The organism is Amycolatopsis sp. NPDC004378 (assembly GCF_053602455.1).
Genome location: NZ_JBSGDR010000001.1, coordinates 839,394 through 894,184 on the forward strand (window position 1 = coordinate 839,394; position 54,791 = coordinate 894,184).

Here is a 54,791-nt window from a genome sequence, read left to right on the forward strand (position 1 = left end):
GAGAAGATCTGGCAGCGGACGAAGCGTTACCGCGCGGACGGCACGGTGGCGAGCGGCCCCGGCGGCGTCGCGTACATCATCACCCCGGCCTGAGTGTCTTGCCGTCCGCTCCCGGATCGTGCGAGCCGGGAGCGGGCGGGAAGGTCCCGGAGGCCCGTGCCAGACTGCCGTCACCATGCGCCCCCTGCTGTTCCTCGACATCGACGGCCCCCTGATCCCGTTCGGCCGCGTTCCGGCGAGTACGCGCAGTTCACGGACGCCGACCTGGGCAATCCCCTGCTGTCCCGGGTCGACCCGGGGCCGCACTGGAAGACCCGGCCGATCGTCGAGCACGCGGCGGGCCGCCCGTTCGCCTGGGTCGACGACGAAACCACCGACGCCGACCGGAGCTGGGTCGCCGAAGTTGCGTAACACGCAACTCGTTGCGCATGAGTCACCGACTCTCACTCATGCGGATGTCGCCATCCCACCGTGATCCGTGGCAAGCTGCGGGCGAACCTGCAGTGCAGCCGGAAGGTGGATTCGCATGCCGTACGAGGTCCAGGGGGTCGTTTCGCGGGCGAAGGGTGAGCCGGTCTCGCTGGAGACCGTGGTCGTCCCGGATCCCGGGCCGGGCGAGGCCGTCGTGAACGTGCAGGCCTGCGGGGTCTGCCACACCGATCTGCACTACCGCGAGGGCGGGATCAACGACGACTTCCCGTTCCTGCTCGGCCACGAGGCCGCCGGCGTCGTCGAGGCGGTCGGCGACGGCGTCACCGATCTCGAGCCCGGCGACTACGTCATCCTCAACTGGCGCGCCGTCTGCGGCACCTGCCGGGCCTGCAAGCGCGGCAAGCCCTGGTACTGCTTCTCCACCTTCAACGCCGCCCAGCCGATGACCCTCACCGACGGCACCAAGCTGTCGCCCGCCCTGGGCATCGGCGCGTTCCTCGAGAAGACACTCGTCCACAGCGGACAGTGCACGAAGGTGAACCGCGAGGCCGAACCCGCGGTCGCGGGGCTGCTCGGCTGCGGGGTGATGGCCGGGCTCGGCGCGGCGATCAACACCGGGGCCGTCACGCGCGGCGACTCGGTCGCGGTCATCGGCTGCGGCGGGGTCGGCGACGCCGCCATCGCGGGCGCGAAGCTGGCCGGCGCCACCACGATCATCGCGATCGACACGGACGACCGGAAGCTCGAGTGGGCGAAGGACTTCGGCGCCACGCACACGGTGAACAGCAGGAACCTGTCCGAGGAGCAGGTCGTCGAGGCCATGCAGGACGCCACGCACTCCTTCGGCCCGGACGTCGTGGTCGACGCCGTCGGCCGCCCGGAGACCTGGCGGCAGGCCTTCTACGGCCGCGACCTGGCCGGCACGGTCGTCCTCGTCGGCGTCCCGACGCCGGACATGCGGCTGAACGACCTTCCCCTGATCGACTTCTTCTCGCGCGGCGGTTCGCTCAAGTCGTCCTGGTACGGCGACTGCCTGCCGAGCCGGGACTTCCCGATGCTCGTCGACCTCTACCTGCAGGGCCGGTTGCCGCTCGACAAGTTCGTCACCGAGCGCATCGGCGTCGACGGCGTGGAGCAGGCCTTCGAGCGCATGCACCGCGGTGACGTCCTCCGCAGCGTGGTGACGTTCTGAACCTCTTCGCCGACGCGGACTACCCGGCCGACCCCTATCCGGGGACCCGGCCGGGCTACTCCTTCGTGCACGAAAACGGCGTCGGCCGGCCGCTGGACACCGCGCCGGACGGCTGGCGCGACAGGCAGGCCGTGCTCGCCTACGGCTCCAACGCGAACCCGTCGAAGATCAGCTGGATGCGTGCCGAACTGGGCCTCGAAGGCCCGGTCGTGGTGGCGCACGCCCGCTGCGACGGCCTCGCCGCGGTGTGGGCGGCCGGCCTGCGCTACCGCGACGGCCAGCGCCCGGCGACGCTCACCGCGCTGCCGGGCGTCGAGGAGCACGCCGTCTGGTTCGTGACGCCGGACCAGCTCGCCGTGCTGGACGTCTGCGAAGGCCGCGGCAACCGCTACCACCTGGTCCGGCTCACCGAGCCGCGCATCACGCTCGAAGACGGCAGCCCGGTGACGGACGTGCTGGCCTACATCGGCGCGGTGCCGATCCGCTACCCGCTGCTGGTCGACGGCAAGCCGGTCCGCACGGCCGACGTCCCGCAGGCGCAGGCCGTCGAGCTCCGGGGCGAGCCCGCCGACGGCCCCGGCGTGGCGTGCGAGGTCGTCGAGCCGCCGGACGGGCGCACCTTTCCCTAGATCAGCTTGCCGGGGTTGAGGATCCCGGTCGGGTCGACCGCGTTCTTCGCCGCGCGCAGCACGTCGACGCCCAGCGCGCCGATCTCCGCCTTCAGGTAGGGCGCGTGGTCGACGCCGACGGCGTGGTGGTGCGAAATCGTGCCCAGGCCGGCGATCGCCTCGCACGCCGCCGCCTTCGCGCGCTGCCACTGGCCGACCGGGTCGGCCTCGTCGCGGGCCGTCAGCACCGTGAAGTACAGCGACGCGCCCGTCTCGTACGCGTGCGAAATGTGGCACATGACGATCGCGCGCCCCAAGGACGCCGTGAGCGCCGCGCGGACGTCGTCCCGCAGCTCGTCCACATTGGACCAATAGGCGGCGGTCTCCAGGGTTTCGACGCAGACCCCGTGGTCCATCAGGGCATCCCGCTGCCGGGGCCCGGCGAACCGCCCGTGCCGCCACGACTCACCGAGCGCCTTGCCGACGCGCACCGCGCCCAGCGCCTTGAGCCGCCGGGCCGTCCGGCTGCGCCGGATCGCGACGTCGTCGGCGGTGCCCTCCCAGCCGACGATCAGGAAGCACGGGTGCGGCACCCCGCGCGCGGCCAGGTACCTGCGCAGCACCGTCGTCTTCAGGCCGGCGTTCAGCGCCAGCGAAACCTCGGTTTCGTCCACATCGGACAGCCGGGTCACGTCGGCGAGCGCGTGGTGCTGCGCGAGGTCGCGGACGGCTTCGCGGCCCGCTTCCCACCCCGGCAGCGCGTAGCCCTCGTACCGCTTGACCGGCGGCGCCGGCCGCACCCGCAGCGACACCTCGGTGATGACGCCGAGGGTCCCTTCGCTGCCGACCGCGAGCTGCCGCAGGTCCGGCCCGGCGGCGGACGCCGGCGCGATCCCGAGCTTCCACTCGCCGCGCGGGGTGGCCAGCCGCACACCCTTGACCATGTCCTCGAAGCGGCCGTAGCCCGACGACGCCTGCCCGGCCGAGCGCGTCGCCGCGAAGCCGCCGATCGTGGCGCGCTCGAACGACTGCGGGATGTGCCCGAGGGTCAGGCCGTGCTCGCCGAGGAGGCGCTCGGCCTCGGGACCGCGGACACCCGCCTGCAGGACGGCGATGCGCGACTCCGCGTCGACCGACACCAGGGCGTCGAGCCGGGCGAGGTCGAGGGCGATGACCGCTGTCTTCTCCCCGCTGAGCGCGGCGACGCCGCCGACCACCGACGTGCCGCCGCCGAAGGGCACGACACCGACGTCGTGCCGGACGCAGACGTCGAGCACGGCCTGGACCTCGTCCGGGTCGGCCGGCAGCACCACCGCGTCGGGCACCGGGAAGCCCACCTCGGGCGACCGGCGGCGCAGCAGGTCGAGGTAGGACAGCCCGGTCGCGCGCGCGAGCCGCTCGGCGTTCTCCACCAGCACGTTCTCCGCGCCGACGACCTCCGACAGCGCCGTGACAGCAGATCCGGCCAGTTTCGGTGACGGTATTTCCACCGGCATTTCGCCCGCGGGGGCAGCACCGGGGGCGATCGGACCGATACGCTGGTCGAGCCACTTCGCGGCCCGGGCGGGCAGCCGGGCGGCGTCGGCGGCTTCCGGGGTCCAGGACCCTCGAAGGCGGTGGTCAATGAGCGCGTTCACCGATACAGTGTGACACATGGACGTGAAACGTCACACCACCCAGACCGCGGGTTCCTCCGCGCTCGCGGACACCCGCAACCGCCAGACGGCGACGCGCGTGGCCGATGACGTGCTGCTCGACGCCGCGCGCTCGTGCGTGCTGGCCGTCGGTGTGCGCCGCACCACACTCGCCGAGATCGCCCGCACCGCCCGGGTCAGCCGGATGACGGTCTACCGCCGCTTCCCGGACGTCCGCAGCGTGCTCGCCGCCCTGATGACCCGCGAGTTCAGCGGGCTCCTGCGCACGGCGAGCGAGCGCGGCGCCGACGCCGCGAACAGCCGCGAGCGGCTTGTGCTCATCGCGTCGGCCGGCGTCCGCGCGCTGGCGGCCGACCCGCTGTTCCGCACGCTGCTCGACGTCGACCCCGAGCTCGTCCTCCCGTACATCGTGGAGCGGCTCGGCGCGACCCAGAAGTTCGCCGAACAGGCCCTCCACCAGCTGCTGGAAGCCGGTCACCGCGACGGTTCGATCCGGCGCGCGCCCGTCGCGGCGCAGTCCCGGTCGGTGCTGCTGGTGGTCCAGTCGTTCGCGTTCTCACTGCGGCCGGCCACGGTGGACGTCGGCGAGGCGGCACTGCTGGCGGAGTTCACGCACGTGCTCGACGCGGCGCTGAAGCCATGACGTCCGGCTCGCTCAACGCGCGGCGACGCGAACGCGAGCTCGCGGAGCTGGCGTCGGGCGAGCGCGTCGACGTCGCGGTGGTCGGCGGCGGTGTGACCGGCACGGGCATCGCCCTGGACGCGGCTTCGCGCGGGCTGTCGGTGGCGCTCGTCGAGGCGCACGACCTCGCGTTCGGGACATCACGCTGGTCGTCGAAGCTCGTGCACGGCGGCCTGCGGTACCTGGCGCACGGCGAGCTCGGCCTGGCCCATGAAAGCGCTGTCGAACGCGGCATCCTGATGACGCGCACGGCACCGCACCTGACCCGCGCGATGCCGCAGCTGTTCCCGTTGTACCCCAGCACTTCCCGGGCCCAGCAGGCGCTCGTGGCGGCCGGCCTCCGCGCGGGCGACGGCCTCCGCCGGGCGGCGCGCACGCCGTCGTCGGTGCTGCCGCGGCCGCGTTCGGTCCCGGCCGCGGAAGCGCTTGCCCTGGCTCCCGGGCTCGCCGTGCCCGGTCTGCGCGGCGCGTTGCTGGCCTACGACGGCGCGTTGGTCGACGACGCCCGGCTGGTGGTTTCCCTGGCGCGCACGGCGGCGTCGTTCGGCGCCCGGATCCTGACCCGCCTGTCCGCGTCGTCCCTTTCGGCGGACCGGGTCCGGGTCCGCGACGGACTTTCGGGCGATTCGTTCGACATCCACGCCCGCCAGGTGATCAACGCGGCGGGCGTCTGGGCGGGCACCCTCACGGGGTCGGTCCGGCTGCGGCCGTCGCTGGGGTCGCACCTGGTGCTGGCGCCGGGGACGGTCCCGATGGGCACGACGTCGGTGAACATCCCCGTGCCGGGCGAGACCAACCGGTTCGTCTTCCTGCTCCCCCAGCCGGACGGCCGCGTCTACCTGGGACTCACCGACGAGCCGGTGCCGGGCTCGATCCCCGACGTGCCTTCGGTGCCCGAGTCCGATGTGGACTTCCTGCTGTCGCTGGCCTCTTCGGTTCTTTCGCGGCCCTTGACGCGAGACGACGTCGCCGGCTCGTACGCGGGCCTGCGGCCGTTGGTCGAGGGCGGCGGCCGGTCGGCGGACCTGTCGCGCAAGCACGCGGTCCTGGCCGGATCGGACGGGCTCCTGACCGTGGTCGGCGGGAAGCTCACGACGTACCGGCGGATGGCGGAGGACGCGGTCGACGCCGCCGTCCGGCTGGCCGGGCTTTCGGCTTCGCCGTGCCGGACGTCCCGGTTGCCCCTGCTGGGCGCGGCTCCCCGGCCGAGTCTGTCCCTTGTGGACGCCGCACCGCGGCTGGTCGCGCGCTACGGAACGGAAGCGCCGCGCGTGGCGGCGTTGGGCGAGCTGGACGAGGAGTTCGCCGCGCCGGTCTTCCCCGGGACGGAGATCACCGCGGCCGAGGTCGTGTGGGCGGTCCGGAACGAGGGCGCCCTGGACGTCGCGGACGTGCTGGAGCGCCGGACCCGGCTGGCGTTGGTCCCGGCCGACGCCGAGGCCGCGAGGCCACGCGTCGCGGAGCTTGTCGACAAGTCGCTCGCCGGGCTCGCCTGAACCGGACCTTGACGTTCTCTTGAGTTGACGTCCCATTGGGTTTTTGCAACAGTACGTTTCATGAGTCCGGTCAGACGCGGCAAAGAGCTGCCGATCTACAACCGGCTGGCCGTGCTTCGCGCCGAGCGCGGGTTGAGCAGGGCCGCGCTCGCGAGCGCCGTCGAGGTCAACCCGCAGACCATCGGCGCGCTCGAGCGGGGGGACCACTATCCGAGCCTGGACCTGGCGTTCCGGATCTGCGCGGTGTTCGACCTGCCGGTCGAAGCGGTGTTCAGCCGCGAGCCGTTCACACCGCTGTCCACCCAGGTCTACCGCGAGGGGGGAGCATGACCGGGCACGAGGAGGGGATGGGGAATGCCTGAGGGGACCCTGGAGATCGACGCGATCTCCAAGCGCTACGGCACGAAGGTCGCGCTGGACGGCGTCTCGTTCGACGTCCGCGCCGGGGAGCTGTTCGGGTTCGTCGGCAGCAACGGCGCCGGCAAGACGACCACGATGCGGATCGCGCTGGGGGTGCTCGCCGCCGACGGCGGGGAAGTCCGCTTCGACGGCCGCCCGGTCACCCACGAGACCCGGACGCACATCGGCTACATGCCGGAGGAGCGCGGGCTCTACCCGAAGATGAAGGTGCTCGACCAGCTCGTCTACCTGGCGGAGCTGCACGGCCTGAGCACGAACGAAGCCCACCGCAACGCCGAGCTCTGGATCGCCCGGCTCGGGCTGGCCGAGCGCCGCAAGGACGAGGTCCAGAAGCTCAGCCTCGGCAACCAGCAACGCGTCCAGCTGGCCGCCGCGCTGGTGCACGACCCGGCCGTGCTGGTGCTCGACGAGCCGTTCTCCGGCCTGGACCCGCTCGCCGTCGACGTCATGAGCGCGGTGCTGCGTGAGAAGGCGGCGGCCGGGGTGCCGGTCGTGTTCTCCAGCCACCAGCTCGACCTCGTCGAGCGGCTGTGCGACCGCGTCGGGATCATCCGCGCCGGCCGGATGGTCGCCGTCGGCACGGTCGCCGAGCTGACCGCGGGGGCGAGCAGCAAGCTCGTCGTGACCGCGCCGGCCGCGCCCGAAGGCTGGGCCGCCGGGCTGCCCGGCGTGCGCGTCGTCGAAAACCACGGTCCCACCACCGTGCTCGACCTCGAACCCAGCGCCGACGACCAGGCCGTGCTCGCCGCGGCCCTGGCGACCGGACCGGTCACCGAGTTCAGCCGCCGTCGCCGGTCGCTGACCGAGCTGTTCCGCGACGCGGTGTCCGACAAGGGGAAACGATGAAGAAGCTGAGTGGCCGCCGGGCCGTCTGGCTCGTGCTGAAGCGCGAGCTCAACACCCGGCTGCGGACGCGTTCGTTCGTGATCGGCACCGCGGTGCTGCTCGTGCTGCTGCTGGGGTACGTCGGCTTCCAGACGGCGCTGGCCGGGTCGGCGGAGAAGAACACCGTCGGCCTGACCGGGCAGGCGACCGGCATCGCGCGGCAGTTGCAGGTCGCGGCGGCCCAGTCCGGGCGGCAGGTCGAGACGGTCACCGTCACCGACCCGGCCGAGGGTCGCCGGCAGGTCGAGAACGGCGACCTCGACGCGCTCGTCTCGGGCAGCGCGGCGAAGCTGACCGCCACCTACAAGTCCTCTTTGGACGACCAGCTGCGCCGGGTGCTCGACCAGGTCGCGCAGCAGCAGGTGCTCGACGGCGTGCTGTCGTCCGCGCAGCTCGAGCCGGCCGACGTGATGGCGCAGGTCGACGGCACGCACGTGCAGGACGACCCGATCTCGCCGGAACCCGCCGACCACACGCAACGGCTGGTCGTCGGGCTGATCGTGGCGTTCCTGCTCTACCTCAGCATCATCACCTACGGGATGATGGTCGCCCAGGGCGTCGTCGAGGAGAAGTCGAGCCGGGTCGTGGAGATCCTGCTCGCCAGCGTGCGGCCGTGGCAGCTGTTGCTGGGCAAGGTGATCGGGCTCGGCCTGGTCGGCCTGACGCAGCTGGTGATCCTCGGCGCGGCCGGGCTGGTCGCGGCCTCGGTCACCGGCGTGTTCACCCTGTCCGGCTTCGCCACCGGGACGCTGCTGTGGGGCCTGCTCTGGTACCTGCTCGGTTTCCTGTTGTACGCCACGATCTACGGCGCGCTCGGCTCGCTGGTCTCGCGGCAGGAGGACACGCAGTCGGTGGTCTCGCCGCTCAACATCATCCTCGTCGTCGGGTTCATCGCCGGGATCAACCTGCTGCTGCAGGACCCGTCGGGCACCGGGACCAAGGTGCTCTCGCTGATCCCGCTGCTGTCGCCGATCCTGATGCCGGCCCGGATCTCGACCGGCGCGGCGGCCGGCTGGGAGATCGGGTTGTCGCTCGGCCTGACCGTCGCGCTGGTCGCGGCCCTGACCTGGCTGGGCGGCAGGATCTACGGCAACAGCGTGCTGCGCATCGGCAGCCGCATCAAGCTGTCGGAGGCCCTGCGCGGCTGACCACTCACGACGTGATCGCGCCGTACCGCTCCAGGGACACCTGGCGCTCGTGGGCGTGGTCGACCATGGGCTCCGGGTAGCCCTCGGGGCGGTCCTTCAGCTTGTGGACCGCCTTGCCCTGGACCGGCCGCAGCTCCGGCACGTACTTGCGGACGTAGTCGCCGTTCGGGTCGAACTTCTCCCCCTGCGTCGTGGGGTTGAAGATCCGGAAGTACGGCGCGGCGTCGGTGCCGCAGCCCGCGACCCACTGCCAGTTCAGCTGGTTGGACGCCAGGTCGCCGTCCACCAGGTGCTTCATGAAGTGCCGCGCGCCCCACCACCACGGCAGGTGCAGGTCCTTCACCAGGAAGCTCGCGACGACCATCCGCACCCGGTTGTGCATCCAGCCCTCGGCGAGCAGCTGCCGCATCCCGGCATCGACGACCGGGTAGCCGGTCCTGCCCGCGCACCACCGCTCGAAGGCGTCGTGGTCGTTGTCGTGCTTCATCTTGTCGAAGCGCGAGTCGTAGTTCTCGCGTGCGGTTTCCGGGCGGTTGAACAGGACGTCGGCGTGGAATTCGCGCCAGCAGATCTCGCTGCGCAGGGATTTCGCGCCGGCGCGGTCGTCGCCTTCCAGGTCGGCCAGGAGCGTCCGCGGGTGGACGCAGCCCCAGCGCAGGTACGGCGAAAGCCGGGTCGTGCCTTCGCGGTCCGGCCGGTCGCGATCCTCGTCGTAGGTTTCGATGCCGTTGTCGAGGAAGGCGTGCCAGACGTCCAGCGCGGCCTGTTCGCCCGGCTCGGGCAGCGTCGCCGGAACCTTGGGCGGCTTGGGGATCTTGAGCGACCGCGGTGGTTCCACCCAGTCCACAAGGGACGGTCCGGTGTCGGCGGGCCCGCGCCAGCCGTGCGCGGTCCAAGCGCGGTGGAACGGCGTGAAGACGCGGTACGGGTCGCCGTCCGGCTTGGTGACGCGGCCGGGCGTGATCGCGTACGGCGAGCCGGTCTCGACCCAGTCGATGTTGTGCTCCGCCAGCGCCTTCGCCACGGAAGCGTCCCGTCGACGGCCATACGGCCCGGTGTCCGCGCTGACGTGCACCGCCGCGGCACCGATCTTCTTCGCCGCCTTCACGACCTCGGCCGCCGGTTCGCCGCGCACGAGCATCAGCCGGCCGCCGAGCTGCTCGTCGAGCTTCTCCAGGCACCCGTAGAGGAACGCCTCCCGCGGCGCGCCACCCGGCTTCAGCAGCGCCTCGTCGAGGACGTACAGCGCGAGGACGTGCTTGCTGTGCTTCGACGCTTCGAGCAGCGCGGCGTGGTCACCCAGCCGCAGGTCGCGGCGGAACCACAGGACGACGGGTGCTTCTTTGGTCACGCGGCCCAACGATAAGCGCCCCGCCGTGCGGGTGCACGGCGGGGCGACTACCAGGGTGAAAACTCAGCGGTCCGGCTCAGCGGTCGGACATGGGGATGTAGTCCCGCGAGTCGTAGCCGGTGTAGATCTGCCGCGGGCGGCCGATCTTGGTGGCCGGGTCCTGGATCATCTCGCGCCAGTGCGCGATCCAGCCCGGGAGCCGGCCGAGCGCGAACAGCACCGTGAAGAACTTCGTCGGGAAGCCCAGCGCCCGGTAGATCAGGCCGGTGTAGAAGTCCACGTTCGGGTACAGCTTGCGCTCGACGAAGTAGTCGTCGGAAAGGGCCGTCTCTTCGAGCTTCTTGGCGATGTCGAGCAGCTGGTCGCCGCCCTTCAGCTTGCCGAGGATCTCGTCGGCGGTGTTCTTGATGATCTTCGCGCGCGGGTCGTAGTTCTTGTAGACCCGGTGCCCGAAGCCCATCAGCTTCACGCCCTTTTCCTTGTTCTTCACGCGCTCGACGAACTTGGCGACGTCGCCGCCGTCCGCCTGGATGCCCTCGAGCATGTCGAGGACCGCCGCGTTCGCGCCGCCGTGCAGCGGGCCGAACAGCGCGTTGATGCCGGCGGAAATCGAGGCGAACAGGTTCGCCTCGGACGAGCCCACCAGGCGCACCGTCGACGTCGAGCAGTTCTGCTCGTGGTCGGCGTGCAGGATGAACAGCAGGTCGAGCGCCTTCGCGATGTCCGGGTCGACCTCGTACGGCTCGGCCGGGAAGCCGAACGTCATCCGCAGGAAGTTCTCGACCAGGCCGAGCGAGTTGTCCGGGTACAGCAGCGGCTGGCCGACGGACTTCTTGTAGGCGTAGGCGGCCAGGGTCGGGACCTTGGCGAGCAGCCGGATGGTGGACAGCTCCACGTTCGGCTCGTCGAACGGGTCGAGCGAGTCCTGGTAGAAGGTCGACAGCGCCGACACCGCGCTGGACAGGACCGGCATCGGGTGCGCGTCACGCGGGAAGCCGCTGAAGAACGCCTTCAGGTCCTCGTGCAGCAGCGTGTGGCGCTGGATCTTCTCGGTGAAGTCGGCCAGCTGGGCCTCGGTGGGCAGCTCGCCGTAGATCAGGAGGTAGGACACCTCGACGAAGGTCGACTTCTCGGCCAGCTGCTCGATCGGGTAACCGCGGTACCGGAGGATCCCGGCGTCACCGTCGATGTAGGCGATGGCGGACGACGCGGCGCCGGTGTTGACGAACCCGGGGTCGTAGGTGATGTACCCCGTCTGCGCCAGCAGCTTCCCCAGTTCGATCCCGGGCGCGCCCTCGACCGGGTGGACGATCTTGAACTCGTGCTCGCCACTCGGCAGGGTCAGCTTCGCGGTTTCGCCGCCGGACTGCCCCGCAGTCGTCGCGTCGGACATGCAAGTCCCTCTCACGTTTCGGCACGGGCCGGCGGCGCCTGCGGGTTCCACAGGTAGCCAAGTGTTCACGCGAGGAAACACTGGCGCCTCGCTGCACACCGCCCCGCTGGGGTATGAAGAATGCCCCTCAACGTTAGTCGAGAAACGTGTGTTCGCGCAGCGGTGGCGTTGCTCCTGGGGGCCCCTTTGGGACCAGGTTCACACGGTGGACGCCATGTCGGCCGACGTGGGCGGCTCGGCCCCGCTGCGCGACACGGTGATCGACGCCGCTTTCGCCGCGTACTCCAGCGCCTCGCGCCACGCGCCGGCGTCGAGGGACGCCAGGTCGGCGGCCTCGTGCGTGTGCAGCCAGGCCAGCAGCGCGCCCTGGACGGTGTCGCCCGCGCCGATCGTGTCGACCACCGTCACCTTCCGCGACGGCACGTGGGCCAGCTCACCCGCGGCGGTGATCACGGCGATCCCGTCGGCGCCCCGGGTGAGCACCACGGCGTCCACACCGGACTCGACCCACGTCTTCGCGGCGGCGACCGGGTCGGCGCCGCCGGTGAGCCAGGCGGCGTCGTCGTCGGAGATCTTGAGCAGCCGGACGTCCGGCAGCCAGGAGGCGAACCGGGCGCGGTAGGCGGCCGGGTCGGTGATGAGCGCCTCGCGGATGTTGGGGTCGAGGACGGTCAGCACGCCGCGGGCGGCCTCGCGCCGCAGCATCGCCTCGTACGCCGACGCGCCGGGCTCGAGGACCATGCCGAGGGTGCCGAGTGAGAGCGCGGTCACGTTCTCCGGCAGCGGTCCCGGGTCCGCGACCAGCCGGTCGGCCGTGCCCTCGACGTAGAACGTGTAGTGCGCGGCGCCCTTCGCGTCGAGGGCGACGACGGCGAGCGTCGTCGGCTCGCCCCCGCGCTGCAGCAGCGCCGTGCCGACGGCCGAGGCGTGCAGGCGCTCGACCATCGCTTCGCCGAAGCGGTCGGTGGAGACGCGGGAAAGGAAGGCCGTCGGCACGCCGAGCCGCCCGGCCGCCAGGGCGACGTTGTACGGCCCGCCGCCCAGGCGCGGCAGCAGCGCGCGCAGCCCACCGTCCACAGTGGAATCCAGGGGGTCGCCGGGAACCAGGTCGACCAGTGCTTCTCCGCCTACGACGATCACGCGGGGAGTTTAGTGGAGTTCAGGCTGACAATTCCTGTCCGCTATTTGTCGAGCCCGCCGAGCAGCAGTTCACCCAGTGCGGTGAACGCTTCGGCGTCGGACACCTCGGCCCGCTGCCCGAGCACCCCGGTCTGGATGCCTTCGATGATCAACCCGGTCATCTCGGCGACGAGCCGGGCGTGGACGTCGCGGAAGACGCCCTCGGCCACGCCCCGGTCGATGAACTGCCGGAGCCGGTTCGCGGCGAACCGGCTGTTGACCTGGTACGCCTCGCGGGCCGGGCCGAACTCGGCGAGGTCGCGCATGAACGACGGGGAAGCCCGGTTCAGGTGTTCGGCGACGCCGGCCAGGTACTCGCCGATGAGCTTGCGGGCGTCGTCGATCCCGGCGATCCGCTCTTCGATCCGCTCCGCGGCCCCGCGGAAGAACCGGGTGACGACCTTGACGGCGAGTTGCTCCTTGCTCGGCGCGAGCGCGTAGAGCGTCGACTTCGAGCAGCGCAGGCGGGCGGCGAGGTCGTCCAGGGTGAACTCGGCGAAGCCCTCGGCGAGGAAGAGCTCTTCGAGCTCGGAGAGCAGCGCGCGCTGGCGAGCGGTCAGCCGGCGGCTGCTTCCGAGGGCGAGGGCCTCGCGGGGGGACATCGGCTCACTATCTCCTACGCAGTCGGTCCGCCCCAGTCCGCTCTATAGTACTCTAGTTGAGCCTAGAGTACTGTTTTCAGTACCGTCATGGAGGACGACGATGCCCGCGGAACGCCTGCTGCCGGATTCGGCCGCCGAGGACCTGATCGCGCTGACCAGGGAGATCGCCCGCGACGAGCTCGCGCCCCGCGCGGCGGCGGCCGAAGAGGCCGAGCAGTTCCCGCGCGAGCAGTTCCGCCTGCTCGGGAAGTCCGGCCTGCTGGGGCTGCCGTACGCGGAGCGCTGGGGCGGCGGCGAGGTGCCGTACGAGGTCTACCTGCAGGTCCTGGAGGAGATCGCGACGGCGTGGATGACGGTCGGCGTCGGCCTGTCGGTGCACACGATGTCCTGCTACGGCCTGGCCGAATGGGGCACGGACGCCCAGCGCGACGAGTGGCTCCCGGACATGCTCGAAGGCTCGCTCCTGGGCGCGTACGCCCTGTCGGAGACGAACGCGGGTTCGGACGCGGCCGCGTTGTCGACCCGCGCGCGGCTCGACGGCACCGACTACGTCGTCAACGGCACGAAGGCGTGGATCACGCACGCGGGCGTGGCGGACTTCTACACGACGATGGTGCGCACCGGCCCGGACGAGATTTCGTGCCTGCTGATCGACTCGTCGACACCCGGCCTCTCGGCGGCGCCGCGCGAGCGCAAGATGGGCCTGACGGGCTCGCCGACGGCCCAGATGATCTTCGACGGCGCCCGCGTCCCGGCATCGCGGCTGCTGGGTTCCGCCGGTGACGGCCTGCGTATCGCCCTGTCGTCACTGAGCTCGGGCCGCCTCGGCATCGCGGCGTGCGCGGTGGGCCTGGCGCAGGCGGCACTGGACGAAGCCGTGACGTACGCGAAGGGCCGCTCGCAGTTCGGCCGTCCGATCATCGACTTCCAGGGGGTGGAATTCCTCCTGGCCGACATGGCGGCGGTGGTGGAGTCGTCCCGGGCCTGCTACCTGGAGGCGGCGCGCCGCCGCGACCGCGGGCTGCCGTTCCAGCGCCAGGCCTCGATCGCCAAGCTGGTGGCCACGGACGGCGCGATGAAGGTGACGACGGACGCGGTCCAGGTCCTCGGCGGCGCCGGGTACACGCGGGACTTCCCGGTGGAGCGGTACATGCGCGAGGCGAAGGTGCCGCAGATCTTCGAAGGCACGAACCAGATCCAGCGGCTGGTCATCGCGCGGGAGCTGAAGAAGGCCTGACCGAGCGGCTCCTGTCACACGTACGGTACAGCTATGGTTACTCCTGGTTACACCAGATGCCGTGAGACAAATCCCGGCAACGTGAGGAGAACCTGTGGCCGCACTTCCCCAGCCGGGCTCCGCTCCCCGATGGGAGATCCCCGATCACCTGCTGACCGTCGAGGAGTACGCGGCGCTCGGTGAAACCGACACAGGTTTCACCGAACTCGTGGAGGGGCGCGTCTTGATGTCCCCCAGTCCCCAGCCCGGACACAACCTCGTGCTGCTCGAGCTGGCTCAGCGACTCGGTCGACAGGTGCCGGGCCACCTCAAGGTTCTTCCTGGTACAGATGTGGATCTCGGCCTGGCCCTGTCCGCCGAACCCGGCTTCTCGCGGCGGCCCGACCTGATGATCGTCGACGAGGCCGGACTTGCTCGTGTTCGTGAGGACAAAGACATGGTCCGGGCGGCAGAGGTGGCCGTTGTCATCGAAGTCGTATCACCGGGCTCGAAGCGCACCGACTACCACGTGAAGCACGACGAGTACGCCGACGCGGGAATCCCGCACTACTGGATCGTCGACATCACCGAACCGATCTCGCTCGTCGCCTGCCACCAAGCCGGTGAGTTCGGGTACCTGGACGCCTCGGCGGTCACCGGCACCTTCACCACCGACGTCCCGTTCCCGGTCAAGATCGGCCTGGACGCCCTGCTCGACTGAGCCGACCTGGTCGAGCGAACGCTGTCCCACCCGCGGGACGGATAGCGTTCTGCGCATGCCCGACCAGCTGTTGTCCCTCGAGGAGTACCGAGCGCTCGGGGAAACCGACCGCGGCTTCACCGAACTGGTCGAAGGCCGCGTGGTGCCCTCGCCCGGCGGCGGGCGGGCGCACAACCTGGCCGCGTGCCGGCTGGCCGGGCAGCTGGAACGGCAGCTGCCGCGCGGGCTCGCGTTCGTCCTCGGCAGCGACCTGGACCTCGGCTTGGCGCCGCCCGGTGAGCCCGGCTTCTCCCGCCGCCCGGACCTGCTGGTCTTCGACCGGGCCGCGCGGGCCGACCCGATCCGCGCCGAGGAGGTGGCGGTGGTCGTCGAGATCGCGACCTCGGGCTCCCGGCGCACCGACTACCGCGTGAAGCACGACGAGTACGCCGACGCCGGGATCCCCCACTACTGGATCGTCGACCTCCGTGAGCCGGTCGCGCTGGTCGCCTGCCGGGGCTACCGGGATGCCCCGGCCGTCACCGGCACCTTCGCGACCCGTGAACCGTTCCCCGTCGAGCTCGACCTGGACGCGCTGCTCTCGTGAAAACGGACGGCACGCCGGAACCGCCCGGTAACCGGCGTGCCGCCCGAAACTCAGCGGGCTTCGCGGTAGCGGCGGTCCTTGGACACGCCCTCGCCCAGGGACTCGTCGAAGTGGTACACCTCGTCGCCGCGGACGAAGACGCGCAGCGCGCGGTTCATCACGTCGAGGGGGTCGCCGGACCACAGCACGACGTCCGCGTCCAAGCCCGGCTTCAGCGAGCCGATCTGCTCGTCCAGACCCAGCATCGACGCCGGGTTGATCGTCAGCGACCGCAGCGCCGTCACCGGGTCGAGGCCGTCCTTCACCGCCAGGGCCGCCTGGTACACCAGGAAGTTGATCGGGATCACCGGGTGGTCCGTCGTGATCGCGATCCGGACGCCGGCGCGGGCCAGGATGCCCGCCGAGCGCAGCGTGCGGTTGCGCAGCTCCACCTTGGACTTCGTGGTGAACAGCGGGCCCAGGATCACCGGGACGTCCCGTTCGGCCAGCAGGTCCGCGATCAGGTGGCCCTCGGTGCCGTGGTTGATCACGAGCTTGTAGCCGAACTCGTCGGCCAGCCGCAGCGCCGTGACGATGTCGTCGGCGCGGTGGACGTGCTGGTCCCAGTACAGCTCGCCGTCGAGGACCTTCGAGAGCGTCTCGAGCGTCAGGTCGACCTCGTGCGGCTTGCCTTCGGACTCCGCGTGCGCGCGCTTCGCCTGGTAGTTGCGGGCCTTGGTGAAGGCCTCGCGCAGGATCGCGGCGACGCCCAGCCGCGTCGAAGGCGTCTGCTTCTTGTCGCCGTACACGCGCTTCGGGTTCTCGCCGAGCGCGCTCTTCACGCTGACCTGCTCCGCGAAGACCATGTCGAGGATGCTGCGGCCCCAGGTCTTGACGCCGATCGTCTGGCCGCCGATCGGGTTGCCCGACCCCGGCTTGATGACGACGCTGGTGACGCCGCCGGCCAGCGCGTCGTCGAAGCCCGGCTCGTAGGGGTCGATGCCGTCGATCGCGCGGAAGCGGGCGCCGTTCGGGTCGGTCATCTCGTTGGTGTCGTTGCCGGCCCACCCCTCGCCGTCCTCGTGCACGCCGAGGTGCGCGTGGGCGTCGATGAAGCCGGGCAGCACCCAGGTGCCGGCCGCGTCGACCAGTTCGGCATCCTCCGGGATGTCGACGTCGGCCTCGGTACCGACCGCGACGATCTTCCCGTCGTCGATCAGCACCGTGCCGCCTTCGATGGGGTCACCGTCGATGGGGAGGACATAGCCCCCGACAATTGCCTTCGCCATAGTTCGCCACGCTAACGAACTGGCGCCGGGCCCTCCACACGGGCCTTCTCCAAGTGCACCAGTTCGTGGTTGTTCTCGGGCGTCCGGTGCGTCTCGCGGTAGCCGTGCTTGGCGTACAGGCGCAGCGGCCCCACGCTCTTCGCGCCCGTGAACAGCCGGAACACCGTCACGGACGGCGGGGCCGACGACTCCGCGAACCGCAGCAGCCCGCCGCCCAGTCCGAAACCCTGGCGGTCCGGCGCCACCACCAGCCGGCCGATCGTGCCGACCGGGCCCGTCACCGTCAGCCGCACCGAGGCGACCAGGCGGCCCGACTCCCGGATGCCCCAAGACAGGCACGACGACAGCGCCGCCTGGGTCTCCTCGAGGGTTTCCAGCAGCGGGGGCAGGTCCCAGTCGTCGTGCGCGCGGGCCTCCGTGACGTACGCGGCGCGTTGCAGCGTCAGCACTTCGCCCGCGTCGGCGACGTCCAGGCGGTTCACCGGACGCGGATGCCCCAGCTGCCCGACCACGACGCCGCCGGCTCCAGGTCGATCAGGTCCGTGCCCGTGTTGAGCGCGTCGGCCGGGCAGGTCATCGGCTCGATCGCCACCGCGCGACCGCGGCCGACCAGGTCGTCCGGCGTGAACACCTGGGCCCAGCGGAAGTCCGGGCCGGTCCACACGACGAGCTGCTTCTCGCCGTGGGCCAGGACGAAGTGGTGCGTGCCGTCGTCGGCCGTCGACAACGCGCCGAACGCCGTGTCCAGGTCGACGCCCGCCAGCACCCGGCCGCCGCGGAAGTCGTACTCCGTGCCCTCGACGTCCTGCTCCTCCGCGTACGGCATCTGCTGGTCGCCGACGTACGGCCGGACGCGGCTCGCGGGCAGCGTCAGGGTCAGCTCGTCGGTCGGGACGTCGCCGACGCGGAAGTACGGGTGCGTGCCGACGCCGACGCCGATCGGCTGCTCGCCCTCGTTGCGGATCTCGTGGGTGATGGTCAGCTCGCGCGGCGCGACCTCGTAGGTCACCGTCGCCCGCAGCGGCACCGGCCAGCCCGGCTGCACCTCGACGTCGACGGCCAGGGTGATCGACGACTCGGCGTGCTCCAGCAGCTCCCATTCGAGGTGGCGGGTCAGGCCGTGGATGGCGTTGCCGCGCGCCTCCTCGGTGATCTCGAGTTGTTGCTCCTCGCCCTGGAACGTCCACTTGCCGGCCTTGGTCCGGTTCGGCCAGGGCAGCAGCACCTGCCCGGCGCCCTTCGGCGGCTTCGCGTCTTCGGGGAACTCCTCGACGTACGGCACTCCGCCGACTTCGAACGCGCGCAGCCCGGCACCGATTTCGGTGACGACGGCGCGTGCGTTGCCGCGGGTGATCTCGAACTGCTGACCGGTCGGGTTGCCCATGCGGACGACCTTACCGAGCATCGAACTCACTAGACCGGTCGTCATAGTTTGGGCTACAGTCGGCGCCATGGTCCGTCGCACCGACACGCGGCAGCGGATGCTCGACACCGCCGCCGACCTGTTCCAGACCCAGGGCTACCACGCCACCGGCCTCACCCAGCTGACGACGGCCGGGGGTGCGCCGAAGGGTTCGCTCTACTTCCACTTCCCCGGCGGCAAGGAACAGCTCGCCGCCGAAGCCGTCCGGCTTTCCGGCGAACGCACCGGAGCCGTGCTCGAAGCCGTCCTGCGCGACGCGCCCGATGCCGCGACGGCCGTCGACCGCGCGGTCGACGCACTGGCGGGTTTCCTGACCGGGTCGGACTTCCAGCGCGGCTGTCCACTCGCGACGGTCGCGCTCGACGCCGCCGCGGAGAGCGTGCCGATCCGGGAAGCCTGCGCCGACGGCTATTCGTCGTGGCACGGGATCCTGCGGGACTACCTTGCCGGGCAGGGTCTTTCCGCCGGACGCGCCGACGAGCTGGCGACCGTCGTGCTCGCCGCGATCGAAGGCGGGCTGCTGCTGGCCCGCACCCGCCGGGACGTCGCGCCGCTGCGCGCCGTCGCCGCCCACCTGCACGCCACCCTCGACCGGGAGCTGTCCTGATGCGCGTCCACCACCTGAACTGCGGCACCATGCGCCCGCTCGGCGGCAAGCTGGTCGACGGCCGGCCGGGCCTGCTCCGGCGCGCCACCATGGTGTGCCACTGCCTGCTGCTCGAGACGGACACCGGGCTCGTGCTCGTCGAGACGGGCATGGGCACGCCCGCCGCCGTCGACCGGAACGCCTGGCTGGGCGCGGGTTTCGTCCGCCAGTCGAACCCGGTCGAAGATCCCGCGGAGACCGCGATCGCGCAGATCCGTGCGCTCGGCTTCGACCCGGCCGACGTCCGCGACATCGTGCTGACCCACCTCGACCTCGACCACGCGGGCGGGCTCATCGACTTCCCGTGGGCGCGCGTGCACGTCTACGCCGAAGAGCTGCGGGCGTTCACCGAGCCGCGCGACGCGGCGGAACGCGGGCGCTACCGCCGGATCCAGTTCGCCCATGGTCCACAGTGGACGTCCTATGCGGACACCGGCGAGCCGTGGTTCGGGTTCGGCGCCGTCCGGCAGCTCGACGGGCTGCCCCCGGAGATCCTGCTGGTCCCGCTCTCCGGGCACACGCGCGGGCACGCGGGCGTCGCCGTCGACACCGGGAGCGGCTGGCTGCTCAACGCCGGCGACTCGTACTTCTTCCACGGGCAGGTCGACGCCGAGCCGCACTGCCCGCCGGGCCTGAAGTGGTTCGAGGGCCGGATGGAGACGGTGAAGGGCGCGCGACTGGACAATCACCGCCGCCTGCGCCAGCTTGTTCAGGAGCACGGCGACGAGGTCACCGTGTTCGCCGCGCACGACGAGACCGACTTCCTCCGGCTGAGCACAAGTGACAACCGGGGGCTTCGCCACCCGGACCCCGGAAAAACGAGCAGGAGCAGGGTATGAAGGTGCACCACCTGAACTGCGGATCGATGCGGCCGGCGGGCGGCAAGCTGCTCGACGGCGAGCCCGGCCTGCTGCGCCGCGCCGAACTGGTCGCGCACTGCCTGCTGGTCGAGACGGGCGACAGCCTCGTGCTGGTCGACACCGGGTTCGGCACCCAGGCCGTGGCGCGCCCCGGCGAGTGGCTGGGCCGCCCGTTCATGGCGATGGTCGGCGCGCGGCTCGCGCAGGCCGAGACGGCCGTCGCGCAGATCCGCGCGCTCGGCCTCGACCCGGCCGACGTCCGGCACATCGTGATGACCCACCTCGACGTCGACCACGCGGGCGGGCTGGCCGACTTCCCGAACGCCGTCGTGCACGTCCGGTCGGAAGAACACCGCGCGGCGACGTCGCCGGCGAACGCGGCCGAGAAGAACCGCTACCGCGCGGCCCAGTTCGCGCACCAGCCGTTGTGGAGCGCGTACGACGAGCTGGGCGAGCCCTGGTTCGGCTTCGAGGCGGTCCGCTCGCTCAAGGGCCTGCCGCCGGAGATCCTGCTGGTCCCGCTCACGGGCCACACGCGCGGGCACACCGGCGTCGCGGTCGACACCGGCGACGGCTGGCTCCTGCACGCGGGCGACGCGTACTTCTTCCACGGCCAGCTCGACCCGGTGAGCCCGCACTGCCCGCCGGGCATGACCGTGTTCCAGAACCTCGTCCAGACGGACCGCAAGGCCCGGCTGGCGAACCTCGAGCGGCTCCACGAACTGGCCCGGGAGCACCAGAACGAAGTCAGGGTGTTCTCGGCGCACAGCCCGGTCGAGCTGGCCGCCCTGCGGCGGTGAGCGTCAGCTCGCTTCGAGGGCCTTCTTGAGCAGCGGCGCCATCTGGTCGGCGGTCATCTTCGCCGGGCCGGTGTAGTTGACCAGCACCGGCGTCCCGGACACCAGCTCCGCGGAAGCGAGCGTCGCCGTCTTCTGCTCCTCGGTGTAGAAGACGGCGCCGTTCGGGAAGCCCTGGATGTCCTGCGCGCCCGGCTTGCCCTTCTTGATCGAGGCCACCATCTCCTGCGGCTTGCCCTGGCGGCCCTCGTAGCGGGTCACGGCCAGCGCGCCGGCCGCCTTGCCGTCGAGCTGGTACTCGCAGCTGCGGGACTTGCCGCCGTTGGCCGAGGTGTCGCGGGACGGGCCCGGGACCGCCTTGAGGTTGTCGAGGAACAGGGCCTTCGAGACGGCATCCGCGGGCAGCAGCACACACGGGTCGAGGTCGGCGGCCGCCGCGGGCTTCGCGCTCGTGCTCGGCTTGGGCGCGGACGACGACGGCGGCGTCTTCGCCGGTTCGGCACCCGAAGAGCAAGCGGTCAAAGCGGCGGAAGCGACCAAAACGACGGCGAGGGTACGCATGCCCGGCACCGTACTCCGAACGGCCTAAGCGGTCGGCGCCCGGTACCGCCAGAACGCCGGGAGCAGGAACATCGACGCGCACACCGAGACGATCACGAGCAGCCCGCCGACGGTCGCGGCGGCCTCGGTGCCGAACGCGGCGGCGCCCCAGCCGTGGACGAGGTCGGCGATCCGCGGGCCGCCGGCGACCACGACGGTGAAGACGCCCTGGAGCCGTCCGCGCATCTCGTCGGTGGTCGCGACCTGCAGGATCGCCATCCGGTAGACCGCGCTGACCATGTCCGCCGCGCCGGCCGCGGCCATGAAGAGGACGGCGAGCCACAGCGAGTGCGCGAGCCCGAACGCCGCCACGGCCGCGCCCCACGCGCAGATCGAGACGACGACCGCGACGCCCTGGCGGTGGATGCGCGTCAGCCAGCCGGAGAAGAGCCCGATCAGCATCGCGCCCGCGGGCAGCGCGGCGTAGAGCCAGCCGAGCGCGGGGCCGCCGCCGGGCGGGTCGCCGAACGTGCGCTCGGCCATCTCCGGGATCAGCGCCCGCGGCATGCCGAAGACCATCGCGATGATGTCGGCGACGAACGACGCGAGCAGCACCTTCTTCGTCGCGAGGTACTTGAAGCCGTCGATGACGTCGCTGAGGCCGGCGCGCCGCGACGGGCCGTTGAGCGGCGGGATCGCCGGCAGCCGCCAGACCGCGATCAGCGTGATCGTGAGGGCGACGACGTCGATCAGGTAGAGCGTCGAGAGGCCGAGGACCGGGATGAGCGCGCCGGCGAGCAGCGGCCCGAAGACCGCGCCGAACGTCGACATCGTCGAGCTCAGGGCATTGGCCGAAGGCAGCAGCTCGGGCGGCACGAGCCGGGCGACGACGGCGCCGCGCGTCGGCATGTTGATCGCGAAGAGCGCCTGGTTGACGGCCAGCAGGCCGAGGACGAGCCACACCGAGCCGAAGTTCAGGAACGCCTGCAGCCACAGCAGCGCGGAGGTGATCGCGACGAGCACGTTGGTGACGACGAGCAGCTTGCGCCGGTCGACGGCGTCGGCGACGGCCCCGCCCCAGAGCCCGAAGATCAGCAGCGGCACGAGCGCGACGAGCCCGGTGAGGCCGACGTAGGCGGAGGACCCGGTGAGGTCGAAGACCTGCTTCGGCACGGCGACCGCGGTCAGCTGGGTCCCGACCGCGGTGACCACAGTGGACAGCCAGAGCCGCCGGAACGCGGGGATCTTCAACGGCCGGGTGTCGACGATGATGCGGCCGAGGAGCTTGCGAACGCCCGAGCGGGGCGGCAAGGTCTCCGGTTCGGAAGTCACAACCGCCGAGCTTAGCCCGGCTAACTATCGCCGGTCGCGTGATTTTCGTCGCCTGCGAACGTGGCCCCCGCCGAAGCGGAGGCCACGTTCGAGAAAGCGGTTACGGCGCGACGCGCTCGATGCTCCAGCCGTCGTCGTTGCGGACGAAGCGGAGCCGGTCGTGCATGCGGTCCTCGCGGCCCTGCCAGAACTCGACCAGGTCCGGGCGGATCCGCCAGCCACCCCAGTGCGGCGGCGCCGGGATCTGCTCGACGTCGGCGAACCGCCGCTCGATCCCGCTCAGCGCGTTGTCCAGCGCCCGGCGGCCGTCGACGACCCGGGACTGCGGCGACGCCCACGCCCCGAGCTGCGAACCCCGCGGCCGCTGGGCCCAGTACTCCGCGGTCTCCTTGACGCCGACCTTCTCGACCTCGCCGCGGACGTGGACCTGGCGGTGCAGCGCGTACCAGGGGAACGTCACCGACGCGTAGCGCGTCGCGGTGAGGTCGTGGCTCTTCGAGGACGTGTAGTTCGTGTAGAACACGACGCCGCGCTCGTCGAGGCCCTTGCACAGGACCGTGCGCGAGGACGGCCGGCCTTCGGCGTCCGCCGTCGCCAGCACCATCGCGTTCGGTTCGGCGATCCCGGCGGCCACCGCCTGGTTCAGCCAGCCCTGCAGCTGGTCGGTCCAGGTGGCCGCCAGCGCGGACTCGTCGAACGCCGCTCCGTCGTACGCGACCCGCATTCCGGGCAGGCGAACTACGGCGTCTTCCACCTGGTCCTCGATCCTCGGCGTCATCGCCAAACCTCCACGCCCGGTCGGGGCATCAGTCGACTTCGGCTCTAGGCACGTTAGGGCCTTCCGAGCTGCGGCGGAACCCACTGAACGGTGACACCCGACACCACCGCCGTGTAACCGCAGTACAACAAGCCGTAACCCGGGCGTTACCCACCGGACCAGGATCGATACAGGACCCGCCTACCTTTCGGCCCGTTCCCCACCACCCCGGAGGCAGGCATGACCGAGACCCTGTCGGACGCGGAAGAAAGCGCTCCGCCGAAACGCCGGTACGCCCCGCTCGCGGCGAACGAGAACCGCGAGGACTACTCACTGCGCTTCGCCGCTCATTCGTTCCGGAAATGGTCACCGTTCGTGGTCGCGACGACGGCGCTGGGCGGCATCGCCTACCTCGCCGACTTCGCCATCGGGGCCAGCATCGTCCTCTCCTACGGCTTCACCTCCGGCGTCCTGGCGATCCTCGCCGCGGCCGTCGTCATCTTCGTGACCGGCGTGCCCATCGCGGCCGCCTGCGCGAAGTCCGGAGTGGACATGGACCTGCTGACCCGCGGAGCCGGCTTCGGCTACTTCGGGTCGACGCTGACGTCGCTCGTCTACGCGAGCTTCACCGTCATCTTCTTCTCGCTCGAAGGCTCGATCATGGGCCAGGCCTTCGAGCTGGCCCTCGGCATCCCGCTGCCCATCGGCTACCTGCTGGCGACGCTGATCGTGCTGCCGTTCGCGCTCTACGGCATGGGCGCGGTCGCGAAGATGCAGACCTGGACGCAGCCGCTGTGGATCGCCGGCCTGGTGCTGCCGTTCGTCGTCGTGCTGGTCCGCGAGCCGGGCAAGTTCGCCGAGTTCGCGCACTTCGGCGGCACCGAAGGCGCGGGGTCCGGGTTCTCCGCGATCGGGTTCGGCCTCGGCATGGGCGTCGCGCTGTCACTGATCGGGCAGATCGGCGAGCAGGCCGACTACCTGCGGTTCATGCCCGAGAAGACAGCGGAGAACAAGCGGTCGTGGTGGGCCGCGGTGCTCGCCGCCGGACCCGGCTGGGTGATCCTCGGCGCCGCGAAGCAGATCGGAGGCGCGCTGCTGGCGTTCCTCGCGCTCGGCGTCGTCGGGAAGACGCACGCGCTCGAGCCGATCGCGCCGTACCTCGAAGCGGTGAAGCCGGCTTTGGGCCCGGTGGCGCTGACGTTCGCCGCGCTGTTCGTCGTCGTCTCGCAGATCAAGATCAACACGACGAACGCGTACTCGGGGTCGCTGTCGTTCGCGAACTTCTTCTCCCGCGTGCTGCACAAGCACCCGGGCCGCGTCTGGTACGTGCTGGTGAACTGCGGGATCGCGCTCGCGCTGATGGAGTTCGGCGCGTTCGCCTTCCTGAACAAGATCCTCGGCTTCTACTCGAACGTCGCGATCGCGTGGATCGGCGCGGTGTGCGCCGACCTGGTGATCGCGAAGCCGCTCGGGCTCTCGCCGCGCTACATCGAGTTCAAGCGGGCCTACCTGCCCAAGATCAACCCCGTCGGGTTCGGCTCGATGGTCGTGGCGTCGGTGGTGTCGATCGTGGCGTACTTCGGCGCGTTCGGGCCGTTCCTCGCCGCGTTCAGCCCGCTGCTGGCGCTGGTGATCGCGATCGTGCTGGTGCCGGCGCTCGCCGCCGTCACCCGCGGCCGGACGTACCTGACCCGACCGAACACGGTCATCGGCCCCGACGCCGACCTGCGCGCGACGCACACCTGCTCGGTCTGCGGCGATCCGTACGAGCTGCCGGACGTCGCGGACTGCGCGAAGCAGGACGGCCCGATCTGCTCGCTGTGCTGCACGCTCGACAACAGCTGTCACGACGTCTGCCAGACGAAGGGTCCGGTCGCGCTCGGCCTCCCGGCGGTTCGCACGCCGTAGTGTCCGTGAAGGCCCTTTGCCGTGGGCAAAGGGCCTTCACGCGAGCCGGCCTCCCCCCGGATCCCCCTCCCGGCTCGACTCCTTCACGTCCGGGAGCGCGCCGGGGTTGCCCGGGATGTCCATGATCTTTTCCGGCCGCATGATGGCGGCCAGCATCAGCGCGCGCAGCTCCGCGCCGACGTCTTCCACCGGCAGCGGCGGCTCGTGCGCCTGCCACTCGCGCAGGAGCCCGGTCCCCGCGCCGACCAGCGCGATCGCGGTGAGCCGGTAGTCGCGCGCCGGCGCGACGCCGTGCTCCGCGGCGCGGGTCGCCTCCGCGGCGATGAAGTTCGCCCAGCGGTCGACCCACACCTGGTGCTGCGCCTCCAGCTCGGTGCTGACGCCGACCGCTTCGACGTAGGTGAGGCGCGGCATCCGCGGGTCCGCGGTGACGGTCGCGATGAAGACGTCCAGCAACGTCGAGATGCGGGTGAGCGCGTCGGCGTCGGCGACCTTGTCGAGCTCGGCGGTGACGTGCTCGAGCGCGAGGCTGTTGATCCGGTCGTGGAGGGTGCGCAGGACGTCCTCCTTGCCGGAGAACTCCTCGTAGAAGTTCCGGGTCGACACCCCGGCGCGGGCGCACACCTCGGTGATCTTCGTGTGCCGGAAGCCGGTGGAGGTGAACAGCTCGAGGCCGGCCGTGAGCAGCCGCTCCCGGCGATCGGCGCGGCGTTGCTCGGGCGCGACGCCGCCGTACGTGCGAGCCACCGGTTGTCTCCTCCTTCTGAGGGATTGCCAGATACTACCGGGCTGGCTATTTTGTGAAAATCTTGATTACCAAAGGGCCGGAGGCAATGGTGCTTCGTCGGTTGCTGGTCGCGGTCACCGTTCTTTTCGCGGTGACGACTCCCGTCGCGCAGGCGGATCCCGGTGTGCTGCTGTCCGCTCAGCCGACGACAGTGTTCCTCGGCCCGTTTCCCGCCCCGGTCAAGGCATGGCACCTCCTGTACCGCTCGACGTCGGCCACCGGCGAGCCGAACGCGGTCTCGGGCACGCTACTGGTCCCGCCGGCGCCGTGGGCGGGTGGTGGCCCCCGGCCACTGATCACGTACGCGGTGGGCACGCACGGGCTCGGCGACCAGTGCGCGCCTTCCCACCTGCTGGCGCAGGGCACCGAGAACGAAAGTGCCTTGCTGGCACAGGCTTTGTCGCGGGGCTGGGCGGTCGTCGTCACGGACTACGAAGGGCTCGGCACGCCGGGCACGCACACGTACGCGGTCGGGCAGTCCGAAGGCCGGGCGGTGCTCGACGCGGCGCGTGCCGCCTCGCGGGTACCCGGCGCCGGGCTGTCGCCGTCGGGCCCGGTCGGCGTTTTCGGTTACTCACAAGGCGGCCAGGCTGCGGCTTTCGCAGCGGAACTGCAAAGTTCCTACGCACCTTCGCTGCACGTCGTCGGTGTCGCGGCGGGCGGGGTGCCGGCGGACCTGAACGCGGTGTTCCGCGCGAACGACGGCGGCGCGGCGTTCGGCCTGGTCCTGGGCGCGGCAACGGGTTTCGCGGCGGCGTACCCCGACGTGCCGTTCGCGTCGATCCTCAACGACCGCGGCCGCGAGGCGGTGGCCCGGGTGTCCCGGGCGTGCACGATCGAACTGGGCGCGGCGGCACCGTTCGCGCACCTGCAGGACTTCGTGACGGTCCCGGACCCGATCCACGAGCCGCACTGGCAAGCGCGGCTCGCCGCGAACCACCTCGGAACGGTGGCGCCGAAAGCCCCGGTGTTCCTCTACCACGGGACGCTGGACGAGCTGACTCCGTTTTCCGTGGGCGAAGGGCTGCGCGACCGCTGGAAGTCGTTGGGCGCGTCGGTGACCTGGCAGGAATTCCCCCTGCTGGAGCACATCGGCGGTGTGTCGGTGGGTGGCCCGATCGCGATGACCTGGCTGGGCACGAAGTTCTGATGCCTCCGCTCGCCGGAGAAGGCGCAGGGGGCCTTCTCCGGCGAGCGGTCAGAACACCTTCAGCGCGGTGACGGCGTCGGGCGCCAGCGAAGTCGTGAGGGTGCCCCCGGCGGCGAGCGGCGTCCGGGACCACCAGTCACCCGAGGCCGGTGGGAGATCGGGGCCGCCGACCACCAGGTCCGTCGCCAGCACCCGGCGGCCCGCCAGCACCGCCAAGCTCCCGTCCAGGTCCGAGCCGATCGACAACGTCTGCCGCAGCACCGGCACCGAACCCCGCGTGACGTGCTGGGACGTCGTCAACGACCCGGGACGCTCGCCCGCGCGGCCCAGCACGAGCACTTCCCGTGTGTGCAGGTGGGCGTCCGACGCCACCTGCGCGCGGAACTCCGCCGTGTGCCGGGCGCGCGACGTGATCACCGTCGGCTCCGGCAGGAACTCCAGCGACCCGCCCGCCTCGACCACGACGTCCACTGTGGACACCGATGGCTCGCCGTGCAGGCCGGGCAGCGCCAAGGTCGCCGCCACGCCGGAGAGCCGCAGCGAAGCGCCCGGGCCGACGTGCACCGTGAGCAGCAGTTCGTCGCCGCCCAGCGGCGAAGTCGCCGAGTTGACGAGGTGCACCACCGCCGTCGAGCCGGACCGGCGGCGCGGGAACAGCGTCAACGGCGCCATCGAACGGAGTTCGCGCAGCACCGTGCGCGTGCCGTCGAAGCACGCCGTCAACCGGGCGTGGGCCTTCACAGCAGGGAACGGACCCAGGCGGCCACGTCCGGCGCGTCCGGGGTGTCCACCAGGGACTGCGTGACGACCGGCAGGTCGCCGCGCATCCGGTGCGCGTCCGACGTCATCACGTCCATGTCCGCGTTCACCAGGTGCGCGATGTCGATCTTGTTGATCACCAGCAGGTCCGCGGTCGTGACGCCGGGGCCGCCCTTGCGCGGCACCTTGTCGCCGCCGGCGACGTCCACCACGAAGATCTGGCTGTCGGCCAGCCCGCGGCTGAACACCGCCGTCAGGTTGTCGCCGCCGCTCTCGATGATCACCAGGTCCAGGCCCGGGAACTTCTCCTCCAGGCGCTCGACCGCGTCCAGGTTCGCGGTGATGTCGTCGCGGATCGCCGTGTGCGGGCACGCTCCCGTTTGGACGGCCTCGATCCGCGCCGGGTCGAGCACCCCCGCGCGGCGCAGGAAGTCCGCGTCCTCGGTCGTGTAGATGTCGTTCGTGACGACCGCGAGGTTCACCTCGTCGCCCAGCGCTCGGCACAGCGCCGCGGTCAGCGCCGTCTTGCCGGAGCCGACCGGGCCGCCGATGCCGATCCGGTACGCGCGGCCCGTCGTGGGCGCCGCGTCGTAGTGGTCGGGTTCGGCGGCCGTCGGGTCGAAGTTGACCTCGTGGAAGTGACCGTGGCCATGGCCTTCAGCTGGCAAAGAGACGCACCTCTTCCTGGTGGTGCCGGGCGTGCGCCTCGGCGAACAGATCCAACGCGGGCGACCCCGGCGACGGCAGCGAGACCGGGTCGTCCCCGGCCACGGCCGCCGCTTCCGCCGCCACCGACCGCAGGTCGAGCCGGGCCACGACCGCGTTGACGGCGAAGGGATCCAGCCCCAGCAACCGCACGGCCGCGCTCGCCGGGCCACTCACCCCGAGGTAGGCGGCGGCCATCGCGGCGTCGTACGGCGACCCGCCCGCGACGCCGACGAGCGCGCCCAGCACGATCGGGTGGTGCGGACGCGGGGTTTCGGCCAGCAACGCGTCCAGTACCGGAGACGGCCAAGCGATCCGGCCCGCCCGCGCGGTCCCCCGGCCCTGCGCCCGCGAAGCTTCGCGCTGCGCGAGCGATGGAGTGCGCGCCTCCAGCTCACTGTCCAAAAGCGACCAGTTCCCGCGGGTGACGGCCGCGTGGGCCGAGGCGGCGGCGAACACCGCCGCCAGGGCACCCGCCGTGCGCAACCGGCCGGACAGGAACCCGGGCAGGTCGCGCACGGACGTCACGAGCCGCCGGGCGACGACTTCCTCCATCCCGCCACTGTGGACGTGCCCGCCGCCGGGGAAGCGGGAGTCCGCGAGGATCAGCGCCGAGAGGTCCATCAGAACAGGAAGTACCGTTGGGCCATCGGCAGTTCCGTCACCGGCTGCGGCTCGACGAGCTCGCCGTCGACGTGCACCGCGAAGCTGTCCGGCTCGACGCGGACGTCCGGCGTGGCGTCGTTGAGGACCATGTCGGCCTTGGTGCGTGCCCGCGTGTTCGCCACGGCGACCAGCGGTCGCGTGATGCCGAACGTCTCGCGCAGGCCGCTGTCCAAAGCGGACGGTGCGACGAAGTGCAGGCTCAGGGCCGCCCCGATGTTCGCGCCGAACATCGGCCGCGCCAGCACCGGCTGCGGTGTCGGGATGGACGCGTTCGCGTCGCCCATCGCCGCCCACGCCGGGAAGCCGCCCTTCAGCACCACGTGCGGGCGGACGCCGAAGAACTTCGGCTCCCACAGGACGAGGTCGGCGAGTTTGCCGACCTCGACCGAGCCGATCTCGGTCTCCATGCCGTGCGCGATGGCCGGGTTGATCGTGTACTTGGCGACGTACCGCCGGGCGCGGAGGTTGTCGGCCGCGCCGTCGCCCGGGAGTGCGCCGCGACGGCGTTTCATCACGTGCGCCGTCTGCCAGGTCCGGATGATCACCTCGCCGATCCGGCCCATCGCCTGCGAGTCCGAGCTCATCATCGAAATGGCGCCCAGGTCGTGCAGGACGTCTTCGGCGGCGATCGTCGACGGCCGGATCCGGCTCTCGGCGAACGCGAGGTCCTCCGGCACCGACGGGTTGAGGTGGTGGCAGACCACCAGCATGTCGAGGTGCTCGTCGAGGGTGTTGGCGGTGTGCGGCCGGGTCGGGTTGGTCGAGGACGGCAGGATGTTCGGCAGCGAGACGACCTCGATGATGTCCGGCGCGTGCCCGCCGCCGGCCCCTTCGGTGTGGTAGGCGTTGATCGAGCGGCCGCCAATGGCGTCCACAGTGGACTCCAGGAACCCGGCTTCGTTCAGGGTGTCGGTGTGGATCGCCACCTGGACGCCCGATTCGTCGGCCACCGTGAGACACGCGTCGATGGCCGCCGGTGTCGTGCCCCAGTCCTCGTGCAGCTTGAAGCCGCCCGCACCGGCGGCGAGCTGCTCGCGCAGCGCCTCCTGCCGGACGGTGTTGCCCTTGCCCAGCAACAGGACGTTGACCGGGTAACCGTCCATGGCGGACAGCATCCGGCCGAGGTTCCACGCGCCGGGCGTCACCGTCGTCGCCTTCGTGCCCTCGTTGGGGCCGGTACCGCCACCGACCAAAGTGGTCAGTCCCGCGGCCAGCGCCGTGTCGACGAGCTGCGGGCAGATGAAGTGGACGTGGCAGTCGATGCCGCCGGCGGTGAGGATCTTGCCGTTACCCGCCAGCACCTCGGTCGACGGCCCGATGACCAGGGCCGGGTCGACACCGTCCATCGTGTCCGGGTTGCCCGCCTTGCCGATGCCGACGATCCGGCCGTCGCGCACGCCGACGTCGGCCTTGACGACACCCCAGTGGTCGAGGATCACCGCGCCCGTGATGATCAGGTCGGGCGCGCCCTCGGCCCGGGTCGCCATGCCCTGGCCCATGGATTCGCGGATGACCTTGCCGCCGCCGAAGAGCACCTCGTCACCGGAGCCGCCGGCACCCATCGAGCGGTCCTCGGTGACCTCGATCAGCAGGTCGGTGTCGGCGAGCCGGATCCGGTCGCCGGTGGTCGGGCCGAACAGCTCGGCGTAGCGCTCGCGGTCGATCTGCGGCATTTCAGAACTCCCCGGAGAATTCGGACCGCAGGCCCGGAACGCGGCGCGCGCCGGCGAGCGGCACGAGATCGACTTCCCGTTCGACACCCGGCTCGAACCGCACCGACGTCCCCGCCGGGACGTCCAGCCGGCGGCCGCGGGCGGCGTCGCGGTCGAACTCGAGGCCGGGGTTGACCGCGGCGAAGTGGTAGTGCGAGCCGACCTGGACCGGCCGGTCGCCGAGGTTGCGCACGAGCAGCGTGACGCGCTCGCGGCCGGGGTTCAGCTCCACCGGCTCGGCACCGGGGATGATTTCGCCAGGATGCATTCGGCTGTCCCTCACACGATCGGGTCATGCACGGTGACGAGCTTGGTGCCGTCCGGGAACGTGGCCTCGACCTGCACGGAGTCGACCATCTCGGGCACGCCGTCGAGGACCTGCGCCCGCGAGAGAACGGTCCGGCCGCTCGCGACCAGCTCGCTGACCGTGCGCCCGTCGCGGGCCCCTTCGAGGACGTGGTCGGTGATCAGCGCCACCGCCTCCGGGTAGTTCAGCTTGACGCCGCGGTCCAGCCGCTTCCGCGCGACGTCGGCCGCCACGTGGATGAGCAGCTTGTCGCGCTCCTGCGGGCTGAGGTGCATGCGCTAGGTCTATCACCCGGACCACGCGGCCGCCCGGTTCGGAAACACAGGTTTTACCTGGGCTTCGTCACACTGAGTGGCGAAAATTCTCCTGTGCGACGGCTCCGGTGACTGAATCGTTCTCGTAATCGTGACCGAAACCACCGCATCTTTCGATTGCCCCCCGGCGATCGAGGGAGCAAGGTCTATCCATCCGTGCGATGGTGCGCGCTTTCCGTGCGCTATTCCGTCCGCGCGACACCACCACCAAGACGGGGAAAAAGCGCACCGAAAGGTTCCGCGAAACAGTGACTACCTCCACGATCAGCAAGCCACAGCCGTCCGGCCAACCCGACGACGGCTTCCGACCGGGTCTGGAGGGCGTCGTCGCCTTCCACACCGAGATCGCCGAACCCGACCGGGACGGCGGTGCGCTGCGCTACCGCGGCGTCGACATCGAAGACCTCGCCGGCAAGGTGACCTTCGGCGACGTATGGGGACTTCTCGTGGACGGCCGGTTCGGCCACGGCCTCCCGCCCGCCGAGCCGTTCCCGCTGCCGGTGCACACCGGCGACGTCCGGGTGGACGTCCAGGCCGCGCTGGCCATGCTCGCGCCGATCTGGGGCTACCGCCCGCTGCTCGACATCACCGACGAAGAGGCCCGTGAGCAGCTGGCCCGCGCCTCGGTTATGGCCCTCTCCTACGTCGCGCAGTCGGCGCGCGGCATCGGCCAGCCCGCCGTGCCGCAGACCCGCGTCGACGAGGCCCACTCGATCACCGAGCGGTTCCTCATCCGCTGGCGCGGCGAGCCGGACCCGGCGCACGTCAAGGCGCTGGACGCCTACTGGGTGTCGGCCGCCGAGCACGGCCTCAACGCCTCGACCTTCACCGCCCGCGTCATCGCCTCGACCGGCGCGGACGTCGCGGCGGCCATGTCGGGTGCCATCGGCGCGATGTCGGGCCCGCTGCACGGCGGCGCCCCGGCGCGCGTGCTGCCGATGATCGAAGAGGTCGAGCGCACCGGTGACCCGGCCGGCCTGGTCAAGGGCATCCTCGACCGCAAGGAACGCCTGATGGGCTTCGGCCACCGCGTCTACCGCGCCGAGGACCCGCGGGCGCGCGTGCTGCGCCGCACCTGCCAGGAGCTCGGCGCCGCCCGCTTCGAGGCGGCCGCCGCGCTGGAGCAGGCCGCGCTGAAGGAGCTGCGCGAGCGGCGCCCGGATCACCCGATCGAGACGAACGTCGAGTTCTGGGCCGCGGTCATCCTGGACTTCGCCCAGGTCCCGCCGCACATGATGCCCGCGATGTTCAGCTCGGCCCGCACCGCCGGCTGGGCCGCGCACATCCTGGAGCAGAAGCGCACCGGACGCCTGGTGCGGCCGTCGGCCAAGTACGTCGGCCCGGAGCCGCGCAGCCCCGAGGACGTCGAGGGCTGGGAACTGGTCACCAAGCACTGACCCCCTCGGAGAGGCCGTCACTTTCCCGGGAAAGTGACGGCCTCTTCGTGTGCGGTGGTCGCGCCGAGCATGGCCGTGAGCTGGTCGACGAGCCAGGTGTCCAGGGTTTCGCGTGGGACGCCGCCCTCCTGCAGCCAGCTCAGCAGCGCGCCCTCGACGACCGCCGTCCAGCAGCGCAGGGTCAGCGACAGCAGCGGTGACGGGTCCTCGACGCCGAGGGCGTCCAGGATCAGGGCCACCGCGCGGTTGCGGACCTCGTCGATCGCCGCGTCCGTCTCCGACGTCGCGATCACGGAACCAGTGCGCAGCAGGGCGATGTACCCCGCGCGGTAGTGGTCGGCGACGTCGATCAGGCCGCGGACGGCCCCCTTCAGGCGCGTTTCCGGCGGGCCTTCCTCGAGCCCGGCCAGGCCGTCGGTGAGCCCGTCGGTGACCGTGCGCAGGGCCTGCACCTGCAGTTCGCGCAGGCTGGAGAAGTACCGGTAGAACAGCGGCCGCGACACCTCGGCGCGCGCGACGATGTCGTCGACGGTGACCAGCTCCGGCGCCCGCGAGCCGAACAGGTCGAGCGCGGCCCGGATGAGGTCGTCGCGGCGGGCCTGCGGCGACATCCGCCGCGGCCGGCTCACGGCGTCAGGTCCAGCTTCGCGGCCTGGCGGAGGAGACCGGGCGTCAGTCGCGAAAGGACCAGCGCGACCTTGGCCTCCGGTGTGGACGGTGCGATCGCGGTGTCCTTGTCCACGGCCCGCAGGATGTCCCTGGCGACGCCTTCCGGACCGAAACCCCGCCGGGCGTACAGCTTCGAGCTTTCCTTCTGCCGGCGCCGTTGCTCCTCTTCGGACACTCCGACGAACCGCGTCGTGTTCGTGATGTTCGTCTTGACGATGCCCGGGCACACCGCGGTGACGCCGATGTGGTGCGCGGCCAGCTCGGCCCGCAGGCAGACGCTCAACGTCAGCACGGCGGACTTCGTCGTCGCATAAGCTGTGAGGATCTTCGACGGCAGATAGGCGGCCGCGGAAGCCAAGTTGACGATCTGGCCGCCTTCGCCGCGCTCGGCCAGCATCGGCGCGAACGCGCGGCAGCCGTGGATCACGCCCCAGAGGTTGACGTCGATGACGCGTTCCCAGTCCTCGACGGACGTGTCGAGGAACGGGCCGGACATGCCGATGCCGGCGTTGTTGACCACGATGTCCGGGACGCCGTGCTCCTTGCGGACCTGCTCGGCGAAGCGGTGCACGGCGTCGCCGTCACTGGAGTCCACTGTGTACTCGCCGAGGCCGTGACTTCCCAGCAGCTTCAGGGTTTCGGCGGCGCTCGCGGGGTCGATGTCGGTGACGATCACGTCGGCGCCCTCGGCCGCGAAGGCGAGCGCGGTGGCGCGGCCGATCCCGCTGCCGGCGCCGGTGACGACGACGAGCTTGTGCTCGAACTTCGTCGCTTTCGCCTGCTTGAGCGCGCGGCTTTCGACGCCGGTTTCGGCGTACTCGATCAGCTCGGCCGCGGCTCCCGCGACCACCGCGGGCTTGGCGCGGGTGACCCAGTGCGTCCCGACGATCCGGCGGATCCGCAGGTCCGGCACCCAGCGCACGACTTCGGTCTGCAGCGGCGTGGTGACGTAGGCGTCGCCGGTCGGGGCCAGGACCTGCACCGGGACGTCGGCGGGGCGCGGCGCCGGGCGGGAGAGGCGGGTGAACATGTTGGCGCGGTAGAGCTCGAGGCCGTGGATGCCGTCTTCTTTGTCCGGCTTCGCGGCGTCGGGTTCCATGCGCTGGATCTGCTTGCCCAGCAGGCCGGTGCGCCAGAGCAGCTGCGGGATGAGCGGGATCTGGAACGCGAGGATGTACCAGGAGTGGAGGAACTGGCTCAAGGCGTTCTTGAGGCGTTTCGGCGTCGGACGGGTGAGTTGCGCGCGGAACCAGGCGCCGGCGTGGTCGAGGCTCGGACCGGAGATGGACGTGTAGGACGCGACCCGCCCGCGCAGCCCGTCCCCGGTGACGGCGTGCCAGGTCTGGATGGACCCCCAGTCGTGCGCGACGAGGTGGACCTTCCCTTCGGGCTGGACGGCGTCGACGACCGCTTTGAGGTCGTCGGCCAGCTGGTCCAGCCGGTAGGACGAGCGTCCCGACGGCTTGTCCGACTGTCCGGCCCCTCGGACGTCGTAGGTGACGACCCGGTGGTCGTCCCGCAACTCGGCGACCACGCCGGCCCACATGGAGCTGTTGTCGGGGTAGCCGTGCACGAGCACGACGGTGGGCCGGTCGTCCCGCCCCTCGACGTGAACGGAGAGGCGGACACCGTCACTGGCGGTCACCCACTTGTGAGACATTCTGTCATGTTAGACAAGTTGTCAATAGCATGGTTCACTCGCGCGGCGGCTGGCGGCCGTCCGGGGTTCATGCATTCGGCGTGTTTTTGCTTGTATGACGGCGTTTTCGTGGTTCCACGGGAAACCACGGCCGGTCTGGGCATGGGTGGCCGTGTCCACCGATCGATGGACACCGGGATTCAGCTGAGCGTTGCTCCCGATCAAGCCGCCGCCGGACCAGGCTGTAACCCATGACCACAGCAGTGAGCGTGCGCGGCTTGCGCAAGCAGTACCCCGGTCACCTCGCGGTGGCCGGCCTCGATCTGGACATCGCCCAGGGTGAGGTCTTCTCCCTGCTCGGCCCGAACGGGGCCGGCAAGACCACGACCGTCGAGATCCTCGAAGGGCACCGGCAGCGCACCGCCGGCGAGGTCAGCGTGCTCGGTGAGGACCCGGGCAGGGCGGGCCGTGCCTGGCGGTCGAAGATCGGGATCGTCCTGCAGACCGCCAACGACGCCGCCGAGCTGAGCGTCGCCGAAACCGTGCGGCACTTCGCGAAGTACTACCCGGACCCGCGGGATCCCGACGAGGTCATCGAGAAGGTCGGGCTCACCGAGAAGGCCAGGGCGCGGGTCAAGTCGCTCTCGGGCGGGCAGCGGCGCCGGGTCGACGTCGCGCTCGGGATCGTCGGGCGGCCCGAACTGCTCTTCCTCGACGAGCCCACCACCGGCTTCGACCCCGAGGCGCGCCGGCAGTTCTGGACGCTGATCAGCGACCTCGCCGCCGAGGGCACCACGATCCTGCTGACGACCCACTACCTCGACGAGGCCGAGGCGCTCGCCGACCGCGTCGCGGTGATCGCGCGCGGGGCGATCGTCGCGCAGGACACGCCGCGGAACCTCGGGGGCCGTGCCGCCGCCGAGGCCACCGTGCGGTGGTCCGACGAACGCGGTGAGCACGCCGAGCGCACCGCGTACCCGACCAAGCTCGTGAACGAGCTCTCTGCTGGGGGTAGGGAGCTCGCCGGGCTGACCGTGACCAGGCCGAGCCTGGAGGACGTCTACCTGGACCTGATCGGAGACAAGGCATGACCACCCTCGCGCTACCCGGCCCGTTGACGTTGGGCCTCGCCCGCGGCGGCACCGAGCTGCGGCAGTTCTTCCGGCACAAGGAACAGGTGGTCTTCACCTTCTCCCTGCCCGCGGTCCTGATGATCCTGCTGGGGTCCATCCTGGACGGTCCGACCGCGCTCGAAGGCGTCACGTCCGGGCAGCTGCTGGCCGCCGGGATGATCGGCTCCGGCATCGTCTCGACGTCGTTCAACAGCATCGCGACCGGCGTCGCCGGCGACCGGGAAACCGGGGCGCTCAAACGGCTTCGCGGCACGCCCATGCCGCCCGCGTCCTACTTCGTCGGCAAGATGGTGCTGGTCGCGGTGTCCAGCCTGGCGCAGACCGTGCTGATGGTCGCCGTCGCCATGCTGCTGTTCGGGCTCCGGCTGCCGACCGCGCCGGACAAGTGGCTGACGCTGGTGTGGGTGTTCGCGCTCGGCATCGTCTCGTGCACGCTGCTCGGCATCGCGATCAGCTCGCTCGCGAAGTCGACGAACGGCGCCGTCGCCATCGTCCAGATGCTGTACCTGGTGCTGCAGTTCATCTCCGGCGTGTTCGTCTCGCCGATCACGAACCTGCCGAAAGTTATGGTGGAGATCGCGTCGTTCTTCCCGTTGAAGTGGATCTGCCAGGGTTTCCGGTCGGTGTTCCTGCCGGACGCCGCGGTGAGGATGGAGATGGCTGGGTCATGGGAGCTCCCGCGGGTGGCGCTGGTGCTGGGGATCTGGTGCGTGGTGGGCGCGGTGCTCGCGCGGCTGAGCTTCAGGTGGACCGACGCGAGGTGAAGGACGCCTGGGACCGGTTCAACTGGCTCTGGGAGATCCTCTTCGCGGTCGCGTACGCGGCCACGACGACGCTGGTGCTGCTGGACGAAGCCGATCCGGTGCGCACCGTCGTCGCGGTCGGGGCGCTCACCGCGCTCGCGCTGACCTACCTGCTGTGGGGGCGGCGGGTGGTGCGCGACGACGGCCACCTCAAGCAGCGGTGGCTGCTGGCGGTGGTCGTCGTCGCGCTGGTCGCGGCCGCGATGTTCGCCGACACGACGTCCAGCTTCATCCTGTTCATGGTGTGCCCGCTGCTGTTCTCGACGCTCGGGTTCCGCCCGGCCGCGGTGCTCACCACGCTGGTGATCCTGCTGAGCCCGCTCTCGGCGATCGCCGCGGACGGGCTGAGGGGGCCGGCGCTGCACATCCTGCTGCCGATGACCGCGATCCTCGTCGTGTTCGGGATCCTGTCCGGCAAGTTCATCCTGCACGTCATCGAAGAAAGCCGGGCTCGGGCCGATCTGATCGACCGGCTCGAGGAAAGCCAGGCCGAGGTCGCCCGGCTTTCCCGCGAGGCGGGCACCGCGGCCGAACGCGAGCGGCTCGCGCGTGAAATCCACGACACGCTCGCCCAGGGCTTCACCAGCATCGTCACCCTCGCCGAAGCCATCGAGTCCGAACTGGACAGCGACCCGGCGGCGGCGCGGCGGCACGTCGAACTCGCGGCCCGGACCGCGCGTGAGAACCTCGCCGAGGCCCGTACGATGGTCGCCGCGCTGGCGCCGGCGGACCTCGCGTCCGGGTCCCTTGTGGACGCCGTCCGCCGCCAGGCCGACCGGCTCGCCGACGAGGCGGGCGTCGCCGTCCGGTACGAAGTGGACGACGCGCTCCCGGCGATCGGCATGGCCGGCGAAGTGGTCCTGCTGCGGGGCGCGCAGGAGGCGCTGAACAACGTCCGGCGGCACGCGGCCGCCTCGTCCGTCTCGGTGCGGCTGTCCGTTGTGGACGACGCCGTGCGGCTGTTCGTGCGCGACGACGGCGTCGGCTTCGACCCCGACGGCGTCAGCGGCTTCGGGCTGCGCGGCATGCGGTCCCGGGCCGAGCAGGTGGGTGGCACACTGAGCGTCCGGAGCGGCCCGAGCGGCACCGAACTCACCCTGGAGGTGCCGGCTTGATCCGCATCATGCTCGTCGACGACCACCCGGTCGTCCGCGAAGGCCTGCGCGGCATGCTCGAAGCCGAACCGGACCTCACGGTCGTCGGCGAGGCGGGTTCGGGCGACGAAGCCGTCGCGCTCGACCGCGTCGCGCAGCCGGACGTCGTGCTGATGGACCTGCGCATGCCGGGCCTCGACGGCGTCGGCGCGACGAAGCGGATCCTGCGCGAGCAGCCGGGCCGCCGGATCGTGGTGCTGACGACGTACGAGACGGACGCCGACATCCTGCGCGCGGTCGAGGCGGGCGCGTCGGGCTACCTGCTGAAGGACGCTTCGCGCGTGGAGCTGGCGAACGCGATCCGCGCGGCGGCGCGCGGCGAGACGGTGCTGGCGCCGTCGGTGGCCGGGAAGCTGGTCAACCGGGTGCGCAACCCGGAGCCGCAGCCCCTTTCGGCCCGGGAGGTCGAGGTGCTGCGGCTGGTCGCGAAGGGCGGAACGAACGCCGACATCGGCCGCGCCCTGCACATCAGCGAGGCCACGGTGAAGACGCACCTGCTGCGGGTGTTCGGCAAGCTCGGCGTGTCGGACCGCACGGCGGCAGTGACCACAGCAATGTCGAAAAACCTCCTGGGCTGACCCGAACCGGGCATCACACGTGATTGCGGGGGCATCACACGTGATTGAGCAGGCATCACACGTGATTGAACGGGCATCACGGCGATGCCTCTCCAATCACGCGTGATGCCTCTCCAATCACGTGTGATGCCTGGTTGCGCACGGCGGTGACGGGCCGGGACCTGCCTGGCCGGGGCCCGGGCGGCAGAATGCCAGGCATGCTTGAGTCGACCCAACACGCCCTGCTCCGCCGGATCGCCCACGAGCAGGCGGCCTGCCGGGCTCCTTCGCTCGTCGCCGCCGTCGTGCGGGACGGGGAGATCGTCTGGTCCGGGGGCCGCGGGCGCGTCGGCGGCGAGCGGCCCGGCACCGACACCCAGTACCGGCTGGGCTCGATCACCAAGACCCTCGTCGCGACGGCCGTCATGCGACTGCGCGACGAAGGCCTGCTCGACCTCAACGACCCGCTCGAAAAGCACGTGCCCGGCACGCCGTTCGGCGCCGCGACCGTCGCGCAGCTGCTGTCGCACACCTCCGGCCTGACGTCGGAGTCGCCCGGGCTCTGGTGGGAGCGCACGCCCGGCGCCGACTGGGACGCGCTGGTCGGCAGCCTCGCCGAAGGCGCCACCAAGCACCGGCCCGGCGCGCGGTTCCACTACTCGAACGTCGGCTACGGCGTGCTCGGCGAGCTCGTCTCGCGCCACCGCGGCAAGGGCTGGCTCTCGGTGCTCGACGAGGAGGTCCTCGGCCCGCTCGGGATGACCCGCACGACGCCGCACCCGGTCGGCGCGCACGCCGACGGCTTCGCCGTGCACCCCTTCGCCGACGTCCTGCTGCCGGAGCCGAGCCCCGACGCCGGCGCGATGGCCCCGGCCGGGCAGCTGTGGTCGACCGCCACCGACCTCGGCCGCTGGACGGCGTTCCTCGGCGGACACGGCGGCGGCGTGCTCGCCCCGGAGACCATCGACGAGATGCGGACCATGGTCACCGTCGACGACACCGACGTCTGGACGACCGGCTTCGGGCTCGGCCTGATGGTCGTGCGCTACCAGGGCCGCCGGCTGGCCGGCCACACCGGCTCGATGCCCGGCTTCCTCGCCGTGACGCTGGTCGACCCGGCCGCGCAGACCGGCGCGCTCGTGCTCACCAACTCGACGTCCGGGGTCGGCATCACCCAGCTCTGCCTCGACCTCATCACCACGACCGACGAGCGGGAGCCGCGCCTGCCCGCCGAGTGGCAGCCCGCCGCCGTCGACCCCGCGCTGCTCCCCCTCACCGGGCTCTGGCACTGGGGTCCGACGCCGTACCACCTGCGCGTCCAGGGCGACGGGCTGCTCCTGCTCGCCCCGGCCGAGGGCGCCGGGCGCAGCTCACGCTTCCGCGCGACCGGCCCGGACACCTACGTCGGCCTCGACGGCTACTACGCCGGCGAGACGCTCGTGGTGGGCCGGGACGCCGAGGGCGTCGCCACGCACCTCGACCTGGCCACGTTCATCTTCACGCGCACGCCGTACGACCCGGCCGCGCCGGTGCCGGGCGGCGTCGACGGCTGGCGCTGACCCGCCGGGCCCCGCTCACACCCCCAGGGCGGGTGAGCGGGGCCCTCAGGCCTGCGCGGCGGTCCCGGCCGAGAAGGCGACGGCGTCGGCGAACCGGCCGGCGATCCGCTTGCCCTCGCCCCAGTCGAAGAGGCCGAACTTGAGGTTCGTCATGACCGTGAGGGTCGAGCCTCCGGCCGCCGGTGCCACGGTCGCGGTGATCTCCTGGCCCCAGCTCAGCATGCTCATCCCGGTCCGGAACGAGACGAACCCGCGGTGCGCGTCGTAGAACGGGCCCTGCCCGCCGATCGCCGCGACGCCGGCCGGGAGCGCGTTCCACAACGCCTCGGGCGGCGCCGGGAAGCTGAGCTGCACTGTCTTCATGACCGGTGAGCCAACCAGGCGCCGTCCGGTGCGGGAACCGTGTTTTTACCCCCACGGCGGCGGTGGCCGATGACCCCGACGGCGTAGCTGCCGCCGTCCGGAAGGCCCGCGACGAGGTACTCCGAGGGCCAGCCGGCCAGCCAGAGCCGGCGTCGGTCCGCCAGTTCGGCGGCGACGTCGGGCGGTGTGACGGGCAGGTGGAACCGGATCCGGACGTCGCCCGGCAGCACCGCCCAGCCGTCCACCGGTTCGCCCGGGCGCACGTCGAACGACGCGGCCGCGACCGGCGTCCAGTGGTCGCTCGCGAGGCACCGGGCCGGGCCGGCCAGGTCCGACCGCCACGCCGCGAGCGCGAGCACGGCCACGCCGCCGGCCACCGGGACGAACCACGGCAGCCAGCCGCCGACCAGCACGATCGCCGCGACCTCGAGCGCGAGCACGAACGCGCCCGCCGTCCACGCCGCCGCGGTGGCGAACCAAAGGCGCCATCGCAACGCCGCGCGCCGGGTCTGCGGCCCCTTCGGCAGGAGACGAGCCAGGCCGTAAGCCGACCCGCCCAGGAAGGTCGCGGCGAACGCCCCGGCGTAGACGATGTCGGCACCGTGCGGCGGGTGCAGCACCAGCGAGAAGACGACCAGGGCGTCGACGAGGAGCAGGCCAGCGACACCGGCCACGACGAGCACCCGGCGCCCCCGCGGCAGCTCACCCGTGAGCCACCACGGCAGCTCACCCGTGAGCCACCACGGCAGCCGCCGGACGAACACGAGCACCAGGGTCACGGCCAGCGCGATCGGCAACGCGATCGTGGTCGTCGTCGTCCAGCCGCCCTCCGCGACCAGGTGCACGACGGCGATCCCGCCCAGGTTCCAGAACAGCCACCACCGCGGCCGCCACGGCTCCTCCACCACTGCCTCCCCTCGCCGAGCCGAGGTGAAACTACCGACAACCCGGGCATGCCGGACAGCGGTTTTCCGAGCCCCGCTCTCACATACCGGACACTGGCGAACCGCCATCACCAGCCGCGTCCCGACCTGAGAGACTGGCCACATGACCGACGCTGAGTTGACCATCCCCGCAGACCTCAAGCCGGCCGACGGCCGCTTCGGCTGCGGACCGTCGAAGGTCCGCGCCGAGCAGCTGAGCGCCCTGGCGGAGTCCGGCTCCACCTACCTCGGCACGTCGCACCGGCAGAAGCCGGTCAAGTCCCTCGTCGGACGCGTCCGCGCGGGCCTGTCCGAGCTGTTCTCCCTGCCCGAGGGCTACGAGGTGATCCTCGGCAACGGCGGCACCACGGCGTTCTGGGACGCGGCCGCGTTCGGCCTGGTCCGCGAGCGCGCGCAGCACTTCACCTACGGCGAGTTCTCCTCGAAGTTCGCGACCGTGACCAAGGGCGCGCCGTTCCTGGCCGACCCGATCGTCACCAAGGCCGAGCCGGGCAGCGCGCCCGAGATCACCTACGAAGCCGGCGCCGACCTGGTCGGCTGGGCGCACAACGAGACGTCGACCGGCGTCGCGGTGCCGGTCCGCCGCCCCGAGGGCTCCGACGGCGCGCTCGTCGCGATCGACGCCACCTCCGGCGCCGGCGGCCTGCCGGTCAAGGCCGAGGACTTCGACGTCTACTACTTCGCGCCGCAGAAGTCGTTCGCCTCGGACGGCGGCCTGTGGGTCGCGCTGGCCTCGCCCGCCGCGGTCGAGCGGATCGGCGAGATCGGCGGCGGCGACCGCTGGATCCCCGAGTTCCTGTCGCTGACCACCGCGCTGGACAACTCCCGCAAGGACCAGACGTACAACACCCCGGCCGTCGCGACGCTGTTCCTGCTCGCCCAGCAGATCGAGTGGATGAACGGCCAGGGCGGCCTCGAGTGGACGACCTCGCGCACGAAGGACTCGTCGTCGCGGCTGTACGAGTGGGCCGAGAAGACGAGCTACACCACGCCGTTCGTGAAGGACCCGGACCTGCGCTCGCAGGTCGTCGGCACGGTGGACTTCAGCGACGACGTCGACGCCGCCGCGGTGGCGAAGGTGCTGCGCGCCAACGGGATCGTCGACACCGAGCCGTACCGCAAGCTGGGCCGCAACCAGCTGCGCGTCGGCCTGTTCCCGGCCATCGACCCGGACGACGTCACGAAGCTCACGCAGAGCGTCGAGTACGTCGTCGAGCGGCTCAGCTGACCTGAGGTTCCTTGGAGGGGACCTTCACCGTCGTTCCGGCGAGGAAGGTCCCCTTCTTCACGCGCAGGCGAGGTGCGGCGAAGGCGGCCACGACCAGCAGGAGCACGCCGAAGAGTTCGTAGGACTCGGTGGCGAGCCACCAGAGGGCGGACGGCGCCGGGCGCGGGGCGAACCACATCGGGCCGACGATGAACAGGGTCAAGCCGGCCACGACGACGACGCCGGACCACCAGCCGACCACGCGGTCCGTGCGCCGGGCGCGGACGCCGTAGTACCCGGCCAGCACCAGGATCGGCACGCACCACGTCCAGTGGTGGGTCCACGAAACCGGCGAGACGAGCAGGCCGCCGAGCGCGCACGCCGTCAGCGCGAGCACCGGCTCCGCGGCCCGCACGATGACCACCGCGACGACCGCCATCCCGGCGAGCGCGGCCAGTACCCAGACGACGTTCCCGGCGGCTACGGACAGCCCCGTGCGCGCGATCAGCCCGCGCAGCGACTGGTTGCCGACGTAGTCGCCGCCGCCGATGCGGCCGGCGTCGAACACCAGCTTCGTCCAGTAGGTCCACGACGCCGACGGCCGGATCACCCACAGCAGGGCGCCGGCCGCGACGAACCCGGCGACGACCCGCAGCGCGGACTTGAAGTCCCGGCGGAAGAGGAAGTACACGACGAACACCGCGGGCGTCAGCTTGATCGCCGCGGCCACGCCGATGAGCAGCCCCTTGGTCCGCTTGCGCTCGCCGGGGAGCAGGACGTCGAGCACCACCAGGACCATGAGCAGCGCGTTGATCTGGCCGAAGCCGAGCGTCGAGCGCACCGGCTCGAGCAGCGCGCCGGCGAGCTGCGCGCCGATCGCGACGAGCGCGGCCACGACCCGGCCGTTGCCCTTCGCCGCGTCGGTGAGCGAGCCGTTGAGCGTCGCGACGTAGAGGTACGCGACGACGCCGGTCGCGACGATCGAGGCGATGCTGACCAGCTTCATCGTCACCGCGAAGGGCAGCAGCGTGCCCGGCCAGAACGTGGCCGCGGCGAACGGCGTGTAGGTGAACGGCAGCAGGATCCGGTGGGTGGTCGGCACCCACGCGTCGTACGGCGTGCCCTGCTCGGCGAGCGCCTTCGCGCCGCCGAGGTAGACCTCCAGGTCGAGGCCGTCGAAGCGCTTCAACACCAGAACGAGGACGACGGCAGCGACTTCGAGCACGGCGAGCCCCGCCCAGATTTTCCGCCCCGACACGCCCTACCCCCACTCAGCACGGTGTTCGACCGGCCGAGATTACCGGGCGCTCAGCAGCAGCTGTGCACCGGCAAGCGCACTGACCTGCCGTTCATGGCGGTCAACGGCCGCTTCGCCGCCTCTTCGACGTCGGCCAGCATCCGGTCCAGCCGCGCCCGGCCGAGCACCCGCCCGGCGGTGACGACGGTGTCGATCCGGTGGACCGCGCGGATGTCGGCGAGCGGGTCCGCGTCGAGCAGGACCAGGTCGGCTTCCTTGCCGGGGGTGATCGTCCCGCTGGTCGCGGACCGGCCGAGGAACCGCGCGGCGTCCCGGGTCACCGCCTGCAGGGCGCTGCGCGGCGACAACCCGGCCTCGACGAGGAAGTCCAGCTCGTCGTGGAGGCTGAACCCCGGGAAGACGTACGGGTTGAGGCAGTCGGTGCCGCCGAGGAGGCCGACCCCGGCGCGGTGCGCTTCGCCGACGAGCCGCAGCTGGTCCTCGAAGTAGACGTCCTGCCGGGCGGCCTGCTCGGGCGTGCCGGGGGCGAGCACCGGGAGGCGGTCGGCCCAGTACTGGGAGATGTCCGGCGACACGTACTTGAGCCGCGGGTCGTGCGCGTAGGTGCTCACGGGCTTGGAGATCACCCGGTTGACGGCGAACGTCGGGCTCAGCCAGCTGTCCTGCGCCTTGAGCGCGGCGAAGTGCCACTCCGCGGCGGCCGGGTCGTAGGCGCGCGCCGCCTGCCGGTCGAGTTCCCGGGCGAGGTCGAAGAAGGCGCGCTTCGCGTTCGGGTCGAACGGCGTCGCGTCGAGGCGGGCGAGGAACTCGTCGCGCCGGCTCGACGTGGCGATCGGCAGGCCGAAGAGGTGTTCGAAGCTGCGCTGCCCGGCGGCCGCGGCGTCGGGGATCCGCAGCCGGTACGGCCAGTGCCCGGCGAACGGCAGGCCGTGGCGCCGGCACTCGTCGGCGATCGCCGCGAAGACGTCCCGCGGCAGGTAGAAGTAGACCTTCACGAAGTCGGAGCCCTGCGCGACGGCGGTCCGGACGGCCGCCCGCCCTTCCTCGGGGGTCGCCAGCTGGGTGACGGGCGGGCCGAGCAGGCTGACCGGGCCGTCGAGGATGGTGCTGCCGAGGACGACCCGCGGGCCGAGCAGCTCGCCGCTGCGGATCTTGGCGCGCGTGGCGCGGTTCTCGTCGTAGCCCAGCATCTCGCGGATGCCGGTGACGCCGTTGGCCAGGAACATCGGCGGCCACAGGTGCTCGTAGTCGAGGCCGTGGGTGTGCATGTCCCAGAGCCCGGGCACGACGAACCGCCCGCGGCCGTCGACGACCTCGGCGCCGGCGCAGGGCGGCAGCGCGGCGGTCGGCCCGACCCAGGCGATCCGGTCCCCGACCAGCACGACCGAGGTGTCCGGCCGGGCCGGGCCGTCGGTCCCGTCGACCACGGTGGCGCCGCGCACGACGACGACCCCGGTCCCGGCCGCGGCGGCCTCCTGGGCGAAGACCGCGGGCGCGACCCCCGCCGCGGCGAGCCCCGCCCCGGCCGTCGCCAGCCACCGGAGGAAGTCACGCCTGTTCGCCTCGACCCGCACCACGGCGATCGCCCCTCTCGGCCTCGGTCCGTCCGACATTCAACTCGGCGGCCGGGGGTTGGGGAATCTTCCACCGTGCTCTGTCGGAGACAACGCACAGCGAGAGGTAGCGCGGGGCGTGCAGCGTGGTAGGCGCCCCGGAGGGTGCGGGCGACGACCCCGCACCCTCCGGGCCGGCGTCAGGCCAGCGCCTGCGTCGGCGCGAGCCGGGCCGCCCGCACGGCCGGATAGGCCCCCGCGATCGCGCCGACCAGCGCCGCGACGCCGACCCCGCCGGCCAGCGCGCCCCACGGCAGCACCGCCGGCCACCCCTGGCTCAGCGCGTAGCCCGCGGTCACCAGCACGCCGACGAGGACCCCGGCGAGCCCGCCGAGCCCCGACAACAACACCGACTCCGCGAGGAACTGCCCGCGGACCTGGCGTTTCGTGGCCCCGAGCGCCCGGCGCAGGCCGATTTCGCGCCGCCGTTCGAGCACCGAGATGACCATGGTGTTGGCGACGCCGACCCCGCCGACCAGCAACGCGACCCCGCCGAGCCCCAGGAACAGCGCGCTGTAGGTCGTGTCCGTCAGCTTCTGCGCGGCCAGCGCGTCCGACGGGCGGCGCACCTCGACCTCGTTCGGCGCCTGCGGGTTCAGCGTCGCGCCCAGCACCGAACGCACACTGTCCACTTGGGACTCCTCGGCCCGCACGTACACAGTGGACGGATGGCCGTCGAACCCGAGCAGCCGCTTCGCGACGTCCCAGCCAACCAGCGCCGAGCGCTCGACCTCCGGCGCCAGGGGCATCGGCGCGAGGATGCCGACCACGGTGAACCACTGCGTGCCGATCAGGACCTGCGGCGGGCGCACGGGGTCGACGTGGTCGATGCCGAGCCGGGCCGCGGCCTGCGAACCGAGCACCGTCACCGGGTAGTCCCGGTTCCCCGGCGCGAGGAAGGCGCCGGCCCGGACCTTCCCGCCGAGCACGCCCAGCAGGTCCGGCTTCGCCGCGTACACGGCGAGCCCGGACGTGTCGTCCGGCGCGATCTTGTCGCTGCGCCGGACGCTCGCGGACGTGTGCCCGGTGCCGCTGGCCGCCTGCACCGGCCCGATCCGCCGGGCCATCGGGACGGCGTCGTCGGGCAGCACGGCGTCCTTCCCGAACAGCGTCTGCCCCGGCCCGGCGGTGAGCAGGTTGGTGCCGAGCGCGGCCAGCCGGTCGTGCAGGGCCTGCGCGCCCGACGCCGGGATCGCCAGCACCGCGACCATCGCCGCGACGCCGATCGCGATGCCCAGCGCGGAAAGCACCGCGCGCACCGGCCGCGTGCGCATGCCGTGGGCGCCGAGCGCGACGACGTCCGGCGGCTTGAGCCGGGCCGGTTCCGGCAGCGTCACGAGGGTCATCGCGCACCGACCAGGCCGGTGTCGAGGCGCAGGCGCCCGTCGAGCAGCTCGATCCGGCGCGGCATGCTCGCGGCGATCTCCCGGTCGTGGGTGATCACGACGATCGTGGTGCCCTCCGCCGACAGCTCGCCGAGCAGCCCGAGCACGGACGCGCCGGTGCCGGTGTCGAGGTTGCCGGTCGGCTCGTCGGCCAGCAGGATCGCCGGGTCGTTGACCACGGCCCGCGCGATCGCGACGCGCTGGCGTTCGCCGCCGGACAGCTCGCCCGGCCGGTGCCACGCCCGGTGCCCCAGCTTGACGCGGTCGAGCGCGGCCAGTGCCCGCCCGCGCCGCTGCCGCCGCGGCACCCCGGCGTAGAGCAGCCCGGTGCACACGTTGTCCACGGCACTCATCCCTTCGTCGAGGAAGAACTGCTGGAACACGAACCCGATCCAGCGCGACCGCAGCGCGGAGACCTTCCGGTCCGACAGTGCCGCGACGTCGTGGCCGTGCAGTTCGACGCGGCCCGACGACGGCCGGTCGAGCGTGCCCATCAGGTGCAGCAGGGTCGACTTCCCCGACCCGGACGGCCCGACGATGGCGACCATCTCGCCGTCTTCGAGGGTCAGCGAGACGCCGTCGAGCGCGGCGACCCCGCCGGGATACGTGCGCTTCACCTCGTGCACGCGCAGCACGGGCGTCACGACGTCGTCACCACCCGCATGCCCGCGGTCAGGCCATTTCCGCTGACTTCGACCTTGCCACCGCTGAACAGTCCCGTTTGGACACCGATGAGCCGCCGTTGCCCGTTCTCGTCGACCTCGACGGCGTACCCGCCTTCGGCGAGCGCGAGCAAGGCGCCGACCGGAACGGCGAGCACACCGGCGTGGACGTCCTTGGTGAACCGGACGCTCGCCGGCGCCGAGTCGAGCGTGCCCCCGGCGGCCGGGTCGTCCAGCTTCACGGTCACCGTGATCTTCGGCTTGCCGTCGTCCTGGCCGGAGGCGTCCTTGCCGTCGACGGCGGTCCGCCCGACATCGGTGATCGTGCCCGGCGTCGTCTTGCCGTTGATCGTCACGGACGCCTTCGCGCCCTGCTGCGCGAGGTCCTGCTTCGCCGCGTCCAGCTTCACCTGCACCGACCGGACGGTCCCAGTCGTCTTGAGCACCTCGCCCTGGGCGGGCGCCCCCGGCTTGGCCGCCAGCGCCGACACGCGGACCTCGCCCGCCGCGAGCACGACGTCACCCTGGCCGAACGCGCCGGTCTGCGCCAGCCCCAGCGACTTCTGCCACTTCTTCAGCGCGGCCGCCGTGGCCGCGGTGAACTTCTTGTCCGGCGTGCCGAAGCCGCCGAACCCGCACGCCTTGAGGTTCTCCTCGAGCTGCTTGACGTCGGCGCCGTCGTCCGCGCCGGTGGCGAGGTCGCGGTAGAACGGCAGGGTCCCGTAGAACAGGGGCACCGGCTTCGCGTCCACTCCGTACACCACCTGGCACCGGGTGATCGTGGCGCCGGCGGCCGGTAGCGACGTGATCGTGCCCGGCTTGCGGCCCTGGACACTCGATTCGTCGCCGTAGCCGAGGGTGCCGTCGGCTTCTTCCTCTTCGCTGAGGTCGGTCTTGACGACCTCGGCCGTTTCGACCGGCGGCGGCGCGGCCTCCTTGACCGGCGTCGCGCTCGAGACGCGCGTCAGGACCACGACGGAGCTGGTGCCGAGCACCACGACGAGGACCGCGCCCGCGACGAACCAGCGCGTCCGGCCGCGACGGCGCGGCTTCAGGTGGGTCACGTCGTTCACTTTCCGGCCTCGCTGCTGACGCTCATGCCGAGCCCGCACGCCTTCGCGGCGGCTTCGAACTTCTTCGGGTCGTCGCCCGGCCCGCCGATCCGCATGGTGCCCTTGCCGCTGGGATCGGGGTCCGGCATGTCGATGCCGTGGTCACGCATGCACTTGGCGTCCTTGCGCATCTTGTCGAGTTCCTCGGCGCTCGGCGGCTTCATCTCGCCGCCGTTGGGCATGAGGTGCTTGCACGCGTTCTGCGCGGCGTCGAGTTTCCCGCTGTCCTTGGCGTCGCCGCCCAGGGTGACCGACATGCCCTTGCCGTCCCCGGCCGGCTTGGGGTCGGGCATGTCGACGCCGTGCTCGCGCATGCACTTGGCGAAGTCGCGCATCTTGTCTTCGTCGCTCTTGCCGCTGTTGTCCGCGGCGGTGGGGCCGCCCGACTTCGGCGGCGTCGAGATCGACGCGACCTTGTCGCCGTCGTCGCCCTTCGCGCCGCAGCCCCCGAGCAGCAACGCCGCCCCGAGCGCCGCGACGAGGATCCGTGTCCGCATGGCTCGCTCCTTTCGTGTCCGGATGGGTGCCAGGTCTACGGACCGGGGGATTCGGGCGCGCTAAGCGACGTCGCTTATGCGGTCCTTATGGCCTGCCTGCGCAGACTGGGCGGGTGCGCGTGCTGGTGGTGGAGGACGAGCGGCTGCTGGCCGACTCGGTGGCCGAGGGGCTGCGGCGGTTCTCGATGGCCGTCGACGTCTGCTACGACGGCGAGCAGGCCCTGGAACGCGTCGGCGTGCACGGCTACGACGTCGTGGTCCTCGACCGCGACCTGCCGAAGGTGCACGGCGACGCCGTCTGCGCCGCCGTGGTCCGGGCGGGCGGCGAGGCGCGCGTGCTGATGCTGACCGCGGCCGCCGACGTCACCGACCGCGTCGCGGGCCTGGGCCTCGGCGCCGACGACTACCTGACGAAGCCGTTCGCGTTCGCCGAGCTCGTCGCCCGGGTGCAGGCGCTGTCGCGGCGCGCGCGGCCCGCGTTGCCGCCCGTGCTGGAGCGCGACGGCGTCGTCCTCGACCTGCCGCGTCACCAGGCCGCCCGCGACGGCCGGTTCCTGCTGCTCTCGCCGAAGGAGTTCGCCGTGCTGGAGGTGCTCATGCGGGCCGAAGGCGCGGTGGTCAGCGCCGAGGACCTGCTGGAGAAGGCGTGGGACGAGCACGCGGACCCGTTCACCAACGCGGTGCGCGTCGCGGTGATGACGTTGCGCCGCAAGCTCGGCGACCCGCCGGTGATCGAGACCGTCCCCGGCGCCGGCTACCGGTTCGGCACGCCGTGAACGCGCTGTCGGTCCGGACGAAGCTGACGGCCTGGTACGGCGGGCTGTTCCTGCTCGCCGGGCTCGTCCTGGTCGTCATCGACTACCTGCTGGTGCAGAGCACGCTGCCGGACCCGGCCCGGGTCGCCTCGACGACGATCGGCTCGGCCGACGCGCTCTACGGCGGCCAAGCCGACACCGTCGCCGGCTCCCCGGGGGTCGCGGTCCGGCTGCTCAGCGGCTCGCTGGCGGACTACCGCTCGTCGACCCTGTCCACTTTGGTCGTCGGCTCGGCGATCGCCCTGGTCGCGACGGCCGCGTTGGCCGTGCTGTTCGGCTGGCTGATGGCGGGCCGCGCGCTGCGGCCCCTGCACGACATCACGTCGACGGCGCGGCGCCTGGAGGCGGGCAAGCTCGACCGCCGGATCAACCTCGACGGCCCGCCCGACGAGCTGAAGGAGCTCGCGGACACGTTCGACGGCATGCTCGACCGGCTCGCGGAGTCGTTCGACAGCCAGAAGCGGTTCGTCGCGAACGCCTCCCACGAGCTGCGGACGCCCCTGGCGGTGCAGCGGACGCTGATCGAGGTGGCGATGGCCGACCCCGAGGTGCCGCCGGAGCTGCGGAAACTGGGCACGCACCTGCTGCACACCAACGAGCGCAGCGAGCGGATGATCGAGGGCCTGCTGGTCCTGGCCCGCACCGACCGCGGCCTGCAGGCCCGCACGCCGGTCCGGCTGGACGAGGTCGCGGCGTCGGTGATCCGGGCGACGGCCGCCCAAGCCGCGTCGGCGGGCGTGACGGTGGAGACGCGCCTGCGCCCGCGCACGGTGGCGGGCGACCCGGTGCTGCTGGAGCGCCTGGTGACGAACCTGGTGGTCAACGCGATCACGTACAACGCGTCGGGCGGCTGGGTGTACGTCGAGGTCCGCGGCGACCCGGCGGTGGAGATCCGGAACTCGGGGCCGGTGGTCCCGCCCGAGGCCGTGCCGACGTTGTTCGAGCCGTTCCGGCGGATCGGTGGCGCGGAGCGGACGGGAGACACGCGCAACGCGGGACTGGGGCTGTCGATCGTCCGCTCGGTGGCGACGGCGCACGGCGGCCACGCGGAGGCCCAGCCCGGCCGGCGCGGCGGCCTCACGGTGACGGTCCGCCTGCCGCCTTCATGATCCACTCGATCGTGACTTTGCGTGTTCGGCGTGTCACAGGTAGGGCGCCGACCTGCGTGACCGATGATGCGGGGGTCGCGAAATGAACAGTGGGCAGTTCTGCACGGACTCGGCGCGCCTCGCACGTCAAGCCGACGCGCCGTTCTAACGTGGGCACCCACAACGGTGAAGCATCGGGGAAGGCGAACAATGCGCACGCTTCGAGTGGTCGGGTTGCACGAGGACGGTAAGTCCATCGTGTGCGAAGACCCGGCGAGCCGTACGCGTTTCCTCCTCCCGGCCGATGAGAGACTGCGCGCGGCGGCGCGGGGGGACATCACCCGCCTCGGCCAGATCGAAATCGAGTTGGAGAGCCAGATGCGGCCACGCGAGATCCAGCAGCGCATCCGCGCCGGCGAGTCCGTCGAGCAGGTGGCGAGCAGCGCCGGCGTCTCGGTGCAGCGCGTCGAGCGGTACGCCTACCCCGTGCTCCTCGAGCGGTCGCGCACCGCCGAGCTCGCGCAGAGCGCCCACCCCGTCCGCGAGGACGGGCCCGACGTCCAGACGCTCGGCGAGGTCGTCGCGTACGGCTTCGGCGTCCGCGGGCACGACTACTCGCAGGCCACCTGGGACTCGTGGAAGGGCGACGACGGCCGCTGGGTCGTCGTGCTGCGGTGGAAGGCCGGCCGCTCCGACAACCGCGCGCACTGGGCGTTCTCGCCGGGCGCGCACGGCGGCACGGTGACGGCGCTGGACGAGAACGCCGAGGTCCTCCTCGACCCGAACGCCTACCGCGCACCCCGCACGGTCCGCGCCCTCGACCCGGCCCGCGACGCGGAGTTCCAGCCGACGCTGGACTCGGTGCCGCCGGAGCACGCGGAGCTGCCGCCGGCCGAGCCGGACCCGGACGACGACACCCGCGAGATCCCCCGCGTCCCGGCGGACCCGGAGGAAGACACCGCGGCCGAGCAGCCGCGGCCGAAGGCCAAGAAGAACCACCCGATCGTGCCGTCCTGGGAGGACGTGCTGCTCGGGGTCCGTTCCCAGCGCGGCTAGTCCACCAGCGCGGCGAGCGTCTTCGGGGCGACCTGGCGGTAGGCCTCGCGCACGATCCGGTCGACCTCGGCCCAGTCGAGGTCGACGTCCAGCCGGACGCCCAGCCACCCGCGGTGCCCGACGTACGCGGGCCGGAAGAACCGCTCCGGCTCGGTGCGCACCAGCTCCTCCTGCGCACCGGGCGGCGCCGGGCACCAGAAGGCGAGCCGGCCGTCGCCGTGGTGGTCGTCGGCGAACATCACGAACGTCTTCTTGCCGCGCACGAACCACGCCGGCGACCCGTGGCTGAGCCGTTCGGTCGCTTCGGGCAGGGCCAGGCACAACTTCCGCAACGCGTCGAGCTGCTCCATCCCGTCAGGCTACGATGTCACGCTGAGGGAGGGATCGATCATGCGGTGTGACGACGGATGATCGCGACGGCCGGCAACACCTTGTACGTCCGGCTGGGCGAGCTGCGGTTCCGCGTGTTCACCGGCACGCCGGTCGTCGAGGTCGCACCCGCGCGGTGGGGCCTGGATCCGATCGTCGTCCGGCAGGCCGCGTTCTCGCGCCGGTACCGCGAAATCCCGGCCGCCCAGGCGGGGACCCTGCGGTTCGAGTTCGCGCCCGGCCTCTTCCCGCGGCACTTCGACCGCGGGCCGGGCACGGACGCCGACCGCGGCCGGCTGGCGAAGCTGCTCATCGGGCAGGACCAGTTCTGGGCGAGCTCGCGACGGCTGCGGCTCGGCCGTGCCGACGTCGGCGCGGTCGCGGCGGCCGCCGGGCTGGCCGTCGTCGCCGAGGTGGCCGACTCGACCGACCGGCTCTGGCTGCTGCGCCGTCCCACGCTGCCCGCCGAAGAGCTGCGGCCGCGCACCCACGGGCCGCGCTTCGGCTTCGCCGCTGTCCAAGGCCTGGTCGCGTTCGTCGCGCTGCTGGCCGTAGTCGCCGGGACCTGGTTCGCGAGCACCTCCGAGCACAAGTGGCCGCTCCTGCTGGTCCCGGTCGGCGTGGTCGTCCCGCTCGGCGCGATCTTTGTCGTCCGCGCCGTCGCCGGCCGGTCACCCCGGATGCCGTGGCTCGACGAGGAGTTCACCGGCGGGTGGCAGGTCGTCGTGCCGCCACCGCCGTCGGTTTCCACCGAACTGCTCGGCGAAGTCGCTTCGCTGTACGGCTACTTCTACGCCGGCCAGTACTCCGCCGGCCGCACCAGCACGAACCTCCTCTTCACGAAGACCCGCCCCGGCTTGACGTTCGGCACGCCGGCGCCGGTGCCGCCGCCCGTCTTCGAGCCCCCGGCCGAGTCGCCCGGGCGGGAGCAGTGGCTGCGGAACAGCCTCGACGGCCAGGACGAGCTGTGGGTCAGCGTCCGGCACGCGAAACTGCCGCCCGCCCGGATCGCCGAGATCGCCGGCACCGAGGGGCTGGTCCCCGTCGCGGAGTTCGCCGACGTCACCGACCACATCCTCGTGCTGCGCCGCCCGTCGGCACCGCGGCCGGCGACTGTGCGGAAGTTCCGGATGTCCTTCGCCGGCTTCATCGCCCCGGCGGTGTGGGCCCTGCTGTGCTTCGGCGGTGGCGGGCTGACGGCCGCGCTCACCGGCGAGGACCGGCTCTTCGAGATCGGCTTCGGCCTGACCGTCCTCGGCGTGCCGCCGCTGCTGTGGGTGCTGCGGATCTTCCCCCGCTCGACGCGCGTCGGCTGGCTTGCGAAGGAGTTCACCGGCAAGCCCGGCGTCACGTTCTTCTCGGGCCAGTTCGACGTCTCACCGGACCTGGTGCGCCAGATCGCCGGCTACCACGGCTACTTCTTCGGCGGCCAGACCGCCACGCGGGCGCAGGGCGCGCTCGTCACGTACGTCCGGCGCCCCTAGAAGGCGATCACCAGCACGCCGATCCACGCGATCACGACGCCGCCCGCCGCGCCGTACGCGGCCCAGCGCAGGATCGGCGTGCGGCGGATCAGCCACAGCGAAGGCGTGATCCCGGCCGTCACGACGACCGAGGCGACCAGGGCGAGCCAGCCGCTCGTCTCGCGGGCCAGCGTCGACGCCAGTGCCAGCATGGCCACCACGACCACGGCCGCGATGAACGCCGAGACCGTCAGGCCGGTCAGCCACGGCGTCGGTTCCCCGGGCGGGCCCGGCGGGCCGAGCACCGTCCGCACGAACCGGCGCCCGGGTTCGTCGGCGCGCGGGGGCGGCTCGACGACGGTGTCGGCGCCGGTCACCGGGTCCACGAACCGCACCGTCGTGCCCATCACCGACGCGAGCCGGCCGGCCAGCTGACGTCCGCGTTGCGAGACGACGGTGGCCGCCTCGGCGCCGGAATCGGCCGCGACCGCCGACGCCACGCGGGCCCATTCGTGCAGCGCCTGCGCCAGGTCGGCGCCGATCGCGAGCTT

Annotated in this window: 58 protein-coding genes (2 of these 58 cut by a window edge); 28 read left to right on the forward strand and 30 right to left on the reverse strand. The window is 71.8% G+C overall.

The features are described from left to right. From ACWEN0_RS04115 to ACWEN0_RS04130, 4 genes are all read left to right on the forward strand, one after another. Window positions 1-93, forward strand: the 3' portion of a protein-coding gene (locus ACWEN0_RS04115; RefSeq protein WP_451968743.1) for a peptidase C39 family protein. Its footprint begins 1,170 nt before the window's first position; 93 of the gene's 1,263 nt are visible here — the last part of the coding sequence; its start codon lies off the left edge, out of view; it ends in the stop codon at window positions 91-93. Window positions 94-156: 63 nt separating this feature from the next. After that, a complete protein-coding gene (locus ACWEN0_RS04120) occupies window positions 157-411 on the forward strand; it encodes a hypothetical protein (protein WP_451968744.1) in 255 nt (84 codons plus the stop codon). A gap of 115 nt (window positions 412-526) precedes the next feature. Further along, window positions 527-1,624, forward strand: a complete 1,098-nt coding sequence (locus ACWEN0_RS04125; protein ID WP_451968745.1) for an S-(hydroxymethyl)mycothiol dehydrogenase — start codon at window positions 527-529, stop codon at window positions 1,622-1,624. Window positions 1,625-1,689: 65 nt separating this feature from the next. Further along, window positions 1,690-2,253, forward strand: coding sequence for a gamma-glutamylcyclotransferase family protein (locus tag ACWEN0_RS04130; protein WP_451968747.1), 564 nt, complete (start codon window positions 1,690-1,692; stop codon window positions 2,251-2,253). Here the strand turns inward: ACWEN0_RS04130 and ACWEN0_RS04135 are convergent. Beyond that, window positions 2,250-3,869 carry an FAD-binding oxidoreductase gene (locus ACWEN0_RS04135; RefSeq protein ID WP_451968749.1) on the reverse strand — a complete coding sequence of 540 codons (1,620 nt, stop codon included), beginning with the start codon at window positions 3,867-3,869 and terminating at the stop codon, window positions 2,250-2,252. The genes ACWEN0_RS04130 and ACWEN0_RS04135 overlap by 4 nt on opposite strands. Window positions 3,870-3,966: 97 nt before the next feature. Here ACWEN0_RS04135 and ACWEN0_RS04140 point away from each other — a divergent pair, with 97 nt between their 5' ends. The 5 genes from ACWEN0_RS04140 to ACWEN0_RS04160 are packed head-to-tail and all read left to right on the forward strand — an operon-like array spanning window position 3,967 to window position 8,518. Then, window positions 3,967-4,530: a TetR/AcrR family transcriptional regulator gene (locus ACWEN0_RS04140; protein ID WP_451969852.1), complete on the forward strand. Its 564-nt coding sequence runs from the start codon at window positions 3,967-3,969 to the stop codon at window positions 4,528-4,530. Then, window positions 4,527-6,065 (forward strand): glycerol-3-phosphate dehydrogenase/oxidase, encoded by a 1,539-nt coding sequence (locus ACWEN0_RS04145; RefSeq protein WP_451968751.1) that lies wholly within the window; start codon window positions 4,527-4,529, stop codon window positions 6,063-6,065. Before ACWEN0_RS04140 ends, ACWEN0_RS04145 begins: the two co-directional genes overlap by 4 nt. Before the next feature lie 60 nt (window positions 6,066-6,125). Further along, complete coding sequence (locus ACWEN0_RS04150) at window positions 6,126-6,395, forward strand: helix-turn-helix transcriptional regulator (protein ID WP_451968753.1); 270 nt, start codon at window positions 6,126-6,128, stop codon at window positions 6,393-6,395. 24 nt (window positions 6,396-6,419) lie between these two features. Then, on the forward strand, window positions 6,420-7,331 hold the full coding sequence (locus ACWEN0_RS04155; protein ID WP_451968754.1) for an ABC transporter ATP-binding protein: 912 nt from the start codon (window positions 6,420-6,422) through the stop codon (window positions 7,329-7,331). Next, window positions 7,328-8,518 (forward strand): ABC transporter permease, encoded by a 1,191-nt coding sequence (locus ACWEN0_RS04160; protein ID WP_451968755.1) that lies wholly within the window; start codon window positions 7,328-7,330, stop codon window positions 8,516-8,518. Before ACWEN0_RS04155 ends, ACWEN0_RS04160 begins: the two co-directional genes overlap by 4 nt. 4 nt (window positions 8,519-8,522) lie before the next feature. Here ACWEN0_RS04160 and ACWEN0_RS04165 read toward each other — a convergent pair whose 3' ends face one another. The 4 genes from ACWEN0_RS04165 to ACWEN0_RS04180 form a co-directional block, all read right to left on the reverse strand. Further along, entirely contained in the window at window positions 8,523-9,869 is a 1,347-nt protein-coding gene (locus ACWEN0_RS04165; protein WP_451968756.1) for a cryptochrome/photolyase family protein, read from the reverse strand. A gap of 76 nt (window positions 9,870-9,945) precedes the next feature. Continuing rightward, complete coding sequence (locus ACWEN0_RS04170; RefSeq protein WP_451968757.1) at window positions 9,946-11,262, reverse strand: citrate synthase; 1,317 nt, start codon at window positions 11,260-11,262, stop codon at window positions 9,946-9,948. Between the two features lie 198 nt (window positions 11,263-11,460). Then, complete coding sequence (locus ACWEN0_RS04175) at window positions 11,461-12,402, reverse strand: carbohydrate kinase family protein (RefSeq protein WP_451968759.1); 942 nt, start codon at window positions 12,400-12,402, stop codon at window positions 11,461-11,463. A gap of 41 nt (window positions 12,403-12,443) precedes the next feature. Further along, window positions 12,444-13,043 carry a TetR/AcrR family transcriptional regulator gene (locus tag ACWEN0_RS04180; protein WP_451968761.1) on the reverse strand — a complete coding sequence of 200 codons (600 nt, stop codon included), beginning with the start codon at window positions 13,041-13,043 and terminating at the stop codon, window positions 12,444-12,446. Between the two features lie 100 nt (window positions 13,044-13,143). Between ACWEN0_RS04180 and ACWEN0_RS04185 the strand changes: the two genes are divergently transcribed. The 3 genes from ACWEN0_RS04185 to ACWEN0_RS04195 all read left to right on the forward strand — a co-directional run bounded on the left by ACWEN0_RS04185 (window position 13,144) and on the right by ACWEN0_RS04195 (window position 15,566). Beyond that, window positions 13,144-14,280 carry an acyl-CoA dehydrogenase family protein gene (locus ACWEN0_RS04185; RefSeq protein WP_451968763.1) on the forward strand — a complete coding sequence of 379 codons (1,137 nt, stop codon included), beginning with the start codon at window positions 13,144-13,146 and terminating at the stop codon, window positions 14,278-14,280. A gap of 94 nt (window positions 14,281-14,374) precedes the next feature. Beyond that, window positions 14,375-14,980: a Uma2 family endonuclease gene (locus ACWEN0_RS04190; RefSeq protein ID WP_451968764.1), complete on the forward strand. Its 606-nt coding sequence runs from the start codon at window positions 14,375-14,377 to the stop codon at window positions 14,978-14,980. A 55-nt stretch (window positions 14,981-15,035) separates the two neighbouring features. After that, window positions 15,036-15,566 (forward strand): Uma2 family endonuclease, encoded by a 531-nt coding sequence (locus tag ACWEN0_RS04195; RefSeq protein ID WP_451968765.1) that lies wholly within the window; start codon window positions 15,036-15,038, stop codon window positions 15,564-15,566. A 50-nt stretch (window positions 15,567-15,616) separates the two neighbouring features. Here the strand turns inward: ACWEN0_RS04195 and ACWEN0_RS04200 are convergent, their stop codons facing one another. Genes ACWEN0_RS04200 through ACWEN0_RS04210 form a run of 3 tightly spaced genes read right to left on the reverse strand, consistent with a single transcriptional unit; the run spans window position 15,617 to window position 18,218 of the window. Further along, window positions 15,617-16,834 carry an amidohydrolase gene (locus tag ACWEN0_RS04200; RefSeq protein ID WP_451968766.1) on the reverse strand — a complete coding sequence of 406 codons (1,218 nt, stop codon included), beginning with the start codon at window positions 16,832-16,834 and terminating at the stop codon, window positions 15,617-15,619. Between the two features lie 11 nt (window positions 16,835-16,845). Then, window positions 16,846-17,346: a GNAT family N-acetyltransferase gene (locus ACWEN0_RS04205; RefSeq protein WP_451968768.1), complete on the reverse strand. Its 501-nt coding sequence runs from the start codon at window positions 17,344-17,346 to the stop codon at window positions 16,846-16,848. Continuing rightward, window positions 17,313-18,218: an aldose 1-epimerase family protein gene (locus ACWEN0_RS04210; protein WP_451968770.1), complete on the reverse strand. Its 906-nt coding sequence runs from the start codon at window positions 18,216-18,218 to the stop codon at window positions 17,313-17,315. Before ACWEN0_RS04210 ends, ACWEN0_RS04205 begins: the two co-directional genes overlap by 34 nt. Before the next feature lie 67 nt (window positions 18,219-18,285). Here ACWEN0_RS04210 and ACWEN0_RS04215 point away from each other — a divergent pair, with 67 nt between their 5' ends. The 3 genes from ACWEN0_RS04215 to ACWEN0_RS04225 are packed head-to-tail and all read left to right on the forward strand — an operon-like array spanning window position 18,286 to window position 20,563. Continuing rightward, a complete protein-coding gene (locus tag ACWEN0_RS04215) occupies window positions 18,286-18,864 on the forward strand; it encodes a TetR/AcrR family transcriptional regulator (RefSeq protein ID WP_451968772.1) in 579 nt (192 codons plus the stop codon). Continuing rightward, entirely contained in the window at window positions 18,864-19,742 is an 879-nt protein-coding gene (locus ACWEN0_RS04220) for an MBL fold metallo-hydrolase (RefSeq protein WP_451968773.1), read from the forward strand. Before ACWEN0_RS04215 ends, ACWEN0_RS04220 begins: the two co-directional genes overlap by 1 nt. Then, window positions 19,739-20,563, forward strand: a complete 825-nt coding sequence (locus tag ACWEN0_RS04225; RefSeq protein WP_451968775.1) for an MBL fold metallo-hydrolase — start codon at window positions 19,739-19,741, stop codon at window positions 20,561-20,563. Before ACWEN0_RS04220 ends, ACWEN0_RS04225 begins: the two co-directional genes overlap by 4 nt. A 3-nt stretch (window positions 20,564-20,566) precedes the next feature. Here the strand turns inward: ACWEN0_RS04225 and ACWEN0_RS04230 are convergent, their stop codons facing one another. From ACWEN0_RS04230 to pdxH, 3 genes are all read right to left on the reverse strand, one after another. Next, the gene (locus ACWEN0_RS04230; protein ID WP_451968776.1) at window positions 20,567-21,121 is read right to left on the reverse strand and encodes a DUF3558 family protein; all 555 of its coding nucleotides are present in this window, start codon (window positions 21,119-21,121) and stop codon (window positions 20,567-20,569) included. A 24-nt stretch (window positions 21,122-21,145) separates the two neighbouring features. Then, the gene (locus ACWEN0_RS04235) at window positions 21,146-22,411 is read right to left on the reverse strand and encodes an MFS transporter (RefSeq protein WP_451969853.1); all 1,266 of its coding nucleotides are present in this window, start codon (window positions 22,409-22,411) and stop codon (window positions 21,146-21,148) included. Window positions 22,412-22,532: 121 nt separating this feature from the next. Next, window positions 22,533-23,210 (reverse strand): pyridoxamine 5'-phosphate oxidase, encoded by a 678-nt coding sequence (gene pdxH / locus ACWEN0_RS04240; protein ID WP_451968778.1) that lies wholly within the window; start codon window positions 23,208-23,210, stop codon window positions 22,533-22,535. Between the two features lie 219 nt (window positions 23,211-23,429). Between pdxH and ACWEN0_RS04245 the strand changes: the two genes are divergently transcribed. Then, complete coding sequence (locus tag ACWEN0_RS04245; RefSeq protein WP_451968779.1) at window positions 23,430-25,097, forward strand: purine-cytosine permease family protein; 1,668 nt, start codon at window positions 23,430-23,432, stop codon at window positions 25,095-25,097. Between the two features lie 36 nt (window positions 25,098-25,133). Here the strand turns inward: ACWEN0_RS04245 and ACWEN0_RS04250 are convergent, their stop codons facing one another. Then, window positions 25,134-25,844, reverse strand: a complete 711-nt coding sequence (locus ACWEN0_RS04250; RefSeq protein ID WP_451968781.1) for a TetR/AcrR family transcriptional regulator — start codon at window positions 25,842-25,844, stop codon at window positions 25,134-25,136. Between the two features lie 89 nt (window positions 25,845-25,933). Between ACWEN0_RS04250 and ACWEN0_RS04255 the strand changes: the two genes are divergently transcribed. Beyond that, window positions 25,934-27,034: a lipase family protein gene (locus tag ACWEN0_RS04255; RefSeq protein WP_451968783.1), complete on the forward strand. Its 1,101-nt coding sequence runs from the start codon at window positions 25,934-25,936 to the stop codon at window positions 27,032-27,034. Between the two features lie 48 nt (window positions 27,035-27,082). Here the strand turns inward: ACWEN0_RS04255 and ACWEN0_RS04260 are convergent, their stop codons facing one another. The 6 genes from ACWEN0_RS04260 to ACWEN0_RS04285 are packed head-to-tail and all read right to left on the reverse strand — an operon-like array spanning window position 27,083 to window position 31,458. Beyond that, window positions 27,083-27,775, reverse strand: a complete 693-nt coding sequence (locus tag ACWEN0_RS04260; RefSeq protein WP_451968785.1) for an urease accessory protein UreD — start codon at window positions 27,773-27,775, stop codon at window positions 27,083-27,085. Beyond that, window positions 27,772-28,461 carry an urease accessory protein UreG gene (gene ureG / locus ACWEN0_RS04265; RefSeq protein WP_451968787.1) on the reverse strand — a complete coding sequence of 230 codons (690 nt, stop codon included), beginning with the start codon at window positions 28,459-28,461 and terminating at the stop codon, window positions 27,772-27,774. The genes ACWEN0_RS04260 and ureG overlap by 4 nt, the downstream gene beginning before the upstream one ends. Further along, on the reverse strand, window positions 28,451-29,122 hold the full coding sequence (locus tag ACWEN0_RS04270; RefSeq protein WP_451968788.1) for an urease accessory protein UreF: 672 nt from the start codon (window positions 29,120-29,122) through the stop codon (window positions 28,451-28,453). The genes ureG and ACWEN0_RS04270 overlap by 11 nt, the downstream gene beginning before the upstream one ends. Then, entirely contained in the window at window positions 29,122-30,837 is a 1,716-nt protein-coding gene (locus ACWEN0_RS04275) for an urease subunit alpha (RefSeq protein ID WP_451968790.1), read from the reverse strand. Before ACWEN0_RS04275 ends, ACWEN0_RS04270 begins: the two co-directional genes overlap by 1 nt. A gap of 1 nt (window position 30,838) precedes the next feature. Continuing rightward, a complete protein-coding gene (locus ACWEN0_RS04280) occupies window positions 30,839-31,144 on the reverse strand; it encodes an urease subunit beta (RefSeq protein WP_451968792.1) in 306 nt (101 codons plus the stop codon). Between the two features lie 11 nt (window positions 31,145-31,155). Beyond that, window positions 31,156-31,458: an urease subunit gamma gene (locus ACWEN0_RS04285; protein ID WP_191306846.1), complete on the reverse strand. Its 303-nt coding sequence runs from the start codon at window positions 31,456-31,458 to the stop codon at window positions 31,156-31,158. A 287-nt stretch (window positions 31,459-31,745) separates the two neighbouring features. Here ACWEN0_RS04285 and ACWEN0_RS04290 point away from each other — a divergent pair, with 287 nt between their 5' ends. Beyond that, window positions 31,746-32,894 carry a citrate synthase 2 gene (locus ACWEN0_RS04290; protein WP_451968794.1) on the forward strand — a complete coding sequence of 383 codons (1,149 nt, stop codon included), beginning with the start codon at window positions 31,746-31,748 and terminating at the stop codon, window positions 32,892-32,894. 17 nt (window positions 32,895-32,911) lie between these two features. On the opposite strand, the gene ACWEN0_RS04295 is transcribed toward ACWEN0_RS04290, so the two are convergent. Both ACWEN0_RS04295 and ACWEN0_RS04300 read right to left on the reverse strand, forming a co-directional pair. Further along, window positions 32,912-33,505 carry a TetR/AcrR family transcriptional regulator gene (locus tag ACWEN0_RS04295; RefSeq protein WP_451969854.1) on the reverse strand — a complete coding sequence of 198 codons (594 nt, stop codon included), beginning with the start codon at window positions 33,503-33,505 and terminating at the stop codon, window positions 32,912-32,914. 14 nt (window positions 33,506-33,519) lie between these two features. Further along, on the reverse strand, window positions 33,520-35,208 hold the full coding sequence (locus ACWEN0_RS04300; RefSeq protein ID WP_451969855.1) for an SDR family oxidoreductase: 1,689 nt from the start codon (window positions 35,206-35,208) through the stop codon (window positions 33,520-33,522). 245 nt (window positions 35,209-35,453) lie between these two features. Between ACWEN0_RS04300 and ACWEN0_RS04305 the strand changes: the two genes are divergently transcribed. The 5 genes from ACWEN0_RS04305 (at window position 35,454) to ACWEN0_RS04325 (ending at window position 40,408) form a co-directional block, all read left to right on the forward strand. Beyond that, window positions 35,454-36,293: an ABC transporter ATP-binding protein gene (locus ACWEN0_RS04305; protein WP_451968796.1), complete on the forward strand. Its 840-nt coding sequence runs from the start codon at window positions 35,454-35,456 to the stop codon at window positions 36,291-36,293. Then, entirely contained in the window at window positions 36,290-37,099 is an 810-nt protein-coding gene (locus tag ACWEN0_RS04310) for an ABC transporter permease (RefSeq protein ID WP_451968798.1), read from the forward strand. The genes ACWEN0_RS04305 and ACWEN0_RS04310 overlap by 4 nt, the downstream gene beginning before the upstream one ends. After that, the gene (locus tag ACWEN0_RS04315) at window positions 37,096-38,253 is read left to right on the forward strand and encodes a sensor histidine kinase (protein WP_451969857.1); all 1,158 of its coding nucleotides are present in this window, start codon (window positions 37,096-37,098) and stop codon (window positions 38,251-38,253) included. The genes ACWEN0_RS04310 and ACWEN0_RS04315 overlap by 4 nt, the downstream gene beginning before the upstream one ends. After that, window positions 38,250-38,870 (forward strand): response regulator transcription factor, encoded by a 621-nt coding sequence (locus ACWEN0_RS04320; protein WP_451968800.1) that lies wholly within the window; start codon window positions 38,250-38,252, stop codon window positions 38,868-38,870. The genes ACWEN0_RS04315 and ACWEN0_RS04320 overlap by 4 nt, the downstream gene beginning before the upstream one ends. Window positions 38,871-39,067: 197 nt before the next feature. Next, entirely contained in the window at window positions 39,068-40,408 is a 1,341-nt protein-coding gene (locus ACWEN0_RS04325) for a serine hydrolase domain-containing protein (RefSeq protein ID WP_451968802.1), read from the forward strand. Between the two features lie 45 nt (window positions 40,409-40,453). On the opposite strand, the gene ACWEN0_RS04330 is transcribed toward ACWEN0_RS04325, so the two are convergent. Together ACWEN0_RS04330 and ACWEN0_RS04335 are read right to left on the reverse strand one after the other, a co-directional pair. Then, window positions 40,454-40,771: a hypothetical protein gene (locus ACWEN0_RS04330; RefSeq protein ID WP_451968804.1), complete on the reverse strand. Its 318-nt coding sequence runs from the start codon at window positions 40,769-40,771 to the stop codon at window positions 40,454-40,456. Continuing rightward, window positions 40,768-41,676 (reverse strand): hypothetical protein, encoded by a 909-nt coding sequence (locus ACWEN0_RS04335; RefSeq protein ID WP_451968806.1) that lies wholly within the window; start codon window positions 41,674-41,676, stop codon window positions 40,768-40,770. Before ACWEN0_RS04335 ends, ACWEN0_RS04330 begins: the two co-directional genes overlap by 4 nt. Before the next feature lie 142 nt (window positions 41,677-41,818). On the opposite strand from ACWEN0_RS04335, the gene serC reads away from it, so the two are divergent. Beyond that, on the forward strand, window positions 41,819-42,943 hold the full coding sequence (serC, locus tag ACWEN0_RS04340) for a phosphoserine transaminase (protein ID WP_451968808.1): 1,125 nt from the start codon (window positions 41,819-41,821) through the stop codon (window positions 42,941-42,943). Here serC and ACWEN0_RS04345 read toward each other — a convergent pair. The 6 genes from ACWEN0_RS04345 to ACWEN0_RS04370 all read right to left on the reverse strand — a co-directional run bounded on the left by ACWEN0_RS04345 (window position 42,936) and on the right by ACWEN0_RS04370 (window position 49,449). Then, window positions 42,936-44,180: a glycosyltransferase 87 family protein gene (locus ACWEN0_RS04345; RefSeq protein ID WP_451968810.1), complete on the reverse strand. Its 1,245-nt coding sequence runs from the start codon at window positions 44,178-44,180 to the stop codon at window positions 42,936-42,938. The two genes, serC and ACWEN0_RS04345, sit on opposite strands and share 8 nt — an antisense overlap. A 50-nt stretch (window positions 44,181-44,230) precedes the next feature. Continuing rightward, window positions 44,231-45,757: an amidohydrolase family protein gene (locus ACWEN0_RS04350; RefSeq protein ID WP_451968812.1), complete on the reverse strand. Its 1,527-nt coding sequence runs from the start codon at window positions 45,755-45,757 to the stop codon at window positions 44,231-44,233. Between the two features lie 176 nt (window positions 45,758-45,933). Next, window positions 45,934-47,139, reverse strand: a complete 1,206-nt coding sequence (locus ACWEN0_RS04355; protein WP_451968814.1) for an ABC transporter permease — start codon at window positions 47,137-47,139, stop codon at window positions 45,934-45,936. Further along, window positions 47,136-47,822, reverse strand: a complete 687-nt coding sequence (locus ACWEN0_RS04360; protein ID WP_451968816.1) for an ABC transporter ATP-binding protein — start codon at window positions 47,820-47,822, stop codon at window positions 47,136-47,138. Before ACWEN0_RS04360 ends, ACWEN0_RS04355 begins: the two co-directional genes overlap by 4 nt. Beyond that, the gene (locus ACWEN0_RS04365) at window positions 47,819-48,913 is read right to left on the reverse strand and encodes a peptidoglycan-binding protein (RefSeq protein ID WP_451968818.1); all 1,095 of its coding nucleotides are present in this window, start codon (window positions 48,911-48,913) and stop codon (window positions 47,819-47,821) included. Before ACWEN0_RS04365 ends, ACWEN0_RS04360 begins: the two co-directional genes overlap by 4 nt. Beyond that, window positions 48,910-49,449, reverse strand: coding sequence for a hypothetical protein (locus tag ACWEN0_RS04370; RefSeq protein ID WP_451968820.1), 540 nt, complete (start codon window positions 49,447-49,449; stop codon window positions 48,910-48,912). Before ACWEN0_RS04370 ends, ACWEN0_RS04365 begins: the two co-directional genes overlap by 4 nt. Window positions 49,450-49,562: 113 nt before the next feature. Between ACWEN0_RS04370 and ACWEN0_RS04375 the strand changes: the two genes are divergently transcribed. The 3 genes from ACWEN0_RS04375 to sepH all read left to right on the forward strand — a co-directional run bounded on the left by ACWEN0_RS04375 (window position 49,563) and on the right by sepH (window position 52,408). Continuing rightward, entirely contained in the window at window positions 49,563-50,225 is a 663-nt protein-coding gene (locus ACWEN0_RS04375) for a response regulator transcription factor (protein ID WP_364623967.1), read from the forward strand. Next, entirely contained in the window at window positions 50,222-51,373 is a 1,152-nt protein-coding gene (locus tag ACWEN0_RS04380; RefSeq protein ID WP_451968822.1) for a sensor histidine kinase, read from the forward strand. The genes ACWEN0_RS04375 and ACWEN0_RS04380 overlap by 4 nt, the downstream gene beginning before the upstream one ends. Before the next feature lie 189 nt (window positions 51,374-51,562). After that, a complete protein-coding gene (gene sepH / locus ACWEN0_RS04385; RefSeq protein ID WP_451968824.1) occupies window positions 51,563-52,408 on the forward strand; it encodes a septation protein SepH in 846 nt (281 codons plus the stop codon). On the opposite strand, the gene ACWEN0_RS04390 is transcribed toward sepH, so the two are convergent. After that, entirely contained in the window at window positions 52,405-52,758 is a 354-nt protein-coding gene (locus tag ACWEN0_RS04390) for an MmcQ/YjbR family DNA-binding protein (RefSeq protein ID WP_451968826.1), read from the reverse strand. The genes sepH and ACWEN0_RS04390 overlap by 4 nt on opposite strands. A gap of 57 nt (window positions 52,759-52,815) precedes the next feature. On the opposite strand from ACWEN0_RS04390, the gene ACWEN0_RS04395 reads away from it, so the two are divergent. Next, window positions 52,816-54,261, forward strand: a complete 1,446-nt coding sequence (locus ACWEN0_RS04395) for a hypothetical protein (protein WP_451968828.1) — start codon at window positions 52,816-52,818, stop codon at window positions 54,259-54,261. Here the strand turns inward: ACWEN0_RS04395 and ACWEN0_RS04400 are convergent. After that, window positions 54,258-54,791 carry the 3' portion of a DUF2537 domain-containing protein gene (locus tag ACWEN0_RS04400; RefSeq protein WP_451968830.1) on the reverse strand. 78 nt of this gene lie beyond the right edge of the window, so 534 of the gene's 612 nt are visible here — the last part of the coding sequence; its start codon lies beyond the right edge, outside the window; it ends in the stop codon at window positions 54,258-54,260. The two genes, ACWEN0_RS04395 and ACWEN0_RS04400, sit on opposite strands and share 4 nt — an antisense overlap.

What these genes read in the sequence shown, in the direction of transcription:
- ACWEN0_RS04125 (WP_451968745.1), top strand. Translation starts at nt 527, where the DNA reads ATGCCGTACGAGGTCCAGGGGGTCGTTTCGCGGGCGAAGGGTGAGCCG.
- ACWEN0_RS04145 (WP_451968751.1), top strand. Translation starts at nt 4,527, where the DNA reads ATGACGTCCGGCTCGCTCAACGCGCGGCGACGCGAACGCGAGCTCGCG.
- ACWEN0_RS04150 (WP_451968753.1), top strand. Translation starts at nt 6,126, where the DNA reads ATGAGTCCGGTCAGACGCGGCAAAGAGCTGCCGATCTACAACCGGCTG.
- ACWEN0_RS04155 (WP_451968754.1), top strand. Translation starts at nt 6,420, where the DNA reads ATGCCTGAGGGGACCCTGGAGATCGACGCGATCTCCAAGCGCTACGGC.
- ACWEN0_RS04160 (WP_451968755.1), top strand. Translation starts at nt 7,328, where the DNA reads ATGAAGAAGCTGAGTGGCCGCCGGGCCGTCTGGCTCGTGCTGAAGCGC.
- ACWEN0_RS04170 (WP_451968757.1), bottom strand. Translation starts at nt 11,262, where the DNA reads ATGTCCGACGCGACGACTGCGGGGCAGTCCGGCGGCGAAACCGCGAAG.
- ACWEN0_RS04180 (WP_451968761.1), bottom strand. Translation starts at nt 13,043, where the DNA reads ATGTCCCCCCGCGAGGCCCTCGCCCTCGGAAGCAGCCGCCGGCTGACC.
- ACWEN0_RS04185 (WP_451968763.1), top strand. Translation starts at nt 13,144, where the DNA reads ATGCCCGCGGAACGCCTGCTGCCGGATTCGGCCGCCGAGGACCTGATC.
- ACWEN0_RS04195 (WP_451968765.1), top strand. Translation starts at nt 15,036, where the DNA reads ATGCCCGACCAGCTGTTGTCCCTCGAGGAGTACCGAGCGCTCGGGGAA.
- ACWEN0_RS04200 (WP_451968766.1), bottom strand. Translation starts at nt 16,834, where the DNA reads ATGGCGAAGGCAATTGTCGGGGGCTATGTCCTCCCCATCGACGGTGAC.
- ACWEN0_RS04210 (WP_451968770.1), bottom strand. Translation starts at nt 18,218, where the DNA reads ATGGGCAACCCGACCGGTCAGCAGTTCGAGATCACCCGCGGCAACGCA.
- ACWEN0_RS04215 (WP_451968772.1), top strand. Translation starts at nt 18,286, where the DNA reads ATGGTCCGTCGCACCGACACGCGGCAGCGGATGCTCGACACCGCCGCC.
- ACWEN0_RS04220 (WP_451968773.1), top strand. Translation starts at nt 18,864, where the DNA reads ATGCGCGTCCACCACCTGAACTGCGGCACCATGCGCCCGCTCGGCGGC.
- ACWEN0_RS04225 (WP_451968775.1), top strand. Translation starts at nt 19,739, where the DNA reads ATGAAGGTGCACCACCTGAACTGCGGATCGATGCGGCCGGCGGGCGGC.
- ACWEN0_RS04230 (WP_451968776.1), bottom strand. Translation starts at nt 21,121, where the DNA reads ATGCGTACCCTCGCCGTCGTTTTGGTCGCTTCCGCCGCTTTGACCGCT.
- pdxH (WP_451968778.1), bottom strand. Translation starts at nt 23,210, where the DNA reads ATGACGCCGAGGATCGAGGACCAGGTGGAAGACGCCGTAGTTCGCCTG.
- ACWEN0_RS04245 (WP_451968779.1), top strand. Translation starts at nt 23,430, where the DNA reads ATGACCGAGACCCTGTCGGACGCGGAAGAAAGCGCTCCGCCGAAACGC.
- ACWEN0_RS04270 (WP_451968788.1), bottom strand. Translation starts at nt 29,122, where the DNA reads ATGGACCTCTCGGCGCTGATCCTCGCGGACTCCCGCTTCCCCGGCGGC.
- ACWEN0_RS04275 (WP_451968790.1), bottom strand. Translation starts at nt 30,837, where the DNA reads ATGCCGCAGATCGACCGCGAGCGCTACGCCGAGCTGTTCGGCCCGACC.
- ACWEN0_RS04280 (WP_451968792.1), bottom strand. Translation starts at nt 31,144, where the DNA reads ATGCATCCTGGCGAAATCATCCCCGGTGCCGAGCCGGTGGAGCTGAAC.
- ACWEN0_RS04285 (WP_191306846.1), bottom strand. Translation starts at nt 31,458, where the DNA reads ATGCACCTCAGCCCGCAGGAGCGCGACAAGCTGCTCATCCACGTGGCG.
- ACWEN0_RS04295 (WP_451969854.1), bottom strand. Translation starts at nt 33,505, where the DNA reads ATGTCGCCGCAGGCCCGCCGCGACGACCTCATCCGGGCCGCGCTCGAC.
- ACWEN0_RS04305 (WP_451968796.1), top strand. Translation starts at nt 35,454, where the DNA reads ATGACCACAGCAGTGAGCGTGCGCGGCTTGCGCAAGCAGTACCCCGGT.
- ACWEN0_RS04310 (WP_451968798.1), top strand. Translation starts at nt 36,290, where the DNA reads ATGACCACCCTCGCGCTACCCGGCCCGTTGACGTTGGGCCTCGCCCGC.
- ACWEN0_RS04325 (WP_451968802.1), top strand. Translation starts at nt 39,068, where the DNA reads ATGCTTGAGTCGACCCAACACGCCCTGCTCCGCCGGATCGCCCACGAG.
- ACWEN0_RS04330 (WP_451968804.1), bottom strand. Translation starts at nt 40,771, where the DNA reads ATGAAGACAGTGCAGCTCAGCTTCCCGGCGCCGCCCGAGGCGTTGTGG.
- serC (WP_451968808.1), top strand. Translation starts at nt 41,819, where the DNA reads ATGACCGACGCTGAGTTGACCATCCCCGCAGACCTCAAGCCGGCCGAC.
- ACWEN0_RS04355 (WP_451968814.1), bottom strand. Translation starts at nt 47,139, where the DNA reads ATGACCCTCGTGACGCTGCCGGAACCGGCCCGGCTCAAGCCGCCGGAC.
- ACWEN0_RS04370 (WP_451968820.1), bottom strand. Translation starts at nt 49,449, where the DNA reads ATGCGGACACGGATCCTCGTCGCGGCGCTCGGGGCGGCGTTGCTGCTC.
- sepH (WP_451968824.1), top strand. Translation starts at nt 51,563, where the DNA reads ATGCGCACGCTTCGAGTGGTCGGGTTGCACGAGGACGGTAAGTCCATC.
- ACWEN0_RS04390 (WP_451968826.1), bottom strand. Translation starts at nt 52,758, where the DNA reads ATGGAGCAGCTCGACGCGTTGCGGAAGTTGTGCCTGGCCCTGCCCGAA.
- ACWEN0_RS04395 (WP_451968828.1), top strand. Translation starts at nt 52,816, where the DNA reads ATGATCGCGACGGCCGGCAACACCTTGTACGTCCGGCTGGGCGAGCTG.